The organism is Nitrospirillum guaranorum, from assembly GCF_034653275.1.
GTDB lineage: Bacteria > Pseudomonadota > Alphaproteobacteria > Azospirillales > Azospirillaceae > Nitrospirillum.
Window position 1 is genome coordinate 677942 of record NZ_JAYEES010000003.1, and the last position, 55942, is coordinate 733883.

Here is a 55942-nt window from a genome sequence, read left to right on the forward strand (position 1 = left end):
GTCCATGGCGCCCAACAACCTGCCCCTGGTGAAGCGCCGCCTGCGCGGCCTGGACCTGATCGAGGCCACCCGCCGCGCCCGCACCATCATGGATCAGACCGACCGGGGCCGCATCGCCGCCTTGCTGGACGATTTCAACGACGCGGCGGCTTGACGGCGGTACGCCGTCAAGCCGCCTAGGCCACGACTGTGGCCGCCGCAGCATTCCAGGGAACGCAGTGGACTGGAATGCGAGGAAGCCAAGCCGGCGGACGCCGGCGCCCGGCGCCTGAGGGCGAAGCGAACCGCCACGACTGTGGCCGCCGCAGCATTCCGGGGAACGCAGTGGACTGGAATGCGAGGAAGCCAAGCCGGCGGACGCCGGCGCCCGGCGCCTGAGGGCGAAGCGAACCGCCACGACTGTGGCCGCCGCAGCATTCCGGGAAACGTAGTGGACTGGAATGCGAGGAAGCCAAGCCGGCGGACGCCGGCGCCCGGCGCCTGAGGGCGAAGCGAACCGCCACGACTGTGGCCGCCGCAGCATTCCGGGGAACGCAGTGGACTGGAATGCGAGGAAGCCAAGCCGGCGGACGCCGGCGCCCGGCGCCTGAGGGCGAAGCGAACAGCTTGACGGGATTCCGGTGTTTCAGCACCCTCGGGCGCGCCAGCACTGCTGGCATTGCCTGGGAGGAACCCGATGCCCACCGCCCTGACCGTCCGTGGCCTGGATGAGGATTTGGTGCGCCGCCTGAAGCTGCGCGCCGCCCGCCACGGCCGTTCCATGGAAGCCGAGTGCCGCGACATCCTGCGCCAGGCGCTGGCCAGTGAGCCGCAGGACTTCCGCGCCCTGGCGTCCTCACTGCGCCAGTCCCTGGCCGACCGTGCCCACCGACCCGCCGGCGACGTCATGGCCGCCACGCGGGCCGAGACCTGGGCCGCCTTGCCGGAGTCCATGCCGTCGGGCTCGCCGGGCGAGGGAGAGGGCGCATGACCCTGCAATTCGTCATCGACGCCTCCGTCGCCCTGCAATGGGTGGTGCCGGAGCCGACCAGCCCCGTGGCCGACCGCCTGCTGGGCCACCGCCTGCTGGCGCCCGACGTACTCATGGGTGACCTGGCCCAGGTGCTGGGCGCCAAGGTGGCCCTGGGCGACCTGACGGCGGTGGAGGCCGCCACCGCCGCCATGGCCCTGCAAGGGGCGGAGGTGGAACTGATGCCGTCGCGCCCGCTGCTGGCCGACGCCGTGCGCCTGGCGGCCCAGCTGTCCCATCCGGCGCAGGATTGCCTGTACCTGGCGCTGGCCCAGGGCCTGCAGCTGGTCTACGTCACCGCCAACCCGGCCCTGGTGCGCGCCGTGCGCGGCCCCCTGGGCGGCCGCCTGGCGGGGCGCGTGGTGCTGGTGCACGAGGTCGAGCGGTTCTTGAGGTGACGACGGCGCCCGGCTTCCGAGGGCGGCCTAAACCCTGGCGGACGTATGTCCGCTAGGCCGCGACCGCGGCCGCCGGAAGTTTCCGGGGAGTGGCAGCGGACTGGAAACTGAGGAAACACAAGCGGCCGTATGGCCGCGCCCGGCACCTGAGGAAGAACCAAACAAATGCACACATAAAGATATCTTTATGCTTGCTGGTGAGGCGGTGCGCTGGTACACCCTGGCGCAGTCATCCCGCCCGGCCGTCCAGGCTCGCCTTGTGCGCCGGCGGGGCACCAGAGGAGCATCGCCCCCATGACCGCCTTCACCGATTACAAAGTCCAGGACATCGGCCTCGCCGGCTGGGGTCGCAAGGAAATCACCATCGCCGAGACCGAGATGCCGGGCCTGATGGCCCTGCGCACGGAATACGCGGGCAAGAAGCCGCTGGAAGGTGCGCGCATCGTCGGCTGCCTGCACATGACCATCCAGACCGCCGTGCTGATCGAGACGCTGGTGGACCTGGGCGCCACCGTGCGCTGGTCCTCCTGCAACATCTTCTCGACCCAGGATCACGCCGCCGCCGCCATCGCCGCCGCCAACATCCCGGTCTTCGCCTGGAAGGGCGAGACGGAGGAGGAGTTCTGGTGGTGCATCGAGCAGACGCTGCGCGGCCCCGATGGCTGGACCCCCAACATGATCCTGGACGATGGCGGCGACGTCACCCAGATCCTGCACGACAAGTATCCCGAGATGCTGGCCGACATCCGCGGCCTGTCGGAAGAGACCACCACGGGCGTGCATCGCCTGTATGAGATGATGAAGAAGGGCACGCTGAAGGTTCCGGCCATCAACGTGAACGACAGCGTCACCAAGTCCAAGTTCGACAACCTGTACGGTTGCCGCGAGAGCCTGGTGGACGGCATCAAGCGCGCCACCGACGTCATGATGGCCGGCAAGGTGGCCGTGGTCTGCGGCTACGGCGACGTGGGCAAGGGCTCCGCCGCCTCGCTGCGCAGCCAGGGCGCCCGCGTCATGGTGACCGAGATCGACCCCATCAACGCCCTGCAGGCCGCCATGGAAGGCTACCAGGTCGTGACGATGGAACAGGCCGCCCCCCTGGGCGACATCTTCGTCACCGCCACCGGCAACGTCGACGTCATCACGCTGGACCACATGCGTGAGATGAAGGACCGGGCCATCGTCTGCAACATCGGCCACTTCGACAGCGAAATCCAGATCGACGCCCTGCGCAACTACGTGTGGGAAGAGGTGAAGCCGCAGGTGGACGAGGTGGTGTTCCCCGACGGCAAGCGCCTGATCGTCCTGGCCAAGGGCCGCCTGGTGAACCTGGGCTGCGCCACCGGCCACCCCAGCTTCGTCATGTCCGCCAGCTTCACCAACCAGGTGCTGGCCCAGATCGAGCTGTGGAACAACGCCGACAAGTACGAGAACAAGGTCTACGTGCTGCCCAAGCACCTGGACGAGAAGGTGGCCCGCCTGCACCTGGCCAAGATCGGCGCCATCCTGACCACCCTGACCGACAAGCAGGCGGAGTACATCGCCGTCAGCCCCCAGGGCCCGTTCAAGCCGGACCACTATCGTTACTAAGGGTCGCCCCGGCACCTTCGGATGCCGTGGTTCCAGGAAGGCCGGGCCCAGCGCCCGGCCTTTTTCTTGGGTGCGCCAGGCATGGGAACGCCCCGGAAGGGTGCTTTGTTTGGTGACGCAATGGTTTGCCGCGAAAACGTAGCCTTCCGTTGGCTTGGCACCCACCCCGTCATTAACTAAGATTCGCGCGTCATGCCGAAGAACGCCGCCGCCCTGCCTCTAGCGCTGACTGCCGCCGCCCTGGCCGCGCCCGGGATCCCTTGCCTGCGCCTGGGTTTCCCCGACCTGCCGCTGCCCTTGGTGCTGGCGGGGTCGGCCGCCAGCCTGGTGGCGGTGGGCGTCTGCCTGACGCGCCTGACCCGCCAGCGCACCCGGGTCGAGGCCCAGGCGGTGCGGGCCGACGCCTTGCTGGCCGGCTGCCCCGATGAATGGGTGGCCTGGCAGGACGGCCGCGTCATCGGCGCCAGCGCCAGCGCCGGCGCCTGGCTGGGCATCCCGGACCCACGGCCGGGCAGCCGCCCGGACGAGATCGCGCAGGCCTTCGCCACCCCGGATGACGAGGCCTTGCGCCTGGCGGTGCGCGCGTTGGACACCGGTGGCACCGCCTTCACCCGCCAATTGGCCTGCCACCAGGGCCGCCGCAGCCTGCTGGTGATTGGCCGCCGGATCGTGCCGCCCGTGACCGCCGGCGACGGGGGCGACCCGCCGACGGCGATCAGCGTGCTGTGGCTGCGCGATGTCACCGCGGCCACGGCGGACGCCAAGGCCCTGGACCGGCGCCGCCAGGTGGCGGAGGACAGTCTGGGCCAGTTCCGCGCCGCCTTGGACCTGCTGCCCTTCCCCTTGTGGATGCGGCGGGCCGACGGGGCGCTGGCCTGGTGCAACCAGGCCTATGGCACGGCGGTGGGTTTGCCGCCGGAGGAGGTGGTGGCCCAGGGCATGGAATTGGTCACCGGCCCCGGCGCCGGCCAATCGCTGGCCGCCCGCGCCTTGTCCGGCCGGGAGCCGGCGTCGGAAAGCCGCCACGTCATCGTCGCCGGGCAACGCCAGCTGCTGCGCCTGACGGAAACGCCACTGGAAACGCCGCTGGAAGGGGGCGCCGCCCTGCTGGGCCATGCGCTCGACGCCACCCGCGAGCAGGAACTGTCGTCGGAGCTGGAGCGCCACATCGCCGCCCATGCCGACGTGCTGGAGCATCTGGGCTCCGCCATCGCCATTTATGGCGCCGACGCCAAGCTGAAGTTCCACAACCGCTCCTACGCCCGGCTGTGGGGCCTGGATGAGGCCTGGCTGGAAACCGAGCCCAGCTATGGCGAGGTGCTGGAGGATTTGCGCAGCCGCCGGCGCCTGCAGGAAGAGGTGGACTTCCCGCGGTGGAAGCGTACCCAGTTGGCCCAGTTCACCAACCTGACGGAGCCGCGCGAGGACCTGACCCACCTGCCGGACGGCACCACCCTGCGCACCATCGCCGTGCCCCATCCCTTCGGCGGCCTGATGTTCGTGCTGGAGGACGTGACCAACGCGCTGGCCCTGGAATCCTCCTACAACACCCTGATGGCCGTGCAGCAGGAGACGCTGGACAACCTGGCGGAAGGTGTCGCGGTGTTCGGTGGCGACGGCCGGCTGAAGCTGTGGAATCCGTCCTTCGCCCGCATCTGGCGCCTGAAAGGATCGGACCTGAACGGCGAGCCGCATATCACCCAGGTGATCGACAAGCTGCAACCCCTGCTGGACCACGACGGCGACTGGCCGGCGCGCCGCCGCGCCATGATCGCCGACCTGCTGGAACGGTCCAGCTATGCCGGCCGGCTGGAACGCACCGACCGGTCCATCGTCGACGTGTCCAACGTGCCGCTGCCCGACGGCGCCGTGCTGATCAGCGTGCTGGACATCACCGACAGCGTGCGGGTGGAAGAGGCCCTGCGCGCCAGCAACGAGGCGCTGGCGACCGCCGACCGGCTGAAGTCGGAATTCATCGCCAACGTCTCCTACCAGCTGCGCACGCCGCTGAACGCCATCATGGGCTTCGCCGAAATCCTCAATAACCAGTATTTTGGCGCGCTCAACGAACGCCAGGCGGACTACACCAAGGGTGTGCTGGAGGCCAGCCGCCGCCTGCTGGCCCTGATCAACGACATCCTGGATCTCGCCACCATCGAAGCCGGCTTCATGACCCTGGACCGATCCCCCGTGGATGTCGGCCAGCTGCTGGAAGCGGTGTCGGGCCTGACCCTGGACTGGGCGCGCAAGCAGGACGTGACCCTGCTGGTGCAGGTGCCGGCCGACATCGGCACCCTCGACGCGGATGAGCGGCGGCTGAAGCAGGCGCTGTACAACCTGGTCAGCAACGCCGTGAAGTTCACCCCGCCGGGCGGCCAGGTCACCCTGTCGGCCAAGCGCCAGATGGGGGAGCATGGGGCCGAGATGGTGCTGTCGGTCAGCGACACCGGCATCGGTATCCCCGCCGCCGACCGCCAGCGCGTGTTCAACAAGTTCGAGCGCGGCGACGTGCAGAACCACCCCGCCGGCGCCGGCCTGGGCCTGTCGCTGGTGAAAAGCTTCGTCGAGCTGCACGGCGGCCATGTGGAGATCAGCGACAGCGACCAGGGCACGCTGATCCAATGCCATCTGCCCCTGCGGCAGCCGGCCGTGATGGCGGTTTAAAGTGATGTTCCTCAGGCGCCGGCAGGCCCATCCGGGCCTTTGGCTATCCTCGTTTTTCAGTCCGCCGCCGCTCCCCGAAAACCTGCGGCGGCCCCCGTCGGGGCCTTGTCGCTTCGCTCCATCGCTCCATCGCGCCATCGCGCCATCGCGCGATTTAGGAAGGGCGCGTAAAGCCCAGTTCCGCCTGGAACTGGGCTAGGACGCGACTGCGTCCGCCGGAGGTTTCCGGTGAACGTAGTGGACTGGAAACCGAGGAAGCCAAGGCGGCGGATGCCGCCGCCCGGCGCTTGAGGGGGCGTTAAAAACTACGCGCTGGTGTCGACCTTCGCCGAGCTCGGGCCGGCCTTGGCGACGCAGACCATGGCCTCGCGCAGCAGGCGGCCCTGGATGGTGTAGCCGGGCTGCAGGATGGTGACCACGGTGCCGGCGGGCTTGTCCGTGCCGTTGACCTCGGCCACCACCTGGTGGAAGTTGGGGTCGAAGGGCTGGCCCATCGGCTCCAGCTTCACGATGCCGGCGCGGTCGAAGGCGGCGATCAGCTGGCGCTCCGTCGCCTCCACGCCGGTCAGCAGGGTGTTGACCTGGTCGTTGCCGGCGCGGGTTTCGGCCGGGACGGCCTCGATGGCGCGGCGCAGGTTGTCGGCCACGGCCAGCAGTTCCTTGGCGAAGCCGGACACGGCGTACTTGGCGGTGTCCTCACGCTCCTTCTGGGCGCGGCGGCGGGTGTTCTCCGCCTCGGCCATGCTGCGCAGCAGCTGGTCCTTCAGGGACGCGACCTCGGCTTCCAGCGTGGCGACGGCGTCCGAGGATGCCGGCGCTTGCTGCTGCGGGGCGGCGTCGGTTTCGGGGGCGGTGGTCGTCTCGTTGCTATCGGTCATCTTCGCGGCAGTCTCTAAAAGGGTGCGGAACAAGGGCGGCGCGATACCGCCGGAACGGGCAGAAGATAGGCATCCCGCGCCCGCGACGCCAGAGGCGATGCGGGGATCCGGCCAGGAATAAAGCGGGGGTGGGCCGAATTGTTCGGCCGCATTGTTCGTCCGCTGGGCGACCGCATCCATCGGGGCTACCCGATCATGCGGCTGATGACCTTGGCGGTGTAGTCCACCATGGGGATGATGCGGGCGTAGTTGATGCGCGTGGGCCCGATAACGCCGATGGCGCCCACGATCTGGTCCTTGCCGTTGGTGTAGGGCGAGACGATCAGGGAACAGCCGGCATGGCGGAACAGGTTGTTCTCCGCCCCGATGAAGATCTGCACGCCCTCCGCCTGGCCGGTGGCCTCCAGCAGGCGCATCATGGCGTCGCGGGTCTCTAGCGCCTCGAACAGGCTGCGGATGCGTTCCAGGTCCGACAGGGCGCTGACATCGTCCAGCAGCTTGGCCTGGCCGCGCACGATCAGCACGCCGCTGTTGCGGCTGCCGGCCCAGGTGGCCATGCCGGTGTCCACCACCCGGCGGGTCAGTTCGTCCAGCTGGGTGCGCTGCTCCTCCGCCTCGGCCAGCAGGCGGGTGCGGGCCTCGGCCAGGGTGCGGCCCACCACGCGGGCGTTCAGGTAGTTGCTGGCCATCTGCAGGACGGAGGAGGGGATGCCCATGGGCACCTCCACCACCCGGTTCTCCACCAGGCCGTCCTCCGTCACCAGCACCACCAAGGCGCGGCCGGGCTGCAAATTCACGAACTCGATGTGTTTCAGCGGCCGGTCGGTCTTGGGCGCCATGACCAGCCCGGCGCAGGACGACAGGCCCGACAGCATGGTCGTCGCCTCCTCCAGCGCCTCGGGCAGGGACCGGCCGGAGGCGGCGCACTGGGCGTCGATGCTTTCCCGCTCGTCATCCGACAGGTCGCCCACCTCCAGCAGGCCGTTGACGAACAGGCGCAGGCCCACGTCCGTCGGCACGCGCCCGGCGGAGGTGTGCGGCGCCTTCAGCAGGCCCAGCTCCTCCAGGTCCGCCATGACGTTGCGGATGGTGGCGGGTGACAGCGCGATGCCCAGGCGGCGCGACAGGGTGCGGCTGCCCACAGGCTCCCCCGTTTCGACATAGGCTTCCACGATCTGGCGGAAGATGTCGCGGGAACGCTGGTTCAGCTCGGTGATCATGCCTGGGGGCGGGGCCTGATGTGTGATGGCGTGCCATAAATCTAATGGGCGGCGGCGGCGTTATCAATCGCCCCCGGGGCTGCTCTTGAGCGCCCGGCTGGCAACGATGGGGATGGGACTTGCGCGCCACGCCGGGGGTGGCCGCGCCGCCGCCGCCACATCCGGGGTGGACAGGCGCGTGGTTCCGTCGCTAGGTAGGGCCTCGAAAACACCCTATGACAGCTACGGGACCGCCCCGCCATGACCCGCCCCTCCGGCCGCGCCGCCGACCAGCTCCGCGCCGTCTCGCTTGAGACCGGCTTCGCCAAGTACGCCGAGGGTTCCTGCCTCGTGCGCTTCGGCGACACCCACGTGCTGTGCACGGCCAGTGTCGAGGAAAAGGTGCCGCCCTTCCTGCGCGGCCAGGGCCTGGGCTGGGTAACGGCGGAATACGGCATGCTGCCCCGCGCCACCCACAGCCGCACCGACCGTGAGGCCGCCAAGGGCAAGCAGTCCGGCCGCACCCAGGAAATCCAGCGCCTGATCGGCCGCGCGCTGCGCGCCGTCACCGACCGCAAGGCCATGGGCGAGATCCAGGTGAAGATCGACTGCGACGTGCTGCAGGCCGATGGCGGCACCCGCACCGCCGCCATCACCGGCAGCTACGTCGCCCTGCACCAGGCCTTCACCCACCTGATGCGCATCGGCGTATGCAAGCAAATCCCCCTGATCGACAGCGTGGCCGCCATCTCCTGTGGCATCTACAACGGGCGGGCCGTGCTGGACCTGGACTATGCCGAGGACAGCAACGCCCAGGCCGACGCCAACTTCGTCCTGACGGGCGCCGGCGGCATCGTGGAAATCCAGGGCACGGCCGAGGAGCGTCCCTTCGATGAGGCGCAGTTCAACGAGCTGCTGCGCCTGGCCCGCCACGGCATCGGCCAACTGACCGCCCTGCAGAAGACGGCCCTGGGTCTCTGATCACCACGGCACCATATCAGGCGGCAGGTAAGAGAGGGCTTGGAGCCCAAGCCCCTTAGGCCCCCCGACTGGGGCCGCCGCAGATTTCCGGGGAGCGTCAGCGGACTGGAAATCGAGGATAGCCAAGGGGCGGACGCCCCGCCGGCGTTTGAGGAACTCCAAAAAAAACCGCGCCAGGCGCCTGAGGCGAACGAATGACAAACCCCAGACAATTCACCGGCGACACCCTGATCATCGCCACCCACAACAAGGGCAAGGTGAAGGAGATCGCGGCCCTGCTGGGTGACCACGTCGCCCATTTCCCCACGGCGGGGGAGTTGGGCCTGCCCGAGCCGGAGGAAACCGGCCTGACCTTCCGCGAGAACGCGGAGCTGAAGGCCCTGGCGGCGGCCCTGGCGGCGGGCAAGCCGGCGCTGGCGGACGACAGCGGCATGGCGGTGAAGGCCCTGGACGGCGCGCCCGGCATCTACTCCGCCCGCTGGGCCGGGCCGGAGAAGGACTTCGCGGCCGCCATGGCCCGGGTGGAGCGTGAGCTGCCGCCCGGCGCACCGCGCGACGCCAGTTTCATCTGCGCGCTCACCATCGCCTGGCCGGACGGCCATGTGGAAACGGTGCAGGGCGAAGTGCACGGCCAGCTGGTCAACCCGCCGCGCGGCGACCGGGGCTTCGGCTACGACCCCATCTTCGTCCAGGACGGCTACACCGTGACCTATGGCGAGATGGAACCGCACGAGAAGCATGCCATCAGCCACCGGGCCCAGGCCTTCCGCCAGTTGGTGGAGCGATGCTTTCGCTGACCGCCCCCGAGGCCAACACCCGCGCCGGCGCCGTCCCCGGCGGCTTCGGCCTTTACGTGCACTGGCCGTTCTGCGCCAGCAAATGCCCCTATTGCGACTTCAACAGCCATGTCCGCGAGGGCGTGGACCAGGCCCGCTGGCGCGCGGCCATGCTGCGGGAGATGGACCATTTCGCGGCACGGGTGCCGGCCGGACGCCGGCTGGACAGCGTCTTCTTCGGCGGCGGCACCCCCTCGCTCATGCCGCCGGAGACAGTGGCCGCCATCCTGGAACGCGCCGACCACCACTGGGGCGTATCCCCCGGCGTCGAGGTGACGCTGGAGGCCAACCCGACCTCGTCGGAGGCGGCGCGCTTCGCCGGCTTCCGCGCCGCCGGCGTCAACCGCCTGTCCATGGGCATCCAGGCCCTGAACGACGCCGACCTCAAGGTGCTGGGCCGCAAACATTCCGCTGGCGAGGCGCAAGAGGCCATCGCCCTGGCCAAGCGCAGCTTCGATCGTTTCAGTTTCGATCTGATCTATGCCCGCCCTGGCCAGACGGTGGCGGCGTGGCAGGCGGAGCTCAGCCGCGCCTTGGACCTGGCCGTGGGGCACCTGTCCCTTTACCAGCTGACCATCGAGGAAGGCACCCAGTTCCACACTCTCCACCAGCGCGGCGACCTGGTGGTGCCGGATGAGGATCTGGCGGGCGACCTCTATGAGGCGACGCAGGTCCTGCTGAACCAGGCCGGTATGCCGGCCTATGAGGTGTCCAACCACGCCCGCCCCGGCCAGGAAAGCCGGCACAACCTGGTCTACTGGCGCTATGGCGACTATGTCGGCATCGGCCCCGGCGCCCACGGCCGCCTGACCCTAAACGGCGACAAGATCGCCACCCGCACCCACCGCGCGCCGGAAATTTGGCTGCAGCGGGTGGAGGAGGGCGGCACCGGCGCCCATGCCGACGAGGTGGTGACGCCGGAGCAGCGCGGGCGTGAGGCCCTGATGATGGGCCTGCGCCTGGCCGAGGGTGTCAGCCTGTCCCGCCTGACGGCTGAAGCCGGGGGGACCAACCCGGTGGATTTGGCGGCGGCGGACCGCCTGTCCCGCCACGGCCTGCTGAGCCTGGACGGCGACCGCCTGGTCGCCACCCCGGACGGGCGCCAGCGCCTGAACGGCGTGCTGGCGGCGTTGCTGGGGTAGGGGGCCCCTGCGTCATCGCGCGCCATCGGCTGCGCTTGAGCGGTTGACCGGCCAGTGCGATGCTCGGAACCGTCCGGTTCCTTGCACCAGGCCATCCCCCCATGCGCGCTTCGTTCCGCCTGCCTGCCGCCACCGTGCGCCAGGTCCTTTGCTGTGCCCTGGTCGTTGGGGCGGCATTCGCCCTGGGGCCGGCCGCGGCCGCCGATAATCCCGCCGCCCGTATCCCCTTCGTCGGTTGCCCCGCCGATGGCCAGATGGGGCCGCAGGCCGCCCCGAAGAAGGGCGCCGTCCCGTCCCTGCCCCCCGCGCTTGCCGCCAAGGCGGCGGGGCGTTTGGCCTATTACGCGGCAGCGGAGGAGGCCGGGGGCATCGGCAGCTTCGCGCCCAAGGGCTGGCACTGCTTCGTCCTCTATGGCTCCAACGGCTCCCAACTGCTGGTGACGGCCAATGCCGTGGCCAGTCCCGACCTGATCAAGGCGGCCCAGCATATCGAGGGCCCGGCCCTGCAGCTGGCCTGGCTGGACGGTGACACATCGGGCCGATTCGAAGTGGCCAAGGTCGCCGCCCGCCTGTTCCCCGTCGCCAAGGATTACGTCCAGGGCGTGATCGACGAAGGGTTGTCGGACAAGTCGAACTTCATCTGGGGGCCCTATCCCACCGACACCGTCGTGCGCCACAGCCCCACCTCGGTGGATTTCGTGACGCCGGCCGGACGGAAGGGCATCGGCACCGACACCCATCTCAGCCCAGGGCCCTTGCCCATCGTCGGCAGCGCCCTGCTGTTTCCGGATGACGACATGGCGTTGCGCGAGCTGGTCATGCGCCTGCCGCCCGATAGGGCGGACCTGGGCCCCGTCATCCAGGCGACCTTCCGGCCAGAGTAACGAAGCGGTCTTACATTATGACCATCATGGTCATTCTTCTTGAGGGGCCCTGCCTCTCGTCCCATAATGGGACGTTGACTTGGCGGGAGGCGCCCCATGAGTACCCAGGTGTCCGTGGCCCAGGCCAAGGCGGAATTCGCGGCGCTGGTGTCCCGTGCCGAGGCGGGGGAGGAGATCATCGTCACCCGCAATGGCAAGCCGGTGGTCCGGCTGTCGGCATTGACGACGGCGCCGGTCGTGTATGGCGATCTGGCCGGCCTGCGGATCGCCGACGACCTTTCCTTGCCCAATGACATCGTCGACGACTTCCTGGCGCGCTGATGGCCAAGGCACTGCTGCTCGACACTCATATCCTCCTGTGGATGCGCGCCGACCCCGCCCGGCTCACGGAGCGTGAGCGGGGTCTGATTGACCGGGCGCCGCGCCGATTGGTCAGCGCCGTCAGCTTCTGGGAAATCGCCCTGCTGGTCAGCTTGGGCCGGATTGCCGACGATTCTCGGCTGTTCACTTTGCCGGACGGCATTGCCCTGTTGCCGGTATCGCCGGTCCATTGCCGGGAATTGGTGGATTTGCCGACCCTGCACCGGGACCCCTTCGACCGCATGCTCATTGCCCAGGCCCGGGTGGAGGGGCTGTCGCTGCTGACGCGGGATGCGAAGATCATCGGCTATGGCCCGGCCGGCGCCAGCCTGGCTTAGCCAGTAGGAAGGGTGGCCAGCACCGCCTCCGTCGTCGCCACCGTGGCATACTCGCCGTCCATGTTGGCCAGCGACAGGGCGTGCACGTCCTCGGCACGCCACACCTGCCCCCGACCGTCGCGCTTGGCGAAGGTGTAGGTGGCGTCGCTGACCAGGGTGGTGGCGTAGCCCAGGTTGCCGGCCATGCGCACCGTGGCCTCCACCGAGTTGTTGGTGATCACGCCGGCCACCACCAGGGCGGCGATGCCCCGCCCGCGCAGCAGGTCGTCCAGCCCGGTGCCGATGAAGGCGCTGTTGGTACGCTTGGCCACCACGATCTCCCCGGCCGCCGGCATCGCCTCGTCCTTGAAGGCGTGGCCGGGCGCGCCGGGGCGGTAGGTGGAATCAGGCTCCACCGAATCGTGCCGCACGTGGATGACCGGGTGCCCGGCGCCACGCCAGGCGGCCAGCAGCCGGGCCACGTTGGCCTCCGCCTCCGGATTGTTGCGCGGCCCCACGGCCGCCCAGCGCGGGTCGTCGATAGCGCGTTGCAGGTCGATGAGCAGCAGGGCGGGGGCGGTCACCGCACCACCACCCGGCGATAGCTCAGCGCCTCCGCGATGTGCACCCTTCGCACCGTCTCACTGGCCTCCATGTCGGCCAAGGTGCGGGCCACGCGCAGGACGCGGTGATATCCGCGGGCGGACAGGCGCAGGCGGTCGGCGGCCTCGGTCAGCAGGGCGCGGCCGGGGGCTTCGGGGGCGGCGACCTTTTCCAGCAGCTCGCCATCCGCCTCGGCATTGGTGCGGATGACGGGGTGGCCGGGCTTCGTGAGGGCGGTGTAGCGCGCCGCCTGGATGCCGCGCGCCCGGGCAACGCGGGCGGCGACGATGGCGCTGGTCTCGCGCGGCGGCGGCAGGGACAGGTCCGACGCCTTCACCGCCGGCACGTCGACATGCAGGTCGATGCGGTCGAACAGCGGGCCGGAAATCTTGGACTGGTAATCGGCGGCGCATTTGGGCGCGCGGCCGCAGGCCTGGGCCGGGTCGTCCAGATGGCCGCAGCGACAGGGGTTCATGGCCGCCACCAGCTGCACCCGCGCGGGGTAGGTGACATGGCCGTTGGCCCGCGCCACCGTGGCCCGCCCCGTCTCCAGCGGCTGGCGCAAGGCCTCCAGCGTGGGCCGCGCGAATTCCGGCAGTTCATCCAGGAACAGGACACCCTGGTGGGCCAGGCTGATCTCCCCCGGCTTGGCCCGGACACCGCCGCCCACCAGGGCCGGCAGGCTGGCGCTGTGGTGCGGGTCGCGGAAGGGGCGCCGGCGCATCAGCCGCCCACCCTCCAGCTTGCCGGCCACGGAATGGATCATGGACAGGTCCAGCGCCTCCGCCGGTTCCAGGGGCGGCAGCAACCCCGGCAGCCGGGCTGCCAGCATGGACTTGCCCGACCCCGGCGGCCCGACCATCAACAGGTTGTGCGCGCCGCTGGCCGCGACCTCCAGCGCGCGCTTCGCCGTCTCCTGCCCCTTGATGTCGGCCAGGTCCGGCAGCGCGCTGGGCTCATCCTCCTCCATCTTGGGCTGGGGGCGGGACAGCACCTGGGTGCCCTTGAAGTGGTTGATCAGCTCCAGCAGGGTGCGGGGCGCCAGCACCTCCAGCTCCCCGGCCCAGGCGGCCTCCCCGCCGCAGGCCGCCGGGCAGATCAGGCCCCGGTCGGTGGCCACCGCGTGGATGGCGGCGGGCAGGGTGCCGGCCACGGCCGTCAGGGCGCCGTCCAGCGCCAGTTCGCCCAGCGCGCAGAAGCCCTTGATGTCCTCATCCGGCAGGATGCCCATGACGGTCAGCAGGGCGATGGCGATGGGCAGGTCGTAGTGCGACCCCTCCTTCTGCACGTCGGCCGGCGCCAGGTTCACGGTGATGCGCTTGGGCGGCAGGGCCAGGCCCAGGGCATGCAGGGCGGCCCGCACCCGCTCCCGGCTCTCCGCAACCGCCTTGTCCGGCAGGCCCACCACGGTGAAGGCTACCTGCCCGCCCGACATCTGCACCTGGACGTCGATATCCAGGACGTCCACCCCCTGGAAGGCCACCGTCGAAACCCGCGCTACCACCGGCCCCACCCCATCCGCTTCCGCACGTCCTGCATGCACGTGGGGGTAGTGTAGGGCCGGGGCGGTGCTTGTGCCAGGGGATGTCGCGGCGTTACGCGATCAGCGCCGCCTCGCGCCGGGCGATCGGGGGCCGCGACGGGTGCAGCACGATGCCGTCGTCCGCGATCTCCACCTTGGCCTCCGGATAGACGGCGGTGGCCAGGGCCAGGGCGTCCAGGAACACCGGCTTGAAGTGGCTGAGCTTGGCGTAGTGCTCGCCGAACTGGCGGCGCAGGGCGGCCCAGCGCACGGGCGTCGCCTGGTTCAGCACATGCAGGCGGTAGGCCAGCCAGATGTAGACGTCGATGGCGGTGCTGCTGGCGCTGATGTGGCGCAAGGCGGCTTCCGAGACGGGCACGGCGTGCTGCTTCAGGCTGTCGTAGAAGCTTTCGTTCAGCTCGATCACGTCCTGGAACAGGGCCACCTGGCGCTGGTCGGGGTTGGACTTGAACAGGATGGAATTGTTGACGAAGCCGGCGTTCTGCCGGGTGACCGAGGCGTCCGTCTCCCACAGGAATTGCAGGCTGCAGGCGGTGATGCGCTGCGCCTGTTCCATCACCAGGCGATAGGTCTTGCCGCCCGGGCTCTCCCCCATGGCCTTCAGCCAGGAATGCCAGCTCTTGCCCAGCTCCACCTGGCGGGAGTTGGTCTTAAGGGCCTCCGTCTGCAGGTACAGCAGGATCATGCGCGCCTTGGCGCCATAGGGCACGCCCACCAGGCTGCCGTCGGCGTGCCGGCCGCTCTGCACGATCAGGGTGCAGCGCCCGGTTTCCTTGCGGTGGTATTCCGGCTCCGGCCCCTTGTCGATGGAGCGGTGGGGCAGGCTGGTCAGGGCGAAGCCGGCATGGGTGATGCCCATGCTGTCCTCTTCCTGGGCCAGCATGGCGGCGGCCACGTCCACCAGGGCGCGGCCGCTCTTGCTGGTCGCCATCTCGCGCGCCCGGTCCACGCCATGTTCCAGGATCAGACGGTGAATGTCGGCCATGGCGCCCTTCGCTCCCTGCCAGTCGGTTCGGTCGATGTCGGTTGATGGCCGGAGTGTTCCAAAGCCAAATCACTAAATCTAGGTCGGACTTTACCGGCCTCCGCTATTTGTGGGGTATTTGGAGTCTGTTATTTGAGGTGCCGGTTAAGTCCGGGAAATAATCCCGAGTCGGGCCGGTAGAGTCCGGCTGCGGGCCGGCAAGGTCCGGGGAAAACTGTTCTTCGCATGCGTCCCGCCCGCCCCGGCGCATCTTTTGGCCGGTAAAGTCCGGGGGAGACACGCCCGAGTCTGTGGATAACCGGGCTGCGGCCGGTAAAGTCCGAGCCGAATCGTGACGAATCATCATTTCCGGGATCCCGGAAACGACTCCAACGGACTCGGAACGGGCTTCGACTCGGACCCGGACTCGGACTTTACCGGCCTTGCCGACGGCGGTCCGGGCCTTTCCGGCCGGTGCGGGGGGTGGCGAAAGGGGGCGTGGGGCTTGTGCGGGCGGGCGCAAATCCGGGGGTGTCGGATCCACTCGGACTTTACCGGCCCCGCTTGCCAGGCGGGGCTGTCCCCCTCCCGGGCGTTTTCCCCTGGACTCGGACTTTACCGGCCTTGGTGCCAAAAGGCCGGGTCGGGCACGGACTTTACCGGCGGCCTTTGCGTTCCCACCCCGGGTGTCATCCTCGGTGTGGTCACAAATCCTACATATTAAAAAGGGCAATAGCCCGCCAACGACGGCCTATCAATATGCCGTTAACTATAATATCGCCTTAAGGTTTACTGACTCAGATACTCTACTATTTAAAATGTAATGGTGACATTGTGGCGTGGCCGGATGGGACCGGGGCGGTCGCCCCTGTCGGCTATCGCGAAAGTCCCCCGGCCGTATGCCCTAAGGTCCTGACTATAAGGGGCGCAGGCGCCGCCGGCGTCCGCCCCCGGGCGGGAGTCCCATGCCCCTAGGATTGACGCACCCGCCAGGCGGGCGAGGCGCCGAATGGCCATGGGTCCGCCCCAGACAACGGGAGAAAACGACATGAGCGTCACCTCGAACCTTGTCATCCAAGTCGGCACCCTGCCTGATCTGGTCGTCTCCAACGACCCCGCGAACCCCGGCCGCGTCATCATGCGATGGTTGGATGGCACCGACGCCAACCAGCAATGGGTGGAAGAACCGGCGCTGAACGGCTTTTACCTCAGGAACGTGGCCACCGGCACCTATCTGGCTTTCGGCGGCGATGACCAGCCGGTCGGCCTGTCCAGCCATGGCGACGTCTGGCAGAAGACCGGGCCCAACCAGGATTTCACCGCCATCCGGCTGGCCCTGCGGACATCACAAAACCTGAATGCCCTGGGCGGTCACCCGGTGGTGGGCACCGTCGTCGGCACGTGGAGTTGGGGCGGGGGCGCCGGCAACGAGATCTGGCAGGTCCAGACCGTCAGCGCCGTGTGGCCGCGCCCCACGCAGACCTTCTCCTTCATTTCGGGCATGGCGCCCTATCTGCAATTGTCCGTGGATCCCAAGAACACGGCCGGCGCCCTGGTGGTGGACGACAATTACGCCACGCAGGCGCCCGCCGCCTTCGTCTTCACCGCCACCCAGTGGATCGGCGGCTTTTCCATCGTCAACAAGGCGTCGGGCCTGCTGGCCTATGTCAGCGGGGACGGCAACGGCTCGTCCCTGCTGCAGCGGGCGGCCAACCAGTTGAACGTCGATTCCCTGTGGACCTATGGCGGCGGGGGCGCCTTCCAGGCCATCCGTCCCTGGATCGACTCGGGCCAGAACTGGAACGTCTTCGGCAATCCGCATCCCATCCCCAAGGGCCCGCTGGCCATGGGAACCTGGAGCTGGGGCCACGGCCAGGCCAACGAGATCTGGCAGACCGTGGTGCCCGCCACGCAGGCCCGCGCGGCCAGCATCCTGTGGACGGGCGAGGCCATCCAGGCCGATGGGGAGGTGGAGCGTGACCGGCCGGCGGCCGCCGCCGTCGCCGAGGTCTGGGCCCAGGCCCAGGAAAAGGCCGGCGTCGCCGCGCGGGCCAACGGCCATCATTGACCGCCGACCACTGATCGCCGACTGGCGGGCGGGATGGCCAGGCCGTCCCGCCCGCCATTTCGGCGGCGTGTTCCCCCTGAATTCGGACTTTACCGGCCCCAAAGACGGAAGGCGGGGCGGTTCCGCAGACCGCCCCGCCTCTCCCTCACGGGCGGCGGATGATGGGAAGGCCGCCCGTCGGTTTCACCCCTCAGCGCCAGCAGGCTGCCGGCACCGCCTTGCGCACCAGGGCGGCAAAGTCCTCCACCGTGCAGCGGTCGCCGCCGCAGGCGGGCAGGGGCAAATCAACCTTACCCGCCGGGTGGGCCGGCGTCAGGGCGGCGGCTTGCCGCAGATCCTCCAGGGTCTGGTAGTACAGCGCCACCCGGACATAGCGCTTGCCCGTGGCGGTGTCGCGGCTGACCTCGAACGCCAGGGTGGTGTCGGGGGCGGTCTTGTCCGGCTGGCCGGGCAGGGTCCAGTCCAGGCCCAGAAGGCCGGCCACGTTGGACAGGTTGGTGTCATGCCCCAGGATGGAGACCAGCCTGGCCCCCGCCGGCACCGGCGCCAGGGGTGCTGCCGCCGGCCCGCCCGTCACCCCGGCCACGATCTGGCGGGCCAGCAGCGCGCCGTTGTGGCTGGCGATGTAGGGGGTGCGGCGGGTCAGGTCGGCCTGGTAGTCGTGCACCGGCAGGATGGCGGCCAGGGCCTGCGGCGTGCCGGCGCGGCCCCAGCCCACCTGGTCGGCGGGCATGCCCTGGACGTATTCCAGGAAGACGCTTTCGGCCAGCATGGCGCCGCGCGCCAGGGGCCCGTCCACCTTCACCTCCCCGCCCTTGTCCACCACCTTGGCCGGGCCGGTGGCGAAGCAGGCGCCGGGGGTGCCATTGGGCGCGCAGGCCTTGGGCGCCACCACCTTCACCAGGGCGGCCAGGGCCGGGGCGATGTTGGCCGGCACGGTGGCGATGTCGCCGCCGTTGGCCGCCACCACCGCCTTGGTGGCCTCCTCCGCGTCCATGGGGCAGGCGCCGCCGGACGCGGCGTCGAACAGCACGTCGGGGCTGTCCGGCGCCAGGCCGTGGGCCTTCAGCCCGCAGCCGGGGGCCAGCCCTTCGGCCAGGGCCTGGGCGCTGGCGCGGGTGCGCTGGTCGCCGCTGTCGCCCCAGACGAAGATGCTGTCGCCCGCTGGGCCACCCGCTGGGTCGTCCGCCGGACCGCCCCCTGGGCAGCGGTCGGGGCCCAGCAGGCCGCGCTGGCGGTACTGGGCGCCCAGGTAAAGACCCAACTGGCGGATGGCGTCGGCGCCGTGGGGGGTCAGGATGCCCCGGTCCACGGGCCAGGCCGGCCAGTCCTGGTCCGACAGGCGGCGCAGCTCCGCCAGGCCCTTGGTCGGGCTGCGCACGCCGTGGCGGGACAGCATCACCACCCGTTCCAGGACCTCATGAGAGGCCGGGGGGCGGTATCGGCCCAGGCGGGGCCGGCCACCAGGCCGGCCACCAGGACCACCGGCATGAGCCGCCGGACGGCGGCACCCGGCGCTTGAGGCAGCACGCGTAAACCCTTATCCATCACCACCCCGTGACCGACAGGTTGAAGAACACGCTGCGGCCCGGCGTGGTCCAGTACAGCGCGTCGCCGGTGGCCGACTGGGTGCCGGCGAAGCCGTTGATGCGGTGGGTGTCGAACAGGTTGCCGATCTTCAGGCTGGGGGTGACGTCCACCAGGTGATAGCCCAGGTCCTTCAGGCGCCAGCCCACGGAGACGTCGGCGGTGAACACCGGGTGGATGCGATAGGCGTTGGCGAAGTCCGGCTGGCCGGTCTTGGCGTCGGTGGTGTTGTCCTGGCCGTAGAACGGGCCCACCACCTTGCCGATGGCGGAGAAGTAGAGGCCCTCGGGGCTGTCGTACATGACGCCGGTGGTGGCCATCCATTGCGGGGTGTTCGCCACCCAGACGTAATTGTCCTTGTACTGGGCGTGGTTCAGGCTGGCGTTGGCGTACAGCGACAGGGCGTCCGTCAGGGCGTACTGCGCCTCCATCTCCAGGCCCTTGTAGATGGCGCCGGACCCGTTGACGAAGGTGCTTTCCGTCGTGCCGGGCACCTGGCTGGTGGAGATGTAGTTGCTGAAGTCGATGTAATAGGCGTCGGCGCCCACCATCCACCGGCCATGCTGCACGGCGGTGCCGACCTGGTAGTTCATGGTCTCTTCCGGCTTGATCGAGGCGATCTTGGCGACCTGGAAGACGTCGATGGGCGGCGCCAGGAAGCCCTTGGCCACCTGGGCGTAGGCGGTCCACCCTTCCTGGATGGTATAGTGGGCGGCGATGGAGGGCTGGGCCTCGGTATAGGTCTCGCTGTAGTTCAGCGGTGCCGGCGGCTTGGTCTTGTTGTACAGCGCGTCGACATCGCGGGTGAAGCTGGTGACCTTCACGCCCGGGATCAGGGTCAGGTCCGGCGTGACCTTCCAGTCGAACTCGGCATAGGGCTGCCAAGTGGTGTTCAGATCCCGGTACTTGTAGGTGTAGGGCGTGCCGTACTTGCCCGTGACCAGGATGTTCTGGGTCCAGTCATAGGATTCGGAATGGCGGTGATCCAGCTGGCGGTCGTACCAGACGCCGGCCCTGATGTCGCCGAAGGACAGGCTGTCGGTCAGGCGGAAGGTGTCGCCGAAGGTGCGATAGTTGGCGTTGGCCTCCTTGCCCGGGATGTCGCTGGCGTAGGTCGCCACCTTCTTGCCCGCGGCGTTGTACACGGTGACGCCCACATCCTTGGGGTTGCTGTCGCTGGCGTCCGACGATTCCTTGTAATGATGGCCGAAGCCGTTGGTGTAGGCCGTGTTGTCCAGCTTGATGCTGTCCGTCAGTTCCGACTGCACCTGGATGTAATCGAAGTCCGAGGTGTAGCGGCTGGGCTGGTACTTGTAATAGGACTGGGCCTTGGGGTTGTCGCCCAGGCCCCAATTGTCGCCGTACTTGGCCAGGTCGGCCAGGGTGACGCCCTGGGTGGTGTACTCGAACGAATGGTTCTTGCTGGCCACCAGCGTCACCGTCGTGCGCTCGCCAATGTCCAGCACGTCCTTGAAGAAATAGTTTGTGCGCTGTTCCTCCGCCCCGGTCAGGTAGCCATCGGAGGTGGTGCGCTGCACGTCGAAGAACATGCGGCCCAGCACGGTGCGGCCGGTGTCGACCTCCCCGCCGATGCCCTTGGTGTTCCAGCTGCCATAGGTGCCGTAGGCGGTGACGCCCGGGTTTTCCGACGGCGTCTTGGACAGGAAGCCCAGGGTGCCGCCGAAGGTGGCCTTGCCGATGGTGGAGGCCGTGCCGGGCCCGCGATCCACCTCCGCCTGGCCCATGTCGTGCGCCACGAACAGGGCGGAGCTGGTGTGGTGCAGGTCGGTGGCGTCGCCGAAGGGGATGCCGTCGAAGGTGATGTTGAACTGGCTGTCCTGGAAGCCGCGCAGGCTCAGCGTCTCCGCCTTGCCCAGGCCGGGGCCGTTGGGGCTCTGGGCATAGACGCTGGGCTGGAACTTCACCATGTCGTCGAAGCTGGACAGCGGGACGATGTTGTCGCGCAGGAAACCTTCCGGAACGATGGATGTGGGCTCCGTCGCCTCCAGCGGCACGTTGGAGGGCGAGACGCGCATGACCTTGGCCACCACGTCGATCTCGGTCATGGGTGCGTCGGCATCCGCGCCAACGGGGGCGCCAACGGGCATATCGGACGCGCGGGCCGGCAGCGCGTGGGCGCCCAGGGCCATGGCGATGGCGGCGGCACCCGTCATCAGTTTGGGTCGTATCAGGCTGGCCTGCGGTTTCGTCGTCATCATCGTCCCCCTTCGTTCGTCGCGGCACCTTGGACGGCGCTTTGCAAAATCGCGTGCCGCGCTGGTACAGTCGGGACGGGATGCGGATCTTGACGGCAGCCTGACGGAAATTTCAGGTATCGCCGATCACGGCGGCGGCATAAGGCCTTAGACGGCGCCCGTTTTCTTGTGAATTTCATTTGACCAATACATGACGGGATGATGACGGGCCGCCTCGCCTTGACCGCGCTGGACTGCGACGCCGGGGATTTGCCCCGGGAACTGGCGGCGCTGGGCTGGGACGTCACGAGCCCTATGGGGAACGGCGCGCCCGACGTCCGCTTGCTGATTGCCATCGATGCCGGGGCGCTGCCGCGCCAAATCAAGGAAGACGGCCCCACCTTGTGCCTGGCCGACGCGGGGGCGGAGGCCGAGTCCGCCCTGCTGCGCGCGGGCGCGCACATGGTGCTGCCCTTGGATACGGCGGCGACGGCGGTGGCGGCGGCCCTGTCGGCGCTGGCCCGGCTGGCGGCACCCGGCGACCGCGCCCTGCGGGTGGGCGATCTCGCCCTGCATGTCGACCGCCGGGTGGCCTGGTGCCGGGGGCGGCCGTTGGCCCTGGCGCCCCTGGATTTCGACCTGTTGCTGCTGCTGGCCGAACGGGCGGGGCAGGTGGTGCCGGCGGCGGAACTGCGCGCCCGGCTGTGGCCGGATGCGCCCGACGGCGCCGGCCGCCTGACGGCGCACATCCACAGCCTGCGCCGTGCCCTGGGGCCGGCCGTGCCGCTGCATACGCGCGGCCACCGGGGCTATGTGCTGGGAATGCCGGCGGGAAACGGTCGGCCGACCCGTTAGGTAGTATACCGGATATCGGCGCTGGCGGTCGCCGCCTAGGGTACTCAGCATGGTTCCACCACGCGGGTGATCCCCATGCGCGCCCTACTCATTGGCAAGGCCACGCCCGGTGCCGCGCGGCTGTCGCGGCTGCTGCGGGAACGCGGCTGGCAGGTCGACGCCCTGGCCGCCCTGCCGCCGGTGTCCCGTCCCGACGTCCGCAGGGCGGATGTGGTGGTATTGCCCGACGATGCCCTCACGCTGCGCGACCGCCTGGGCCGCGCGCGGCGGATCTTCGCCGGTGCCCTGGTGGTGACGCTGGCGGCGGAGCATGCGGACCGCGCCGCCGCCCTGGCGCTGGGCGCCGACGACCAGGTGGACGCCGCCCTGCCCGGTGATCTGGTGGTGGACCGCCTGCTGGCCCTGCTGCGCCTGAAGCGGCAGGGGCCGCGCCTGGCCTACGCCCTGGATGACCTGACCGTGGATGTGCGCCAGCGCCGGGTGCGCCGTGCCGGCCGCGACATCCTGCTGTCCTCGCGTGAGTTCCAGCTGCTGGTCCTGCTGCTGCAGGCGGAGGGGGCGGTGGTGCCACGCAGCGCCATCCTGGACCGGCTGTGGGCCGGCGACCTGGACGTGGCCGACAACGCCGTGGATGCGCTGGCGTCCCGCCTGCGCCGCCGGTTGGACGGGCCGGGCCAGCCCCGCCTGCTACACACCCTGCGCGGCGCGGGCTACTGCCTGCTGTCCGCCGTGGTGGAAGCCCAGGCCGCCGCCTGACACCCCTCAGGTCGCGGCCATGCTCAGGTGGATCAGCGCCGGGACGTTGTCGCAGCCCGTCTTTTCCATGACCCGCGCGCGGTGGTTTTCCACCGTGCGGGCGCTGATGCCCAGCTTCCAGGCGATGACCTTGTTGGGATGGCCGGCCACCAGCAGGTCCATCACCTCGCGTTCACGGATGCTCAAGGTCTCCAGCCGGCTTTGCGCCGCCTGGGATTCCGCCTGGTGCCGCAGGGTGTGGCCGGAGCGCGCCATGGCCGTCTCCACCGCCCGCACCAGGGCGTCGACGGCGAAGGGCTTTTCGATGAAGTCCACCGCCCCGGCCTTCAATGCCGTGACCGCCTTGGGCACGTCGCCCTGGCCCGTCAGGATGATCATGGGCAGGGGGCAGGCGCGCCGGGCCAGCTCCGCCTGCAACTCCAGGCCCGTCATGCGGGGCATGTTGATATCGGCGATGACGCAGCCGGGCACGCCGTCGGCGCCCGCTTCCAGGAAATCGGTGGCCGAAGGGTATGTGGCCACAGGGTAGCCTTCGGCCTGGAACAGGGCGCTCAACGCGTCGCGCACCGCCTCGTCGTCATCGACGATGGCCAGGGTCAGCTCAGGCTGCGGCATCGGGCACCTCCTGGGCGGGCAATGCTAAAGGTAGGGGGGCCAAGGGAAGCGTGAACGAGAAAGCGGCACCGCCCAGGGTGCCGGCGCCGGCCTGCAGGCGGCCGCCATGGGCCTCGACGATGCCGCGGCTGATGCTCAGGCCCAGGCCCATGCCCGTGGGCCGAGTGGTGGTGAAGGGCGCGAACAGGCGGCCCGCCACTTCCTCCGCGATGCCGGGGCCGGTGTCGGCCACACGGATGTCGGCGTGCGTCCCGTCTTCCGCCGCGCGCACCTCGATCAGGATGCGGCGGTCGGTGGTGGCGCCGTCGGCCAGGGCGTCCAGGGCGTTGCGCACCAGGTTGATCAGCACCTGTTCCACCTGCACCCGGTCGATGGACAGCGCCAGGCCGTCCTCGACCGCCAAATCCAGGCGGGCGCCGGCGTTGGCCACCTCATCCGCCAGCAGGCGGGCGACGCCGGCCACCAGGTCGCCAGCCGGTACCGGGGCGCTGTCCACCTGGCCGGTGCGGTAGAATTCGCGCAGGTGGCGGATGATGGCGCCGGCCCGCTCCGCCTGGGCGGCGGCCTTGCCCATCAGCTCCAGCGCCTTGGACTGGCTTTCGGATTCCAGGATGCGGCGACAGGCGCCGGTATAGCTGACGATGGCCGACAGGGGCTGGTTCAACTCGTGCGCCAGGGCGGCCGCCAGTTCCTCCGTCAGATGGCTGCGGCTGGCCTGCTCGGCGGCGGCGCGGTGCTGGCCCAGGGCGGCGGCGGCACGCTTGCGGGCGGAGATGTCGCGGATGGTCAGCACGCCCATGCGCCCACCCGTCTCCTCCACCATGGCCAGGGACGATTCCACCGGCAGGGCGCGCCCGTCCGCCGCCACCAGCCATTCCTCGCCCTCTTCGCGGCCCCCCTCGCGGCGCAGCAGGTCGGCCAGGGGGCGGCCGCGCAGGGTGTCGGCGGCCCGGCCCGTCAGGTCGGCCACCAGGCGGTTGACCTGCTCCACCCGGCCGTCGGCGTCCAGGATGACGATGCCGTCGGGCGCCAGCTCGATCAGGGTCTTCAGCCGTGCCTCGCCCTTGGCCGCGGCGGCGCGCACCCGCTCGCGCTCGGAAATCACCGCCCCCAGCAGCAGGCCGGTCATGGCCAGCGACAGCATCAGGATTTGCAGTTTCAGCGCCTGATAGGGCTGGATGTCGCAGATGGCGATGCCCAGGCTGAGGGCGGCCTCCAGCCCCGCCAGGGCCAGCACCGCGCCGGGCAGGCCGCTGCCGGCCGCCACCCAGACCAGCGGGATGAACACGGGGTAGAAGCGCGATCCCACCACCCGGGGGAAGATCACCGCCACCGACAGGCAGATGCCGGCGACCTGGCCCAGGGCCTGGGCGCGCAGCAGGCGGACCGGGCGCAGGTGGCGCGCCAGGCGCGGCGCCATCAGGGCCAGGGCCGCCACCACGGTCACGCCGGCCACGTCGCCCACCCAATGCTGCAGGGCCACGGTCAACGGGTCGGCGGTCATGGCGCGCCCATCCCAGCCGGTCAGCGTCCATCCCGCCAGGGGCCAGGCCGGCAGGACCCAGGCCAGGGCCAGCAGCAGCAGGCTCTGCCCCAGCGCCCCGGCCATGGTCAGCACCAACAGGCGCATGACGCCGTCCATATCCTCCAGCACGAAGCCCTCGCCATCGCGGCGCAGGCGGCGGGCCAGCAGCAGGGCGGGCGGGGTGAAGACCAGCGGCTCGGCCAGGGTGGGGATGGCCATGCTGGCGGCCAGGGGGTGGGTGGGTGGCCCCAGGACGGCGCGCAGGGCCAGGCCGGCGACGGCCGCCGCCATCACCAGCGGCAGGCGCCGGGTGCCCCAGGTCATGACCAGGGCCAGGCCGATGCCGGCGCGCACGTTCCACGGCGCCCAGCCGGGGACGGCCGAGACCAGTAGCGCGTCCAGCAGGCCGGCCAGCGGGTACAACGCCAGCAGGGCCCAAGACCATCGGGTTTCAGAAGGGGATGTGGACAGCAAAAGGCCCCATCACGGGTAGGACGAAGGCGTTTCCTTCGTTCCCCTGTGATAGGGCCCTTGCGTTACGGTCTTGTGACGATTCTGGCGTTCAGCGAGATGCCGTCTTCGACGACACTTTTAGCGGGACGCCGTCTTCGACGCCATTTTTACCGAGCTGCCGTCTTCGACGGCGGGGCCCACTTGGCCAGCCAGTCGACCACGGCCTGCGGATCCATGTGGCGGGCGTCGGTCAGGTCGAAGCTGGCGTCGCCGTTCACCAGGGTGCCGTCGGCCTCCACCACCAGCACGGTGGGCACGCCCTTGAACTTCGGCACGCCGAAGCGGGCGGGCACGTCCATGTTCTTGGTGTAGCGGCCCACGTCCACCGTCACCATGACGTAGTTCTTGTCCAGGAAGCTGTGGACCTGCGGCAGTTCCACCAGGCCGGCCAGCACGCGGCAGTCGCCGCACCAGTTGCCGCCGAAGTCCAGCAGCACGCGCTTGTGCTCCTTCTTCGCCTTGGCCAGGGCCGCGTCCACCTGGGCGTTCACGGCGGCGTTGTCGATGGCCTCGTCATAGGGATAGGGCAGGGGCTGCTTCAGTTCCACATTGCCCACCTGCGGGGCGGCGACCTGGGCGGACGCGAAAGTGGGGATGGCCAGCAGGGCGGCGACGCCCAGGGCGGAGAGGGTGGTGCGGACGGTCATCGCAGGCTCCTGGGTGAAATCGGTCGCGTTTGTCCAAGCGGGCGGATGTGATTTGGGATCAATTTGCCCAATTGGGATCATTATGCCTGATATGGATATTTGGGAAAGCCCCGCCAGGGACCTATTCCCACTGTCGGCCGCATGACCGGCCAGCATTTGACGAATAAGGGATGGCGGCCCGGGAGAATTACCACAATGACCAATGTAGATAATAAGGTCATGAGCCGCGCGGCCCTGAATCGCGCCCTGCTGGCCCGCCAGATGCTGCTGGCGCGCCACGCGGCCGGCGTGGTCGCGGCGGTGGAGGCGACGGCGGGCCTGCAGGCGCAGGAACCGCGCCCGCCCTTCATCGGCCTGTGGTCCCGCCTGCTGGGCTTCCAGCGCGACGACCTGCTGGCGGCCTTGCGCGAACGCCACGTGGTGCGGGCCACGCTGCTGCGCGGCACCCAGCATCTGGTCAGCGCCGGCGACTATGCCGCCTGGCGCGGCCTGATGCAGCCGATGCTGACGGCCGCCTTCTTCGGCCTGGGCGACCGTACCCGCCATATCGATCCGCTGCCCATCGCCGCCGTGGCCCGGCCCTTCATGTCCCTGCCGCGCACGTTCACTGACCTGCGCGCCCACCTGGCCCAGGCCTTCCCGGATGAGGCGGACGATCGGGCCATGGGCCACGCCGTTCGATGCCACCTGCCGTTGCTGACGGCGCCGGACGACAGCCCCTGGGGCGTCGCCAACGACCCGCTGTACGTGGCGGCGGAGGAATGGCTGGAGCGGCCGGTGGATTTGCAGGGCGACCTGCAGGGGCTGGTGCGCCGCTATCTCGCCGCCTTCGGTCCCGCCACCGCCGCCGACATGCAGGCCTGGTGCGGGCTGAAGGGGCTGAAGCCGGTGCTGGACTCCATGGCGGCGGAGCTGGTGGTGCTGCGCGATGAGAAGGGCAGGGCGCTGTGGGACTTGCCCGACGCCCCCCGCCCGCCGCCGGAAACGCCGGCGCCCGTGCGCTACGTGCCCGCCTTCGACAACCTCATCCTGGCCCATGCGGACCGCACCCGCATCGTGGATGAGACCTGGCGCCCGCGCATCGTGTCCAAGAACCTGCAGGTCGCCGCCACCTTCCTGGTGGACGGTTTCGTCGCCGGCATCTGGAGAACGGCGCGCAAGGCCAAGCTGGCCACCCTGACCCTGCAGCCTTTCACCCCCCTGGCGCCGGCCGACGAGGCGGCGTTGCGCGAGGAGGGCGAGGCGCTGCTGCGCTTCCTGGAACCCGACGCGCCGGGCCTGGAGATCACGGTGGCGGGGTGAAGGGGGTCCCCCCATCTTCCTAGTCCCATGGTCCGTGTTGCGCCGCGATCCTGGGGGGCGGACCCTGGCACCCATGGATTTCACCTTCGCCATCGCCGAGCTGGCGGGCGCCGTCGCCCTGTTGTTATGGGGCGTGCACATGGTGCAGACGGGCGTGCAGCGCGCCTTCGGCGCCCGGCTGCGCGCGGTCTTGGGGCGGGCGCTCTCCAACCGTGCCCGCGCCTTCCTGGTGGGCATGGGGGTGACGGCCCTGCTGCAGAGCAGTACCGCCACCGGCCTGATGGTTTCCGGCTTCGTGGCTGGCGGGCTGGTGGATCTGGTGCCGGCCCTGGCCGTCATGCTGGGCGCCAATGTCGGCACCACCCTGATCGTCCAGGCGCTGTCCTTCAACGTCGCGTCCATCGCCCCGGTGCTGATCCTGGTGGGCTTCCTGCTGTTCCGCCGGGGCGCCAGTCCGTCGCGGGACATGGGCCGCGCCTTCATCGGTCTGGGCCTGATGCTCATGGCCCTGCACCAGTTGCTGGCCATCATCGCGCCTTATGAGGACGCGCCCAGCCTGCGCATGATCCTGGGGGCCATCGCCACCGAGCCGGTGGTGGACGTCATCCTGGCGGCGGCGCTGACCTGGGCCGCCCATTCCAGCGTGGCGGTGGTGCTCCTGACCATGTCGCTGGCGGCGCAGGGGGCCGTGCCGCCGCATGCGGCCTTCGCCCTGGTACTGGGCGCCAACCTGGGCACGGCCATCAATCCGGTGCTGGAGGGGGCCGCCGGCGACGACCCCGCCGCCCGGCGCCTGCCCCTGGGCAACCTGTTGAACCGGGCGGCGGCGGTGCTGCTGGGCTTGGCGGCGCTCAACCGCATCGGGCCGTTGATGGTGGGGCTGGAACCGGACGTGACCCGGGCGGTAGCGGATTTCCATACCCTGTTCAATCTGGCGGTGGCGCTGCTGTGCTTCCCCCTGCTGCCGCTTTACGCCCGGCTGCTGGCCCGCCTGCTGCCGGCACGGGTGGACGCGGCCGACCCGGGGCGCCCGCTCTACCTCGATCCATCCGCCCAGGGCACGCCGGTGGTGGCCCTGGGCAACGCCGCGCGTGAGGCGCTGCGCCTGGTGGACGTGCTGGAGGCCATGCTGCAAGGCCTGCGTGACGCCTTGGAGGAGGGCGACCGCCGCCGCATCGCCGAGACCAAGCGCTTGGACGACGTGCTGGATCGGCTGAACACCGCCATCAAGGCCCACCTTTCCGCCCTGGACACCGATGCCCTGTCGGATGCGGACCAGCGGCGCGTGTTGGAAATACTGACCTTCGCCCTGAACATGGAACACGCGGGCGACGTGGTGGACCGCAACCTGATGGGCCTGGCGCGCAAGCGGCTGAAACGCGGCCTGGTCTTCTCGGCGGAGGGGCAGCGCGATCTGCTGGATATGGTCGACAGGCTGATCGTCAACCTGCGCACCGCCGGTTCCCTGTTCATGACCGGCGATGCCCGTGCCGCCCGCCTGCTGGCGGGGGAGAAGGAGGCGTTCCGCCGGCGGGAGAACGCGGCCACAACCGCCCACTTCGCCCGCCTCAGCGCGGGCCGGGTGGACAGCACGGAAACCAGCGCCCTGCACCTGGACCTGCTGCGCGATCTGAAGCGGGTGAACACCCACCTGGTGGAGGCGGCGGCCTACCCCGTCCTGGAACGCTCCGGCGACCTGCTGCCCAGCCGGCTCAAGGGCCGCCAGCCAGCGGACGGCCGGGACGGGTGACGCAAGGGCATGGGGCTCACCCCATGCCGCCATGGTCCCCGGCTACTCCTTATCCCACTCGCGGATCACCGCCAGCCACAGGGCCAGGGTTTCCGAATGCGGGCTGGTCAGGGGCTGGTTGTCGGTCTTGACCGAGGTCTGGACCATGACCAGCTTGGTCTTGGGATCGACGAAGATGTATTGCCCCTCGGCCCCCTGAAGGGCGAACAGGCGGCGGCCGTCGGGGCTGACCTTGGGTGGCAGCACCCAGACCTGGTAGCCATAGCCGTAAAGGTGCGACGCCGTGCCCGACGCCACCTGCGCGTCGGCCGGGTCCAGGGTGGTGGCGGCCAGCAACCAGTCCTTGGGGATCAGCTGCTTGCCTTCCCACGCGCCGTCGTGAGCCAGCAGGCGGCCCAGGCGGCCATAGTCGCGCAGGGTGGCGTTGAAGCCGGAACAGCCGATCTCCTGCCCGCTGGCGTCCACCTCCCACCGCGCCTCCGCCTCCGCCCCCATGGGTTGCCAGACCTTGGCCGCCAGATAGTCGGACAGGGATTGGCCGGTAGCCTGGCGCACCACCGTGGCCAGCGTCTCGCTGTCGCCGCAGGAATATTGGAAATGGCTGCCGGCGGGGGTGGCCCGGCTGTACTTGGCCAGCGCCGTCCCCTCGTCCACCCCGCTGTGGATGTCGTGGAACAGGCTGCGCGGCTCCGCATCCTCGAAGGCCACGCCGGACGACATCTGCAGCAGCGCCTTCAGCGGGGTCTGGCCATAGGCGCTGCCCTTCAGGGTGGGAACGTAGGCTTCGGCGGGGTCGCCGATGCCCTTGACGCGGCCGTCGGCGATGGCAGCCCCCAGCAGCAGGCCGACCAGGGTCTTGGCCATGGATTGCGAGGTGAAGCGGTCCTTGTCCGTGCGGCCGTACTGGTAGCGTTCCACCAGGATGGTGTCGTCCTTCAGGATCAGCAGGCCGGTGGCCGGCACCCGCGCCATATAGTCGGCCAGGCCCAGCACCGGGCCGTCCTTCAAGTGCAGGATGTCGGGCACGTAGTGGATGGCCGGTTCCGCGGCCGCCCGCCTGAAGGCCCAGGGCTTGGTCGCCGCCGGCAGGGTGTGGGTCTTCACCAGGCTGTCGTAATGGCTGAATCCCCAGACCATGTGGGGCTTCTCATACCAATCATCCCAGGTGCCGGCGGGATAGCCCTGCGCCTGGCCGTAGGCGGCGGCGTCGGGGCCGCCAGGCTCGAAGATTTGGGCGCCGGCGGTTCCGGTCAGCAGGGTGGCGGCCACGGCGGCCGCGATCAATCCGGTACGGCGCATCAGGCATCCCCCTCCTCTGGTGATGGCGTGGTGTCCCCGGGCCCCAAGTCGGCGCCGGCCAGCCTGTCCATCAGGTCGGCCGCCAGGCGCAGCACCTCGCGCTCCGTCGGGGTCAGGGTGGTGATCATGGCGCGGGCCAGGGCGGTGCGCCGGCCGTGCACGTCGCCGAACAGGCTGCCGCGGCCGGTATCGGTGATCTCGATGCTGATCTGGCGGCGGTCCGCCGCGTCCGGACGGCGAACGATGTGGCCCTGCGCCTCCAGGTCGGCCAGCAGGCGGGTCAGCGATTGCGGCTGGATGCGCAGGTAGGCGGCCAAGGCCGTGGCGGTGGCCGGCCCCTCGCGATGCAGCTGGCCCAGCACCCCCAGCTTGGTCGTGCTCATGCCGTCCGCCGGCCGGGAGGTCAGCAGGCGGCGGGACAGGGCGGCGGTGCTGCGGTGCAGTCGCCGCGCCGTTTCCAGCGCCGCCTCGAAGATCGCGTTTTGCTCATTCATATACCAAGCTATGGCTTATTATTTTGTCGACGTCAACGATGGTTTTCAGCCGGCCAAGCGTTGTTTGTGATAAGGCGCGCTTCTCAACTATCGAAACCGCCAACATCAACCGTGGAAACACCCGTCGGCAAAGTTTCAAATAAAACAAAAGACTGGGAGTTTGCCGCGCCGCAGCGAGTTTTCAGCCTGGTTGACGGAGGTGGGGAAAATCGCCGTGGCAATTAGTCGCGTACGTACGGATGCTATTGATTGGCTGGATGAAATATGCCTTTTGTCATACGACATAGGCGTAAAAGAAGCATCATGGGCGATGCATGGGTGTCGCGCGCCCTTGCCCGGATAATAAGCCTTCGCTTGGGTTTTTGACGGCCGTTCACGGGCCACCCTGGTGGGCTCCTTCCAATTCGAGACGGCGCCCGGCTTTCCTTCTGGCCGCCTTGGAGAAAACGACCATGGTGGCCTTCCCCGATGGCACGAACGGCGCGGTTGCCGGCAGTGCGGATTTTCAGCCGGCCGAGGGTGGGTTGCTCGCCCGGTGGCGTCGCGCCCGCTTCATGGCGCCGGCCGACATCGGCCTGTTCCTGCGCAGCGCCAAGACGGATGGCGCCATCGGCCGCTGGCGGGGTGAGGTTGGCCAGCGCGCGGCGTTCGAGAACGCCTACGGCACCTTCGACGACCCGTGGGCATCGGGAAGCGAGCGCTATCGGTACCAGGGCTGGAAGTATGACCGCATCGTCGATTGCCTGCCCCGGGGCCGCCAGTTCAAGCGCGCGCTGGACCTGGGATGCGGGCTCGGGCTGCTCAGCACCCGGCTGGCGGCCCGGGCCGACGCCGTGGTCGGGATGGATATCGCCCAGGCGGCGGTCGACCGTGCGGCCGCGCGTGCCGCTGCCCACGCCAATGTCAGTTTCCGCCAAGGCGACGTCCTGGACCTGCCGCGGGACCTGGATGGCCAGTTCGACCTGGTGGTGATCGCGGACACGCTCTATTACCTGCCGCTGCCCATCACGCCCGCCCTGTTGAAGGGGGTGGCGGCGCGGGTGGCCGGCTTGCTGGCGCCCGGGGGTGTTTGCCTGCTGGCCAACCACTACTTCTTCGCCGCCGATCCGGAATCGCGGCTGTCGCGGCGTATCCATGAGGCCTTCGCCTGGTCGCCGCGTTTCCACCTGGTGCGGGAAAGCCGCCGCCCGTTCTATCTCGTCAGCCTGTTGGATCACCTGTCCCAGGGCTGAACGGGGCCGAGTCTTCGGCGCGCCGCCGCTGGATGTGGGCCTGCATTCCGCGCAGCCAATGGTCGCGCAGGACGGCGGGCCGGCTGGGGTAGCGGTCGTCCAGGAAATCGGCCGCCGTCACCCGGTCGGCACGGAAGTGGCGGAAATCCTGGCGCAACTCGCACCAGGCCACCAGTAGGCGTACGGTCTGGAAATAGGCGACGGTGACAGGCCAGACGACGCGGTCGCTGGGCCGGCCAAGTTCATCGGCATAGCTCAGGCGGATCTTGCGCCCGGCATGGATCCAGGCGCGGGTGCGCGCCATGTCCAGACCGTCCGGCGTGGGGGCCGGCGGCCGGGGCGGCATGCGCGTCGCCGGCTCCAGCACATAGGGGCGCAGGCGGTCGGGCAGGGCGGCGGCGATCTTGGCGATCAGGTCCTGGGCGGCGCGCGCCAGGGCGGGGTCCGCCTGGGTGCTGACCCATTGCGCGCCCAGCACGGCGGCCTCGATCTCATCGGGGGTCAGCATCAGGGGCGGCAGGTCGTACCCCTCGTCCAGCACATAGCCGATGCCGGCCTCACCCCGGATGGGTACCCGCTGGGCCATCAGGTCGGCGATGTCGCGATAGACGGTGCGCTTGGACGTCTCCAGCTCCGCCGCGATGGCGTCGGCCGTCAGGGGGCGACGCGTGCGGCGCAGGATCTGGATGATCTGGAACAGGCGGTCGGCGCGTCTCATGGGGGCATCCTGGCTTCATGCTGCTGACAGCATGTTGGCAGCAGGATGGCAGTAGAACGGGGCCATCGACAAGCCATCGCCCTCAGGCCATCACCAAGGAAAACCAACCGCCATGACCGCCGCCCGCAACACCCACGCCCGCAACACCCACGCCCGCAGCATGCCCGCCCAGCCCATCACCCTCTACACCGGCGGCGCCCTGTTCGGCCTGCCCGACGCCAGCCCCTTCTGCATCAAGGCGGAGGTGCAGCTGAAGATGGCCGGCCTGCCCTACATGAAGGTCCAGGGCATGCCCGACCAGGGCCCCAAGGGGCAAATCCCCTATATCGAGGACGACGGCACCCGCCTGGGCGACAGCACCTTCATCCGCGGCCATGTCGAGAAGACCTACGGCGTGGATCTGGACGCCGGCCTCACGCCCCAGCAGCGGGCCCTGTCCTGGACCATCGAGCGCCTGCTGGAAAACCAGCTGTATTGGACCGTGGTCCACAGCCGCTGGCTGATCCCCGAGAACTTCGCCAAGGGCCCCGCCCAGTTCTTCACGCGGGTGCCGGAGGCGATGCGGGACCAGATGCGGCAATCGGTGCTGGAGCGGGTGACCAACAACGTGCGCGCCGCCGGCCCCGGGCGCCATTCGGATGCGGAGATCGCGGATCTCTGCGACCGCTCCCTGTCCGCCCTGTCCCTGTTGCTGGGCGACCAGCCCTACCTCCTGGGCGACCGGGCCACGGCGGTGGACGCCACGGCGCTGGGCGTGCTGGCCAGCCTGCTGACCCCCTACTTCGATACCGAGGTGCGCCGCCGGGTGCTGAACTATCCCAACCTGCTGGCCTACACCGACCGCCTGATGGCGCAGTTCTTCCCGGACTTCGCCTGGGTGCCGGCCGCCGCTTGACGGAACCTCCGCCACCATGGCGGGTTAGGCCCCCTGCTCCCCAACGTCAGCGGAAGCAGGGCGCCCATGCTAGTCCAGCCAATAGATTACTTTCTGGTCGCCTGGTTCGTTCTGGCGCTGGCGTCGGCCGTCTATGTCGGTATCGACCAGTATCGCCACAATCCGGAACCGCCGGTGATGAAGTGGGGCTTCATCCTCATCACCCTTTACCTTGGTCCCCTTGGTCTTCTGCTCTATGTGCTGGTCGACAAGGAACCCCGGCCGGGCGGGCATGAGGACTTCATCCGGCCCCTGTGGAAGCAGGGGGCTGGCTCCACCATCCACTGCGTGGCGGGTGACGCCACCGGCATCGTGCTGGCGGCGGTGATAACGGCGGGGTTCGGCCTGCCCATGTGGCTGGACCTGATTGTGGAGTACCTGTCCGGCTTCGCCATGGGGCTGTTCATCTTCCAGTCGCTGTTCATGCGATCGGCCATGGGCGGCGGTTATTGGCAGAACGTGCGGGGCAGCTTCCTGCCGGAGTTCATCAGCATGAACTTCATGATGGCCGGCATGGCGCCGGTCATGTGCTTCCTGATGATGGGGCGTGACATGCGTGCCATGGAGCCGGCGGAGCTGTTGTTCTGGGGTACCATGGCGCTGGGCATCGGCGCGGGGTTCGCGACGGCCTATCCCGCCAACGTCTGGATGGTGGCCCGGGGAATGAAGCATGGGCTGATGACCCAGCGGAAAGGACAGCACCATCACCACGACATGAAATCCGATGCCACCAGCGCCCAGGTGGCCGCGTTGGGTGGCGTCTCCCTGCTGGCGTTGGTCACGGGCATGCTAGCGCCGGCCAACTGGTTGAACCTGGATGTGTCGGCGCGCGACGTGGGCGGGGCCATCATGCCGCCGGGCATGGTCATGGACCGCGACACGCCGGCGGACGCGATGCGCGACATGGCCGCCGTGGATCCACGGCGTGTGACGGCGGCCTTCAATGGGGACGTCTTGGGGGACCGCGAGTTGCCCTACCGGCTGGAGGGCGGCGTCAAGGTCTTCGACCTGCGCGCGTCCGTCATCCGCTGGACGATTCTTCCCGGCGTCACGGTCGATGCTTATGCCTACAACGGCCAGATCCCGGGACAGCGTATCCATATCCGCCAGGGCGACCGTGTGCGCATCAACGTCGCCAACGCCTTGCCGGAACCCACCACCGTCCATTGGCATGGCTTGGTGGTTCCCAACGGCATGGACGGGCCGGCGTGGGTGACGCAGCCGCCCATACCGCCTGGCGGACGGTTCAGCTACGAATTCACGGCCGTTCAGCACGGCACCTACTTTTATCACCCGCACGCCAACCCCGACCGCACGCAGGCGCTGGGGCTGTACGGGGCGTTGATCATCGATCCCGCCGACCCGAAGGATGAGGTGCCGGCCGACCACGACTACGTGATCCAGTTGCAGGAATGGTTGCGCCGCGACGGATTGACCTTCCCAGCCATGCCCATGGACGGCGGCCACCCCAACTATTTCACCATCAACGGCCGCGCCTATCCCGCGACGGAAACGGTGCGCATGAAGGTGGGTGAGACGCTGAAGGTGCGCTTCATCGGCACCAACACCGGCTTCGTCCACCCTATGCATATCCATGGCGGGCCTTTCCTGGTGGTGGCCCGCGATGGCCAAACCCTCCCCCCATCCGCCCGGTACGAAGCCGACACCGTGAACGTGGGGCCGGGGCAGCGCTATGATGTCATATGGGCGGCACGCCTGCCGGGGAAGTGGCTGATCCATTGCCACATTCCCCACCACACCACCAACAACAACACCGAATCCCGGGGCGGCGGCGGGTTGATGGTGGTGATCGACGTTCAGCCCTGAGGGCCGTCCTCGCGGAACACCAGTTCCAGAAGGATGGCGCCGCCGCCAGCACTGGGGGGCGTGCGGATGAACAACCGCCGTTCCCCCAGGTCGGGAAGGTCCATGGTGGAATAGGGGGTGGCCAGGCCTTCCAGCTTGGCGCGCATGGCCCGGTAGTTTTCCGACCGGCCATCCATGCGGAAGGCCACATGGTCCAGCATCTCCCCCGACCGGCCCACCGGGTCGCCCGATCCGGGGATCAGGTGCACGATGGGCTGGCCCTCGGCGTACAGCCAATAACCGGGAAAATCGAAGGGCGGGCGGTACCCGGGCTTCAGGTCCAGCACCGCCTCCAGGAAGCCGCGCGTGGCCTCCAGGTCGGCGGTGCGCAGCGTGGCGTGGTCCAGTTGCATGACCGCCCCCGCCTTCAGATCGTCTCGGTTTCGCGCACGGTCAGCGGGCTGCCGGCGGCGAAGCGGGCGATCTCATCCTTGCGCAGGAAGGCCACGCCGGGATGGCTCTTGGCGTAGGTCAGGAACTTGTCCCACACCCGCACCATCTGCGGCGTGCCGCTGATGCGGTCGTGCGCGCTGATGGACATCATGCGCCGGCGGTGGCCCGCCTCCTCATACAGCTGGTCGAAGTCCAGGGTGACCTGTTCCAGGAACTGGTTGGGCGTGTAGTTACGGCCCTCGATCAGCACGATGTCGTTGTTGCGCAGGGTGTAGGGCACGACCACGAAGTCGCGGCCGTCCACCTGCTCGATGAAGGGCTCATCCCGGCTGACGTCGTCGATGTGGTAGAGGTAGCCCAGCTCCTGCAACAGCGGCAGGGTGTAGGGGCCGCGGCGCAGCCAATTGGCGTTGTAGCCCACGGGCGTCTGGCCGGTGACCTCCGCCACCATGGTGCGGGCCTCGGTCAGGAAGCGGCGTTCCTCCTCCCGGCTCATGGCGTATTCGCTGCTCCAGCGCGGGCCGTGGCCCGCGGCCTCATGGCCGCGCTTCACGATCTCGCGCGCCAGGTCCGGGTTCTTGCGCACCGCCTCGCCGATCATGTGCGAGGTGACCTTGACGCCGTGCTTGTCCCACAGGTCCAGCATGCGGGGCACACCCTCGCGATAGCCATAGGCGAACCAGGTGTTGGCGACCGGATCGCTGGGCACGCTGTCGGGGAAGTCCACCTTGGGGAAGGGGTTGTCGGTGCCCTTCAGCGGCTGGCCGCCCGCCTCGAACTGCATGGACACGCTGATGACCAGGCGGGTGTCTCCGGGCCAGAAGCCGGCTCCCTGGGGTTTAGGGGGCGCCGGCTTCACGGCGGGGGCCTTGGGGCTGGACTCGGCGGCCCCGGCGGTGGCGCTGCCCAAGGCCATGCCGGCGGCCAGCACGCCGGCACCAGCGCCGGCATGGGTCAGGAAGCCGCGGCGGCTGGCGATGATATCGGTGCTCATGGCTGGTCGCTCCTTCTACTGGGCCACCACGCCCAACTGGCGCAGCAGGGTCAGGTTGTCTTCGATGTGCCAGTTCTCGGCGATGCGGCCGTCCTGGACGCGGTAGAGGTCGGTGGCGATGAAATCGACGGTCTGGCCCTTGCCCTGAACGTCGCCGAAATGCCCGGTGAAATGGCCCTGGAAGCGGAAGTGCACGGTCACCCGGTCACCGGCCACCACCAGCTGTTCGACGCTGGCCGTCAGGTCGGGGATGGCCGCCCGCACGAAGGCCGAGGCGGCCAGCGGCCCCGGCACGCCCTGGGCGCGGCCCGGGGGCAGGGTGCGGTCGGTGAAGTGCGGCGCCAGCGCCGCGTGGGCCAGGGCCTCATCGCCGGTGGACCAGAATGTGGCGTAGCGAAGGGCGGCCAGGATTTCGGCATCGGCCTGCGCCTTGGGCAGGCTGGCGTCCACGGTCACATGTTTGGGCTGAACCAGGGTGTCGGCGCCGGCCGCGAGGGCCAGGGGCGAGGCGGTCAACGCGAAGGCCAGGACGGTGCCGCGCATCACGGAAAGAGGCATCTTACGCTCCATCGACTGGGGAAAAGGCGATTGGGGGATGAATTCGATGGGCAAACGGTAGCCTAAGGTTTAGTTCGCAAGAATATGCCGTGATCGGCAGTGTCTGTTGTGTTATTCGCAAGAATATGGCCGACACCTTTTCCGATATGGCGACCTTCGTCCGCGTGGTTGAGGCGGGCAGCCTGTCCGCAGCGGCCCGCGAACTGGGACAATCGCTGGCCGTCATCAGCCGCCGCGTCAGCGGGCTGGAGGAACGGCTGGGCGTGCGCCTGCTGAACCGCACCACCCGTACCCTGGCCCTGACGGAGGAAGGCGCCGCCTACCACGCCCGCTGCGTCCGCATACTGGCGGAGGTGGAGGAGGCGGAGATGGAGGCGACCAAGGGCCGCCACACCGCCACCGGCCTGCTGCGCCTGACCTCCACCGTGGCCTTCAGCCGCCACTTGGCGCCCCTGCTGCAGGAATTCCAGGCGCTGCACCCCGGCCTGCAGGTCCACCTGCATGCCGCCGATACCCTGTTCAACATCATCGACAACGGCTTCGACCTCGCCATCCGCTTCGGCGCGCTGGCGGACAGCAGCCTGATCGCCCGCCAACTGGCGCCCAACCGGCGGGTCATTTGCGGCGCGCCCGGCTATCTCGACCGCCGGGGCCGGCCACGGGTGCTGGAGGATCTGCTGGGGCACGACTGTCTGCTGTTCGGCGACCCGCCGCCCGACCAATGGACCTTCGCCGATGGGCGCGGCGTCCGCGTGCGGGGCCCCCTCAGCAGCAATGACGGCGAACGGGCGCACGCGTGGGCGCGCGCCGGCGCCGGCCTGGTGCTGAAATCCATCTGGGACGTGCATGAGGATATCGCCGCCGGCCGGCTGGAGGTGGTGCTGCCCCACCTGCCGCTGCCGGCCGCCCCCCTGCACGCCGTCTATCCCCACAGCCGCCACGCCGCCGCCAAGGTGCGCCTATGCGTTGACTTCCTGGCCGACCGCCTCCGGCGCATGACGCCGGCCTTGGTTGATCATTCATGAAAACGGAATGATAAAACCAGCTCATGGCCATTTTCGCAGGAAACACTGAAGCGTAATCCTTTGGGTGTCGGGCCGGCGATGACGCCCAGGCCCTCTCCTCCTGAAGATAAGGATGCGCATCATGACCCGTTTAACGAACAAGACCGCCCTGATCACCGGCGGCACCAGCGGCATCGGCCTGGAAACGGCCCGCCAGTTCATCAATGAGGGCGCCCGCGTCGCCGTCACCGGCAGCAGCGCCGCCAGCGTGGCCCAGGCGCGCGAGGCGTTGGGCGATAAGGCCCTGGTCATCCAGGCCGACGCCGGCGACGTGGCCGGCCAGCAGGCGATCGCGGCCAAGGTGCGCCAGGCCTTCGGCACGCTGGACGCCGTGTTCATCAACGCCGGCGTGGCCGATTTCCGCCCGGTGGAGGCCTGGGACGAGGCGGGCTTCGACCGCTCATTCGCGGTGAACGTGAAGGGGCCCTACTTCCTGATCCAGGCCCTGGTGCCCTTGCTGGCCAACCCGGCCTCCATCATCCTCAACACCTCGATCAACGCCCATATCGGCATGCCCAATTCCAGCGTCTACGCCGCCACCAAGGCCGCGTTGATCTCCATGGCACGCACCCTGTCGGGGGAACTGATCGGCCGGGGCGTGCGGGTGAACGCCGTCAGCCCGGGCCCCATCTCCACCCCGCTTTACGGCAAGCTGGGCCTGGCGGAGGCCGACCTTAAGGCCATGGCCGCCGGCATCCTGGCGCAAATCCCCGCCGGCCGCTTCGGCGACCCTGTGGAGGTGGCCAAGTACGTGGTCTTCCTGGCGTCCGACGAGTCCCGCTTCACCGTGGGCAGTGAACTGGTCATCGATGGCGGCATGAGTACGCTGTAAGGCCGAAGGACGGCGGCGGGCGGCCTTGATAAGGTCGCCCGGCCCGCCGTTCCTGGTGCTTGAGAGACCCTCCGTATGACCCTGTCCGCGCGCAGCCGCCCCCCTCGCCTCATCGGCTCGTTCGGTTTGCAGGGCAGCGGTTCCACTTGGGTCTACAATGTCATTCATGGGGTGCTGGAGATATCGGGGGCCCGCATCGCCCGCTTCTTCGCCAACGACCTGACGCACGACACCGTCCTGGCGCTGCGCGGGGCGGATGTAGCCCTGGTGAAGGCGCATGAGCCGTCGGCGGCCCTGCTGGCGGCCTGCCTGTTCGCGGGCGCGCCGGTCATCATCACCGTCCGCGACCCGCGCGATGCCGTCGTCTCCCTCATGGAGCGGTTCGGCCATTCGTTCCAGGAGGCGGCGGACGAGGTGCGCAACAGCGCCCGCTATCTGATGCGCCTGGTGGCCGACTGCCCGGCCTGGGTGCTGCGCTATGAGGACGGCTTCATGGAGACGCCGGCCACCGTGTCCCGGATCGCCGCCCATGTCGGCGTTGAAATCAGCGACCACGATGCCGAGGCGATCTTCCAGGCGCACGCGAAGGGCGAGGTGGTGCGGCGGATCGGCCGCCTCATCCAGGAAGGCCGCATGGGCGACGACAATCCGCGCCTGCGGTTCGACGCGGCGTCCCATTGGCATCCCAACCATGTCGGCGACGGCCTGGTGGGCAAATACGCCAGGAAACTGACCGCCGACCAGGTCATGGCCGTCGAGATCGCCGGCCGAGACTTCATGGAACGGTTCGGCTACGCCCCCCTGACCAGTGGCCTGCCCTCCGGCTACGCCATCGACTTCGGCCCGTCGGGGTGCGTGAACCGCAGTGTGGCGCATGGCTTCTTCCGGCCGGAAATCTCGGGCGGCGCCGGGGTCATGTGGGCGCGGACGGCGACGGCCACCGTCGATTATCCCCTGGCCAGCCCCGCCACCTGGGCGCGGGGCACGGTTGACCTGACCCTGGCGCCCGGCTTTCGTCACGCGGCGGCCCGGGCCCCAATGGGGAACCAAGTGGATCCGCAGGTAGAGATCCAGGTTCAAGGCCGCACGATCGCCGTGCTGCGGCCGGATCCGGCGGGTGAGGACGGGGTGCAGTTGACCGTCGCCCTGGATGGGGGGAGATACCGGCCGACGGCTGTCTCGAGTTCGTGTTCCGCACCACGAACGCGGTGAGCGCCGCCGCGCTGGGCCTGTCGCATGACGATCGCAAGCTGGCCGTGGGTGTCCGCCGCATGGCCATTGAGTACGGCGCCTAGCCCTACTCAACCAGGCTGCCGGATCGGGTGGCGGACAGGGTGGCGGACGCCAGCAGGGTCTCGGCGGCGGCGACCACCTCGGTGGGGCTGACCCCCGTTATGCAATGCGCCGTGTGCCGCGACACGCAGCCCAGGGCGCAGGCCGGGTCGGCGGGGGCGGTGGGCCGCACGATGCGGTGGGGCACCCCCACGGGGCCGAAGCGATGGGGCGCGTTCTCATGGTTGTCCGGCGCCGTCAGCGGATGGCAGGAGATTTCGACCACCGGCACGGCCACGGCCGCCGCCATGTGCATCAGGCCCGAATCGTTGCCGATGTACAGGGCCGCGCGCTCCAGCACGGCGGCGGATTTGCGCAGGTCCAGCCGGCCCGCCAGGTTGTGCGCGCGGCTGCCCAGGGCTTGGGCCACGGCGGCGGCGTCGCCGGCCACGTCCGTGCCCCCCAGCAGCGCGAACGTCAGGTCGTGGCGCCCCGCCAGGGTCCGCGCCGCCGTGACCACCTGGTCCACCGGCCAACGCCGGCGCCCGGTCGAGGCGCCCAGGCCCAGGGCCACCAGGGTACGGCCGGCCACGGGCGGCACCGTCGTCCAGGCCGTGGCGCGGTCGACCTCGTCCAGGTGGATGTCGCAGCGCGGCTCCGATGATGTCGGGGCCGCCCCGCCGCCGCTGACCGCCCGCATCAGCGCGCCCATCACCTCGACCTCGTGGCAGGGGGCCGGAATGGTCACCACGTCCGTCATCATGGCGGTGAAGGCGGCGTTGAAGCGGGTGAGGTCGGGCATGCGGGGGCTGGTCAGGCCATAGCGGCGCGGCACCCCGGCCAGCACCGCGATGTGGTTGGCCAGGTAATAGTCGGGCATCAGGCGGGGGATGATGGTGGCGTCCACCCCTTCCAGGAACGCGACGGCCTGGTCGATCGTGGCCTCCAGCCAGGCCGTGGCTTCATCGGGCGCGAGCCAGGGCAGACGCACCGGGACCAGCAGCGTGCGATCGATGCGCGGGTCGCGGGTCACCAGGTCCCGCACACGGGCGCTCGCCATCAACCCGATCTCGCCCCCGAACCAGGGGCGCAGGGGACGCAGGAAGGATGTCAGCAGGACGCTGTCGCCGATGGAATCCAACTTCAAGATACCCAGCCGGCCCTGCGGCGGCAGGGGACGGGCCCGCTGGTCGGGCGGGATGAAGGGGGCCAGGGTGGCGGCCAGGCGGTTGGTCAGGCGCGACAGGGCGGCGTCGATGGCGCGCTTGGCCGCGCGCGTCCGCTCTTCGCCATGGTCGGGGCCATCGCCGGACGTCCTGTCCAGGACGGCGAAGGCGTCCGCCTGGGCGTCGCCGGCCAGGGCCAGCAGATCGCGCGCCCGCATGCGGCCCCGATGCTGATCGGCGCCGCTGGCCTGGGCCAGGGAGGGCAGGACCAGGCCGCCCGCGGGCAGGTTGGCGACGGGCAGGCCGGCCGCGACGGCGCGCAGCACGACATGATGGCCGGTCCACCGATCCAGCGGGACGGGGGCGTCGCCGACGCAGGCGGGCAGGGCGTCCACGGGCAGCAGCACGGGGCCGAAATAATGCTCCGGGCGGTCCAGCCGGTCGGCACGGTCCAGGCGGTACAACGGGCCGATCACCGGCAGCAGGCGGACGACCCCGACGCCGGTGGGCGCCGACGGCCGGCGGTCGGGCAGGGCGATCAGGCCGTCATCCCCGCACAACAGCAGGGCCGGTACCGCCATGTCCCGGGCCAGGGTCGCCAGTCCGGCCGCGTCGACGGCATCACCCTCCAGGACGCGGCACCGCTCGTCCGGAATATCCAGAGGGTGACCCGGCGCCCGCAGGACGGTGACCGGCACGCCGGCCGGAAGGCGGCGCAGCAGATGATGCATGACGCGCGGGCCCAAGCGGCCCACGCGCAACACGACGCCGTAAGTATGCGTCAACCCCCATTCCCCCATGGACCAACGGCCACTTCAGCCCGGGGGCGGCCCACCCCGGCCGGATCCGTTAACGGATCGATGAATTGATACGTGGGGGAGCGTATTTGCCTGGTGGTAGAGCCGCAATAATTAGTGCGACAAATTGCACCATTTACGTTTACTGAATTGGTAATAGACGCACAATAATGCAATAAATATGGCGGACACTGCTAAGTCTTATCGTCTATTAAATTAGTAATAATAAGAACAATTTTACAACTGTTGTTGGACATACCAAGTTTCCAGCCGCTGGGTATAGGACGGCTTCCCAGAGGCGTTGGGATGGTGAAACGAAAACGGCGGCATCCCCCGGGGTGCCGCCGTTTTCGTGGGGAGTGGGAAGGTCGACCTTCGCTGATGCCGCGCAGAGCCAGATGCTTTATCGCTTACGGCGTGGTCCGGTGGGCGCTGAGATTGCCTTCGGTGGCGGCCGGGACGGCCTTGAGCCGGCAGAGGTCCAAGGGCTCCTCCGCCGGCAGGCCGCATCGGGTGGCGACGATACGCGGCCGGGTGGAGTGGGGCGGGGGGATTGGTGGATGACCTTGTCCGGGCCGACCTGGGGCGCGGGCTCGACAAGGATTTCCGGAAATGGCAAAGACCGGGTGATGGCCGTCGCGTCATATGCGAAGGCTTCAGGCCGGGCAGCACTCAATTCATCTGGGAAAAGGGCCGGAAAAACTCAACGGCTTGGTCTGGCTATTCGTCCATTACTTGAGACGAATGGCGCGCCCGGAAGGACTCGAACCTCCAACCCCCAGATTCGTAGTCTGGTGCTCTATCCAATTGAGCTACGGGCGCTTTTTCGTCTCACCGGTGTCGGCCGGTGAGGTGGGTGCTTGTAGAGGATGATCGGGGGGACGCAACAGCTTTTTTTGGTCCCGTTGCATTTTCTTGTCGGCGGCAACCCCCACCCCGCGAGCCGAGCGGGACGCCGGTGCGTCGCGATGCATTGTCCAGACGGCGGGGATGGGCTATCTACCCAATTCTCCACCTTTGTGAACATTTTTGACCGTTTCGCGGAGCGCCGCCCCCATGTCGTCCCATCACGCCGATACCGCCAAGAACTTCCCCGTCACCTGGGAAGAACTGCACCGTCATGCCAAGGCGCTGGCCTGGCGCATCAGCGACAAGGGGCCGTGGAAGGGCATCGTCGCCATCACCCGCGGCGGCCTGGTCCCGGCCGCCATCCTGGCGCGCGAGCTGAACATCCGCCTGATCGACACCATCTGCATCAGCAGCTACGACCACCAGAACCAGCGCACCGCCCAGAACCTGAAGGCGCCGGTGGCGGTGGAGGGTGAGGGCGAGGGATGGCTGATCGTCGACGACCTGGTCGACACCGGCAAGACCGCCGCCATTGTGCGCAACATGATGCCCAAGGCGCACTTCGCCACCATCTACGCCAAGCCCGCCGGCCGTCCGCTGGTCGACACCTTCATCACCGAGGTGTCGCAGGATACCTGGATCCACTTCCCCTGGGACCTGAACCCCATCGCCTACATGCAGATCCGCAACGACTGATCCGCCCAGGCTACGCCCGAAACGAGCGGCCCCGCCGGAACGCCCGGCGGGGCCGTTTGCGTTGTGCGCTATGTTCTTCCTGGGTCGCGACCGCGTCCGCCGGAGCGGGTGCCGAAGGGCGCAGCGAGGATGGCAAGCGGGCGGATGCCCGCGCCCGCAGGGAACTACTTGGATTCCGGCGCCACCACGTCGCTCAGGTGCGGGGTGTCCGGGTCGGCGATGATGGCGCGCAGGGCCGAGCGGTCCTGCGGCAGCTTGCCCTGCGGCACGTCCATCAGGGTGTCGGCGCGGGTGCTGATGGGCACGGGCTTGCCGTAGATGGCGTTCAGCCGCTCATACTCCGCGCGGTGGAAGGCGTCGTCCTCCTCATAGCTGGGGTAGGCGCGCGGGGTGATGATGATGTCTTCCTGCCGCGTCGCCGTCTCGGCCGCGCGGCGCGGGCCCGGTGCCGGCACGGTCACCGTCTGGGTGGTGGCGGTCGGCTGGGCGGTGGTGGTCTGCTGCGCCCCGGCGGGGGCGGCCAGCAGCGCGCCCGTCATCAACGCGCCCGACAGCAGCGTGGCGCTCATGGTTAGGGTTTTGGTGTGGACAAGGCGGGTCGGCATGGCATCGGTCTCCTCTGATGCCGGCCTTGCCTAAGGCCGGACGGTGAAGGAATCCGCGACCGCGAAGGGGAGGCCGCCCGGGACCCTGGGCGGGTCGCGGGAGGGCGGCGGCGGGTAAGCCACTTGAGACCAATGATATAGGGAAGACCGGGACTTATTCCCAGACGGCCAGGGCGCTTATTCCCAACCGCCTAGCAGGGGGCGCATGCGCTTGCTGTCCACGTTGCGGATCTTCTGCCGGCCGTGGACATGGGTGGGCGCGGGTTCGACCGGGCCGCCGGCGCGCACCGGCCGCTCGGCGAAACGGCCCAGCGAGATCATGCGGTCGTACATGACGATGGCGGCGGCCACGGCCACGTTGACGCAGAACTTGATGGGGATCTTGATGACGTGGTCGCAGCGCGCCTGCATGGCCGGCGACAAACTGCCGCGCTCCGGCCCCAGGACATAGGCGGCCCGCAGGGGATGGCGGAAGCTGGGCAGGTCCACCGCGTCGTCCGTCAGCTCCACACCGACCAGGGTGCAGCCTTCCGGCAGGGTCATGGCCGAGACGCTGGGGTAGGTGTAGAGCGGGACATGGTCCTGGCCGCCCGAGGTGTCGACCCGGTTCATCTCGTCCAGGTCCAGGGCGGCGTTCACGGTGAACACAAAGCTCGCCCCGAACGCATGGCCGGAGCGCATGATGGTCCCGATGTTGCCCGACTTGCTGATCCCCTCGGCGCCCAGGGCGAAATATCCGCGCATGTCGCGCACCTTGCACAAGGCAAGCCGCTTGGGCAAGGTTCCAGCCCCCCGGGAAACAGGATTGCAGTCATGCCCCGGCCGGGGGAGAACGCGGACATCAACGAACCCCAAGGGCGGAGCGCCTGGTCATGCACGACCACGACGACCATGATCACCACCACGGCGACGGCTGCTGCGGCCATGACCACCAGCCCGCCCCCCAAGGCCAGGCGACCGTGCGCCAGGTGGACATCCCCGACCGTTCCGACGCCCCCATCCTGGTGGAGGTGACGCGCGGATCGATGGTGGAATCCCGGCATCGCGGTCGCGTGGTCGTCGTCGACGCCGGTGCCCGCGTGGTGGCCCACTGGGGCGACGTGGACGGCCTGGTCTATCCCCGCTCCTCCAACAAGGCGCTGCAGGCCATTCCCCTGATCGAAAGCGGGGCGGCCGACGCCTACGCCGTGACGGATGAGGAACTGGCCCTCGCCTGCGCCTCCCACCAGGGGGAGGCCATGCACACCGAGCGCGTGGCCGCCTGGCTGGACCGGCTGGGCCTGTCGGTGGATGACCTGGAGTGCGGCGCCCACCTGCCGACGCATGAGCCGACGGCGTCCGCCTTGCTGGCGGCGGGGCGAAAGCCGACCGCCCTGCACAACAACTGCTCCGGCAAGCACACGGGCTTCCTGGCCGTGGCCAAGCACAAGGGGGAGAAGCTGGCGGGCTATGTCCGCTATCAGCACCCGGTGCAGCAGCGCATCCTGGGTGTCATCGAGCAGGTGACGGGCCATGACCTCAGCCGCGCGCCCTGGGGTGTCGACGGCTGCTCCATCCCCACCATCGGCCTGCCCCTGGGCGCCCTGGCACTGGGCATGGCGCGGCTGGCCGACCCCGACAGCCTGCCCGACCGGCGGGCGGAGGCGGTGATGCGCCTGCGCCGCGCCTGGGGCAAGCATCCCGAGCTGGTGGGCGGCACCGGCAACTTCGACACCGAGGTGATGCGCGCCGCCAAGTCGGCCGTGCTGCTGAAGTCGGGGGCGGAGGGCGTGTGCTGCGCCGTGCTGCCGGAACACGGGCTGGGCATCGCGCTGAAGATCGAGGACGGGGCGCCCCGCGCCGCTGGCCCCGCCATGGCGGCGGTGCTGAAGCGCCTGGGCGTGCTGCCCGACACGGTGTGGGACGGCGTGGCCACCCTGGCCGTCGCCCCCGTCATCAGCCGCAAGGGCGAGACCGTCGGCGAGATCCGTCCCACCGCGGCGGCGGCGGGGTGACCGCCCCCTGATTGATGCGCAAATGAAAACCGCCGCCGAGGTCGCCCCCGGCGGCGGTTTCCGTTTTGGGCTGCCCCGCCCATTTTTAGTGGATCGACTCGCCGTGCAGGGCGATGTCCAGGCCGTCGCGCTCAATGTCCTCATCGACGCGCAGGCCAATCACCAGGTCGATGATCTTCAGCAGGATGAAGGTGATGACGGCGCACCACACGACGGTGAAGCCCACACCCTCCAGCTGGGTCAGCACCTGGCCCACGTTGCCTTCGATCAGGCCCAGCTTGGCGGCGGGATCGTCCTTCAGCGTGGCGGCGAAGGCGCCCTCGCTGTTGGCGATGGACATCTTGGCGAACACGCCGGTCAGGATGGCGCCCACGATGCCGCCGATGCCGTGCACGCCGAAGGCGTCCAGGCTGTCGTCATAGCCCAGGGCCTTCTTCAGCGAGGTGGCGGTGAAGAAGCAGATGACGCCGGCGGCGATGCCGATGGCGAAGGCGCCGACGGTGTCGACGAAGCCGGCGGCCGGGGTGATGGCCACCAGGCCAGCCACGGCGCCCGAGATGATGCCCAGGACCGAGGGCTTGCCCTTCAGGGCCCATTCCACGAACACCCAGGCCAGGGCCGCAGCACCCGTGGCCACCTGGGTCACGGTCATGGCCATGCCCGCGCGCGGACCGGCCGTCAGGGCCGAGCCGGCGTTGAAGCCGAACCAGCCCACCCACAGCAGCGAGGCGCCGATGAGGCTAAGCACCAGGTTATGCGGGCTGAAGTCGGCGTTGGGGTAACCCTTGCGCTTGCCGATGACCAGGCAGGCCACCAGGCCGGCGATGCCGGCGTTGATGTGCACGACCGTGCCGCCGGCGAAGTCCAGCACGCCCAGCTTGGCCATGAAGCCGTTGGGATGCCACACCGTGTGGGCGACGGGGGCGTAGACCAGCAGCGACCACAGCGTGATGAAGATCAGCATGGCGGAGAACTTCATGCGATCGGCGAAGGCGCCGGTGATGAGCGCCGGCGTGATGATCGCGAAGGTCATCTGGTACATCATGAACACCGGCTCCGGGATCGTCGGGGCCAGGGCGTGGGTGCCGGTCGGGTCCATGCCCGCCAGCAGCACACGGCTGAAGCCGCCGATGAATTCCTTGGCGTCGGCGGCGTCGCTGGCGGCGGTGAAGGACAGGCTGTAGCCCACCAGCGCCCAGATGACCGTGACCAGGCAGGTGATGGTGAAGCTCTGCATCACCATGGCCAGCACGTTGAACTTGCGCACCATGCCGCCGTAGAACAGCGCCAGGCCGGGGATGGTCATCATCAGCACCAGGGCGGTGGACATCAGCATCCACGCCGTGTCGCCACCGTTGATGGTGGGGGCCGTCGCGGCCGCGGCGGGGGCCGCCGCATCCTGCGCCATGGCCAGCGCGGGCAGGCCCGCCGCCAGCGCCACCGCGCCCAGTCCCAGGAAACGCCTACCCATACCGCTCATCCCACACCCCATTCCCAGCATCCATTCCCAGGCGCCGCCGGCGGCAGGGACCGTCACCGGCCCTGGTCCGCCGGCCATCCGCGAACCCGCGTCCCGAAAAGCGCGCCGCCCCCTCTTTCAAACTTCGTGCCGCGATACATCCGGTCGCGGTCCGGGGCCTTGGCCCCTGAGGGGATGCCAATGGGTGATTATTTTGTGGGCGGAATTCGGGAAATCGGAAGGGTGCAATGCCGTGCACGCCCAAAGAACAGGCGGATTTTCATCAAAAATGGGGACGGTATGGCAGAATGGTCAGGGACTTAGCGCCACACGTCATCAAATATCAGTGCCATTGGCGGCAAACTGTGCGGGAGTTGCCTAATTTTTGGGCTGTGCGGTCTCTCCCTTCGATTGGGGGGCCTCAAAAGCAGTAACGCCGGCGCCACCCCCTCGCCACCCCGGAACAGGGCGGAAGGGGCGGGCGCCGGCGCCACCAAAAAACTCTCAATCGGCCGTGAGGAAGGCGCCGATTATTCCTCTTCCTCGTCGGCGTCCTGCTCGATCTGGTTGGCCAGGTCGTGCAGCATGTCCACCACGTCCTGGTGGGTGGTCTCTTCCACCGCCTGGTTGACGGCCACTTCGATCATGGCGACCGCGACATAGGCGGCCAGGGGGCCGGCCTCCTTGAGCGCCGCCTCAAGATGCTTTTCCGCGACGCTCAGCGCCTTCTCGAACAGGGCTTCCGCGGTGGAGTTGTTGGTGTCGCTCATGGCAGACCTTCACTGTGATAATAGGGGTGTATGGGTCAGATGATGGGCAGCTATAGCACCCTTGCCGGGTGTCGTCACGCCGCCCCGCTTGCCAAAACCCGTTCCATACCCCTAATCCCTGGGGCAAACGCCGCCCCGTCACAGGAACTTAACGCCCGTGTCCGTCCCCACCCCGTTTCCGCCAGCCTCCAGCGACGCGGCCGAACCACCCTTCGACCTGGCCGACGCCGGCAGCTATCGCTTCTGGACGGATGAGCACGTGCGCTTCAACGACCTGGACCCGGTGGGCCATGTCAACAACAACGCCTTCGGGGTCTATTTCGAATCGGGCCGCGTGGCGCTGCACCAGGCCCTGCGCGGCCGGGCGCGCTTCGACCGCCACGCCATCGTGATGCGCAAGATCACCCTCGATTACCTGGTGGAGATCACCTACCCCAACGCCGTGCGCATCGGCACCCGTCTGGTGCGCCTGGGCCGTACGTCGTGGACGACGGGCAGCGGCCTGTTCGTCGGCGGCCGTTGCCACGCCACCGCCCTGTCCGTCTCCGTCCTGGTGGATGTCGACGGGCACCGCCCCACGCCCATTCCCGACGACCTGCGCCCTGTCATGGAGAGCTTCCTGTGAGCCGCCGTTCCGCCCCCGGGCCTACCCCCACGCGCGGCAAGCCATCCGCCGGCGGCCGCCATCAGCCCCGCCGTCCCGGCCGGACCCCCGCCGCCCATCCGCCGGTGGAACCCCCGACCAGCGGCCCCATCGAGATCACGGTGGAAAGCGTGGGCGCCCTGGGCGACGGCGTGGCCCACTGGCAGGAACCCTACGGCCCGAACCATCGCCTGTTCGTGCCCCAGACCCTGGTGGGCGACCGGCTGATGGTGCGCTTCGCCCAGCAGCGGGGCGAGGGCTGGCTGGTTGAACCGGTATCGCTGCTGGCCGAGGGGCCGGGCCGGGCCGATCCCGCCTGCCGCCACTTCGGCATCTGCGGCGGCTGCACCCTGCAGCATATGGACGCCGACACCTACGGCGCCTGGAAGGTGGAGCAGCTGCGCCACGCCTTGTCCCGCGCCGGCATCAACAATCTACCGCTGGCGGCGTCTGGGGCCCCATTGGTGCGCACGCCGCCCCATGCCCGTCGCCGCGCCGTGCTGGCCGCCGCCCGCCGGGGCCGCCGCCTGTGGCTGGGCTTCAATGAGCGCGCCAGCCACCGCCTGGTGGATATCGAGGAATGCGCCGTGCTGGCGCCGCGCCTGATGGCGCTGGTGGCCCCCTTGCGCACCCTGCTGCTGGAGCTGCTGCCGGACGAGCACACGCTGGACGTGGCGCTGACCCTGCTGGACGATGGGCCGGACGTCCTGCTGGTGGGTCTGCCGCAGCCCGACCTGAACGCCCTGGAAAGGCTGGGCGCCTTCGCCGAGGCGCATGACCTGGCCCGCCTCTCCTGGTCCAAGCGGCCGGGCGCGCCGGCGGAGCCCATCGCCCTGCGCCGCACCGGCGTGGTGCGCTTCGGCCCGGTGGCGGTGTCGCCGGCCGCCGGTTCCTTCCTGCAGGCCAGCGCCGAGGGTGAGGCCGCGCTGGTGGCGGAGGCCTTGGCCGGCGCCAAGGGGGCCCTGTCACAGGAAAGAGGGGGCCGGGTGGCCGATCTGTTCGCCGGCAGCGGCACCCTGACCTTCCCCCTGTCAACGCTGGGCCCCGTGCACGCGGTGGAGGGGGATGGCGTGGCCATCACGGCGCTGGAGGCGGCGGCCCGTGTCGCCACCGGCGCCCATCCCGTGACGGTGGAACGCCGCGACCTGTTCAAGGAACCGCTGTCGCCGGCGGAATTGTCGGCCTACCAGGCGGTGGTTTTCGACCCACCGCGCGCCGGGGCCGCGTCCCAGGCGGCCGCGCTGGCGGCGTCCAGTGTGCCGGTGGTGGTCGCCATCTCCTGCAACCCGGTCAGCTTCGCCCGCGACGCCGCCCTTCTGCTGGGTGGCGGCTATGTCCTGGAACGGCTGGTGCCGGTGGACCAGTTCCTCTGGTCCCCCCATCTGGAGGTCGCGGCCCGCTTCCGCCGGCCGTGATGGAGGGGGCGGCGTGACCCGTCTGCCGCAGTGGCGCCAAAGGTGACGTGGCCGGCCGGTGCGGCCGTGCGGGGGCGGCGATGACGTGCTATAACCGCTCCCCCGTTGGCGCAATCCAGAAGCGAGTCCGTCAGTCCCATGAGCAAGGCGCTTGAGATCCTGAAGTCCTACGCCCCGGCCACGGTGGCGGAGGAAAACGTGCTGAACGATATCCTGGACCGGCTGGGCCGCCGGACGCTGGACGCCGACACCGCCGTCGAACAGATCATCGACCGCCTGGACTGGCCGCTGGACCGTGCCGCCGCCGAGGTGGATGCGTATTTAGAGTAGCCCCTCAGACGGCGGGCGGGCCCATCCGGGCCCTTGGCCTCATCCTCAGTTCCCAGTCCGCGTCGCTCCCCGGAAACTTCCGGCGGACGCGGTCGCGTCCTTGTCGCTTCGTCGCACCTCGGCTGAGTAGGGCGTAAGAGCAGTTCCGCCTGGAACTGGGCTGGGACGCGACCGCGTCCGCCGGCGCCTGAGGCGACCGAATACGCATTACTCGGTAATGCGTATGGTGGGCAGTCCGACCCCGGCGGCGGCGCGTTCGCGCAGGATTTCGCGGCGGAAGCGGTAGAGTTCCGCCGGACGGCCGCCGGTGCGGACCTCCAGGGCGCCCGTGGCTTCCACCAGGCCGCCGGCGATCAGCAGGCGGCGGAAGTTCTGCTTGTGCAGGCGCACGCCGGACAGCGCCTCCACCAGGCGCTGTAGCTGGAACAGGGTGAACTGCGGCGGCAGCAGGTCGAACACCACCGGCCGGTATTTCAGCTTGCCCCGCACCCGCCCCAGCGCCGCCGCCAGGATGCGGCGGTTGTCCTGGGCCATGGGGATGCCGGTGGCGGCCAGCGCCTCGGGCTGCGTCGGGCCGGACCACAGGCCGGCCACGTCGGCCGGCAGCTTGCCGTTCTGCGCCAAGCGGGCCAGCACGGCGCGGTCGCGCGGCGCCTCCGCCACCAACCCGGCCTCGTACAGCAGTTCATACCGCTCCAGCACCCGTTCATAGTCCCAGGCGTCATCGTCGCGGCTGAAGGTGGTGTGCACCCGGTCGCGGCGCGCGGCGGCCAATTCCGGATCATGGTCGGCCCAGCGCTCCAGCGCCGGCAGCAGGGTGCGGGCGATCATGGCCGGCCGGCCGTCGCGCCAATCCTCCCATGGGAAATAGCTGTACCAGTCGTGCCACTCGGCGGCACCCGAGCCCGACAACGGCGCCTCGCGCGTCAGGGCGATGTAGCCGACGGAGACGACGCGCGGCTCCCCATCCACCTCGCGCAGGTCGCGATAGCGGTCGCCGAAGGTGTAGAGCTGCTCGACATAGCCCAGGGGCAGGCCCGTCAGCTCCGTCACCCAGCGGCGCAGGCCTTGTTCCAGGGTGCGGTGGCGTTCCGGCGCGAAGGGGCCGAAGGGCAGGGCGTCCCAGTCGCCGCTGGCCTGCTGCTGCGGCGTCGCCAGGTCATGGGTCAGGCGGCGCACCACCAGCACGCGCGGCACCTCCCGCGTCACCGCCACGATCACGGCGGTGAGGCCGATGGAGGCGCGCTCGCCCATGGGCTGCGAGATGGGCTGCTGGCCGGGCTGGGGCTGAGGGGCCTGGGCGCTGGTCACGAGTCTCCCGCCAAATCTGTTTTCTGGGCACCTTTTCCGGGCCCGGGGCGGAGGCCCGTCCCGGGGCGCGACAGAATGTGTTGTCCGAGACGCTTTTGACAGCAAGAGAAAGTTCACGGGCACCTGTTAAAAGACGACAATCTGCTTATTGTCCTAGGCGGCAGGATGCCGCTTCGTTTCCCCACCACGATTTGCCTATGGTAGGCCCCGCGAATTAACGGGCCGGCCGCCGTGTGGGAACCACATGTCGTGAGAGAAGGTCCGACTTCGGGAGAGAGACCCATGGCGCTCAAAGCAGAACAGCGCAAATCCGAACTGACCGAGCAGATCGCCGCCAAGGTGCGGGATCGCCTGTCTCGGGAAAAGGCCGCCACGGCGGAACGTTTCGTCCGGCAGTTCTACGCCAACGTGCCCCCTGACGACATCCTGCGCAGCAGCAGCGACGAGCTGTACGGCGCCGCCATCGCCATGTGGCAGTTCGGCGCCGTGCGCAAGGCCGGCACCGCCCAGGTGCGCGTCTGCAACCCCAAGGTGGAGCAGGACGGCTGGCATGCCCCCCACACGGTGGTGGAGATCGTCAACGACGACATGCCCTTCCTGGTGGACAGCGTCTCGGCGGAACTGAACCGCCACGGCCTGACGGTGCACCTGGTGATCCACCCGGTGGTGAAGGTGAAGCGCGACGCCGATGGCCGCCTGGTCGAGCTGTATGAGCCGCACGCCGCCCCCGCCGACGCGCGCGCCGAAAGCTTCATGCATGTGGAGGTCGACCAGCAGACCTCCCCCGAACTGCTGGAAAAGGTCCGCGCCGGCCTGGTGCACGTCCTGGCGGACGTGCGCGCCGCCGTGGAGGATTTCGAGGCCATGCGCACCCGCGTGGCCGAAACCATTGACGAGTCGCGGAAGAGCGGCCTGGCCCTGGACGCCGCCGAGGTGGCGGAGGGCGTGGACTTCCTGCGCTGGATCGACGACGACCACTTCATCTTCCTGGGCGTGCGCGAGTACCGCTTCGGCAAGGAGGATGGGCAGGACACGCTGGACATCCTGACCGGCGCCGGCCTGGGCATCCTGCGCGATGACGAGGTTTCGGTCTTCGACGGCCTGCGCTACTTCTCCCAGTTGCCGCCGGACGTGCGCGCCTTCGTGCGCCAGCCGCGCGCCATCATGGTGACCAAGGCCAACAAGGACTCGACCGTCCACCGTCCGGCCCCGCTGGACGCCGTGATGGTGAAGCTGTTCGACGACAATGGCGTGGAGATCGGCGAGCGGCTGTTCGTCGGCCTCTTCACCTCCGTCGCCTACAACCGCGCGGCGCGCGAGATCCCCTACCTGCGCCAGAAGGTGAACCGCGCGCTGGAGCGGGCGGGCTTCGACAAGTCCAGCCACGACGGCAAGGCCCTGCTGCACATCCTGGAGACCTATCCCCGGGATGAGCTGTTCCAGACCAGCGATGACGAGCTGTTCGACATCGCCATGGGCGTGCTGCACCTGCAGGACCGCCAGCGCGTGGCCCTGTTCGTGCGCAAGGACCCGTTCGAACGCTTCGTCAGCGCCCTGATCTACGTCCCGCGCGACCGCTACGACACCGACCTGCGGCTGAAGCTGCAGGGCATCCTGGAGACGGCGTTCGAGGGCAAGACGACGCAGTACCATGTGATGCTGTCGGAAAGCGCGCTGGCCCGCGCCCACATCATCATCCAGACCACCCCGGGCAAGGTGCCGGACTACGACGTCCGCGATGTCGAAGAGACCTTGATCGAGGCGGCGCGCGGCTGGGGCGAGCGCCTGCAGCAGGCCCTGGTGGACGCCAAGGGGGAGGAGGTCGGCCTGCGGCTGGCCCGTCGCTACCGCCGCGGCACCCTGGCCGAGGGCTATCGCGAAATTTATAGCCCCGAAGCCGCCGTGATGGACATCGAGCGGCTGGAGGCGGTGGCGGCCACGGGCCGGATCGCGCTGAACCTGCACCGCCCGGTGGAGGCCGAGCCGCACGAGCTGTTCTTCAAGGTCTACCACGACGACACGCCGGTGCAGCTGTCCCAGGCCCTGCCCATGCTGGAGGATCTGGGCCTGAAGATCCTGGCGGAAGGCGGCCCGCATGAGGTGCGCCTGCCCGGTCGTGAGAAGTCCATCTGGATCCAGGACTTCGAGATGAAGATGGCCAACGGCCAGGCCGTCGAGCTGGACGCGGTGAAGGAGGCGTTCGAGGACGCCTTCATGCGCGTCTGGACCGGCGAGGCCCAGACCGATGGCTTCAACAAGCTGGTGCTGGGGGCCGGTTTGGCCTGGCGCGACGTCACCATGGTGCGCGCCTACGCCAAGTACCTGCGCCAGGCCCGCTTCGACTTCTCCCAGTCCTATATCGAGGACACGCTGGCGGCCCACGTGGGCATCACCAAGCTGCTGGTGCGCCTGTTCCACCTGGCCCATGACCCGGCCATCCTGGCCAAGCTGGGCCGGGAAGAGGTGGACAGCCGGCGCATGGGCCTGGTGGTGGAGATCGACCACGCGCTGGACCAGGTCACCAACCTGGATGAGGACCGCATCCTGCGCCGGATGCTGAACCTCATCCGCGCCACCCTGCGCACCAATTTCTTCCAGAAGGGTGCGGACGGCCAGCCCAAGGCCTATCTGTCGTTCAAGCTGGACAGCCGGTCCATCGACGACCTGCCGCTGCCCCGGCCCATGGTGGAAATCTGGGTCTACAGCCCCCGGGTCGAGGCCGTGCATCTGCGCGGCGGCAAGGTGGCGCGCGGCGGCATCCGCTGGTCCGACCGCAAGGAGGATTTCCGCACCGAAATCCTGGGCCTGATCAAGGCCCAGATGGTGAAGAACGCCGTCATCGTGCCCATGGGCTCCAAGGGCGGCTTCGTGGTGAAGAACCCGCCGCCGGCCTCGGCCGGCCGCGAGGCGGCGCTGGCCGAAGGCATCGAGTGCTACAAGACCATGATGCGCGGCCTGCTGGACATCACCGACAACCTGGTGAAGGGCCAGGTGGTGCCGCCCCAGGACGTGGTGCGCCTGGACGGCGACGACCCCTACCTGGTGGTCGCGGCCGACAAGGGCACGGCCA

Annotated in this window: 50 protein-coding genes and 1 tRNA gene (2 of these 51 cut by a window edge); 28 read left to right on the plus strand and 23 right to left on the minus strand. The window is 69.2% G+C overall.

The features are described from left to right. From ptsP to UAJ10_RS12060, 5 genes are all read left to right on the plus strand, one after another. Positions 1-154 carry the end of a phosphoenolpyruvate--protein phosphotransferase gene (gene ptsP, locus UAJ10_RS12040; protein ID WP_322915575.1) on the plus strand. 1640 nt of this gene lie to the left of the window's left edge, so only the last 154 of its 1794 coding nucleotides appear in the window; the start codon falls outside the window, past its left edge; its stop codon occupies positions 152-154. 522 nt (positions 155-676) lie between these two features. Continuing rightward, positions 677-970, plus strand: a complete 294-nt coding sequence (locus UAJ10_RS12045) for a FitA-like ribbon-helix-helix domain-containing protein (RefSeq protein WP_322915576.1) — start codon at positions 677-679, stop codon at positions 968-970. After that, on the plus strand, positions 967-1407 hold the full coding sequence (locus tag UAJ10_RS12050; RefSeq protein WP_322915577.1) for a type II toxin-antitoxin system VapC family toxin: 441 nt from the start codon (positions 967-969) through the stop codon (positions 1405-1407). Before UAJ10_RS12045 ends, UAJ10_RS12050 begins: the two co-directional genes overlap by 4 nt. A gap of 294 nt (positions 1408-1701) precedes the next feature. Continuing rightward, positions 1702-2997, plus strand: coding sequence for an adenosylhomocysteinase (gene ahcY, locus UAJ10_RS12055; RefSeq protein ID WP_322915578.1), 1296 nt, complete (start codon positions 1702-1704; stop codon positions 2995-2997). Between the two features lie 192 nt (positions 2998-3189). After that, a complete protein-coding gene (locus tag UAJ10_RS12060) occupies positions 3190-5661 on the plus strand; it encodes a sensor histidine kinase (RefSeq protein ID WP_322915579.1) in 2472 nt (823 codons plus the stop codon). Between the two features lie 305 nt (positions 5662-5966). On the opposite strand, the gene grpE is transcribed toward UAJ10_RS12060, so the two are convergent. Continuing rightward, positions 5967-6539: a nucleotide exchange factor GrpE gene (grpE, locus tag UAJ10_RS12065; RefSeq protein WP_322915580.1), complete on the minus strand. Its 573-nt coding sequence runs from the start codon at positions 6537-6539 to the stop codon at positions 5967-5969. Positions 6540-6724: 185 nt separating this feature from the next. Continuing rightward, positions 6725-7759 carry a heat-inducible transcriptional repressor HrcA gene (gene hrcA / locus UAJ10_RS12070; protein WP_322915581.1) on the minus strand — a complete coding sequence of 345 codons (1035 nt, stop codon included), beginning with the start codon at positions 7757-7759 and terminating at the stop codon, positions 6725-6727. A gap of 240 nt (positions 7760-7999) precedes the next feature. Between hrcA and rph the strand changes: the two genes are divergently transcribed. The 6 genes from rph (at position 8000) to UAJ10_RS12100 (ending at position 12279) form a co-directional block, all read left to right on the plus strand. Next, complete coding sequence (gene rph, locus UAJ10_RS12075) at positions 8000-8719, plus strand: ribonuclease PH (protein ID WP_322915582.1); 720 nt, start codon at positions 8000-8002, stop codon at positions 8717-8719. Between the two features lie 194 nt (positions 8720-8913). Next, positions 8914-9516 carry an RdgB/HAM1 family non-canonical purine NTP pyrophosphatase gene (gene rdgB, locus UAJ10_RS12080; protein ID WP_322915583.1) on the plus strand — a complete coding sequence of 201 codons (603 nt, stop codon included), beginning with the start codon at positions 8914-8916 and terminating at the stop codon, positions 9514-9516. Then, a complete protein-coding gene (gene hemW / locus UAJ10_RS12085) occupies positions 9504-10697 on the plus strand; it encodes a radical SAM family heme chaperone HemW (protein WP_322915584.1) in 1194 nt (397 codons plus the stop codon). The genes rdgB and hemW overlap by 13 nt, the downstream gene beginning before the upstream one ends. Positions 10698-10798: 101 nt before the next feature. Continuing rightward, positions 10799-11581 (plus strand): hypothetical protein, encoded by a 783-nt coding sequence (locus UAJ10_RS12090; protein ID WP_322915585.1) that lies wholly within the window; start codon positions 10799-10801, stop codon positions 11579-11581. Between the two features lie 96 nt (positions 11582-11677). Then, positions 11678-11902 (plus strand): type II toxin-antitoxin system Phd/YefM family antitoxin, encoded by a 225-nt coding sequence (locus tag UAJ10_RS12095; protein ID WP_322915586.1) that lies wholly within the window; start codon positions 11678-11680, stop codon positions 11900-11902. Further along, positions 11902-12279, plus strand: a complete 378-nt coding sequence (locus tag UAJ10_RS12100) for a type II toxin-antitoxin system VapC family toxin (protein WP_322915587.1) — start codon at positions 11902-11904, stop codon at positions 12277-12279. The genes UAJ10_RS12095 and UAJ10_RS12100 overlap by 1 nt, the downstream gene beginning before the upstream one ends. On the opposite strand, the gene UAJ10_RS12105 is transcribed toward UAJ10_RS12100, so the two are convergent. The 3 genes from UAJ10_RS12105 to UAJ10_RS12115 all read right to left on the minus strand — a co-directional run bounded on the left by UAJ10_RS12105 (position 12276) and on the right by UAJ10_RS12115 (position 15389). Next, complete coding sequence (locus UAJ10_RS12105; RefSeq protein WP_322915588.1) at positions 12276-12842, minus strand: cysteine hydrolase family protein; 567 nt, start codon at positions 12840-12842, stop codon at positions 12276-12278. The genes UAJ10_RS12100 and UAJ10_RS12105 overlap by 4 nt on opposite strands. Beyond that, on the minus strand, positions 12839-14365 hold the full coding sequence (locus UAJ10_RS12110) for a YifB family Mg chelatase-like AAA ATPase (RefSeq protein ID WP_322915589.1): 1527 nt from the start codon (positions 14363-14365) through the stop codon (positions 12839-12841). Before UAJ10_RS12110 ends, UAJ10_RS12105 begins: the two co-directional genes overlap by 4 nt. Before the next feature lie 91 nt (positions 14366-14456). Then, the gene (locus UAJ10_RS12115; RefSeq protein WP_004274244.1) at positions 14457-15389 is read right to left on the minus strand and encodes a replication protein RepA; all 933 of its coding nucleotides are present in this window, start codon (positions 15387-15389) and stop codon (positions 14457-14459) included. Positions 15390-16416: 1027 nt separating this feature from the next. Here UAJ10_RS12115 and UAJ10_RS12120 point away from each other — a divergent pair. Further along, positions 16417-17436, plus strand: a complete 1020-nt coding sequence (locus tag UAJ10_RS12120) for a hypothetical protein (RefSeq protein WP_322915590.1) — start codon at positions 16417-16419, stop codon at positions 17434-17436. A 190-nt stretch (positions 17437-17626) separates the two neighbouring features. On the opposite strand, the gene UAJ10_RS12125 is transcribed toward UAJ10_RS12120, so the two are convergent. Both UAJ10_RS12125 and UAJ10_RS12130 read right to left on the minus strand, forming a co-directional pair. Beyond that, a complete protein-coding gene (locus tag UAJ10_RS12125) occupies positions 17627-18841 on the minus strand; it encodes a histidine-type phosphatase (protein ID WP_416235361.1) in 1215 nt (404 codons plus the stop codon). Positions 18842-18983: 142 nt separating this feature from the next. Further along, positions 18984-21242: a TonB-dependent receptor gene (locus tag UAJ10_RS12130; protein WP_322915592.1), complete on the minus strand. Its 2259-nt coding sequence runs from the start codon at positions 21240-21242 to the stop codon at positions 18984-18986. Between the two features lie 198 nt (positions 21243-21440). On the opposite strand from UAJ10_RS12130, the gene UAJ10_RS12135 reads away from it, so the two are divergent. Both UAJ10_RS12135 and UAJ10_RS12140 read left to right on the plus strand, forming a co-directional pair. Beyond that, positions 21441-22073: a helix-turn-helix domain-containing protein gene (locus tag UAJ10_RS12135; protein WP_322915593.1), complete on the plus strand. Its 633-nt coding sequence runs from the start codon at positions 21441-21443 to the stop codon at positions 22071-22073. 75 nt (positions 22074-22148) lie between these two features. After that, a complete protein-coding gene (locus UAJ10_RS12140) occupies positions 22149-22829 on the plus strand; it encodes a winged helix-turn-helix domain-containing protein (RefSeq protein WP_322915594.1) in 681 nt (226 codons plus the stop codon). A gap of 6 nt (positions 22830-22835) precedes the next feature. Here the strand turns inward: UAJ10_RS12140 and UAJ10_RS12145 are convergent, their stop codons facing one another. The 3 genes from UAJ10_RS12145 to UAJ10_RS12155 form a co-directional block, all read right to left on the minus strand. After that, positions 22836-23444 carry a response regulator transcription factor gene (locus tag UAJ10_RS12145; protein ID WP_322915595.1) on the minus strand — a complete coding sequence of 203 codons (609 nt, stop codon included), beginning with the start codon at positions 23442-23444 and terminating at the stop codon, positions 22836-22838. After that, a complete protein-coding gene (locus UAJ10_RS12150) occupies positions 23431-25443 on the minus strand; it encodes a two-component system sensor histidine kinase NtrB (RefSeq protein ID WP_322915596.1) in 2013 nt (670 codons plus the stop codon). Before UAJ10_RS12150 ends, UAJ10_RS12145 begins: the two co-directional genes overlap by 14 nt. 146 nt (positions 25444-25589) lie before the next feature. Next, on the minus strand, positions 25590-26129 hold the full coding sequence (locus UAJ10_RS12155; RefSeq protein ID WP_322915597.1) for a thioredoxin family protein: 540 nt from the start codon (positions 26127-26129) through the stop codon (positions 25590-25592). Positions 26130-26348: 219 nt separating this feature from the next. Between UAJ10_RS12155 and UAJ10_RS12160 the strand changes: the two genes are divergently transcribed. Then, positions 26349-27431, plus strand: coding sequence for a winged helix DNA-binding domain-containing protein (locus tag UAJ10_RS12160; protein WP_322915598.1), 1083 nt, complete (start codon positions 26349-26351; stop codon positions 27429-27431). Between the two features lie 73 nt (positions 27432-27504). Next, positions 27505-29181, plus strand: coding sequence for a Na/Pi cotransporter family protein (locus UAJ10_RS12165; protein WP_322915599.1), 1677 nt, complete (start codon positions 27505-27507; stop codon positions 29179-29181). A gap of 42 nt (positions 29182-29223) precedes the next feature. Here UAJ10_RS12165 and UAJ10_RS12170 read toward each other — a convergent pair whose 3' ends face one another. Together UAJ10_RS12170 and UAJ10_RS12175 are read right to left on the minus strand one after the other, a co-directional pair. Beyond that, a complete protein-coding gene (locus UAJ10_RS12170; protein WP_322915600.1) occupies positions 29224-30480 on the minus strand; it encodes a serine hydrolase domain-containing protein in 1257 nt (418 codons plus the stop codon). Beyond that, positions 30480-30974 carry a MarR family winged helix-turn-helix transcriptional regulator gene (locus UAJ10_RS12175; protein WP_322915601.1) on the minus strand — a complete coding sequence of 165 codons (495 nt, stop codon included), beginning with the start codon at positions 30972-30974 and terminating at the stop codon, positions 30480-30482. Before UAJ10_RS12175 ends, UAJ10_RS12170 begins: the two co-directional genes overlap by 1 nt. Positions 30975-31426: 452 nt before the next feature. On the opposite strand from UAJ10_RS12175, the gene UAJ10_RS12180 reads away from it, so the two are divergent. After that, positions 31427-32206 (plus strand): class I SAM-dependent methyltransferase, encoded by a 780-nt coding sequence (locus tag UAJ10_RS12180; RefSeq protein WP_322915602.1) that lies wholly within the window; start codon positions 31427-31429, stop codon positions 32204-32206. Here UAJ10_RS12180 and UAJ10_RS12185 read toward each other — a convergent pair. After that, positions 32175-32924 (minus strand): helix-turn-helix transcriptional regulator, encoded by a 750-nt coding sequence (locus UAJ10_RS12185; protein ID WP_322915603.1) that lies wholly within the window; start codon positions 32922-32924, stop codon positions 32175-32177. The two genes, UAJ10_RS12180 and UAJ10_RS12185, sit on opposite strands and share 32 nt — an antisense overlap. A 112-nt stretch (positions 32925-33036) precedes the next feature. On the opposite strand from UAJ10_RS12185, the gene UAJ10_RS12190 reads away from it, so the two are divergent. Both UAJ10_RS12190 and UAJ10_RS12195 read left to right on the plus strand, forming a co-directional pair. Then, positions 33037-33819 carry a glutathione S-transferase family protein gene (locus UAJ10_RS12190; RefSeq protein WP_322915604.1) on the plus strand — a complete coding sequence of 261 codons (783 nt, stop codon included), beginning with the start codon at positions 33037-33039 and terminating at the stop codon, positions 33817-33819. 66 nt (positions 33820-33885) lie between these two features. Beyond that, entirely contained in the window at positions 33886-35685 is a 1800-nt protein-coding gene (locus tag UAJ10_RS12195; RefSeq protein ID WP_322915605.1) for a DUF4396 domain-containing protein, read from the plus strand. Here the strand turns inward: UAJ10_RS12195 and UAJ10_RS12200 are convergent. From UAJ10_RS12200 to UAJ10_RS12210, 3 genes are read right to left on the minus strand one after another with little or no spacing between them, the layout of a single operon-like run. Continuing rightward, positions 35676-36077, minus strand: coding sequence for a VOC family protein (locus UAJ10_RS12200; RefSeq protein WP_322915606.1), 402 nt, complete (start codon positions 36075-36077; stop codon positions 35676-35678). The two genes, UAJ10_RS12195 and UAJ10_RS12200, sit on opposite strands and share 10 nt — an antisense overlap. A 14-nt stretch (positions 36078-36091) precedes the next feature. After that, positions 36092-37111, minus strand: a complete 1020-nt coding sequence (locus tag UAJ10_RS12205) for a polysaccharide deacetylase family protein (protein WP_322915607.1) — start codon at positions 37109-37111, stop codon at positions 36092-36094. Positions 37112-37126: 15 nt separating this feature from the next. After that, positions 37127-37669 (minus strand): ester cyclase, encoded by a 543-nt coding sequence (locus UAJ10_RS12210; RefSeq protein WP_322915608.1) that lies wholly within the window; start codon positions 37667-37669, stop codon positions 37127-37129. 125 nt (positions 37670-37794) lie between these two features. On the opposite strand from UAJ10_RS12210, the gene UAJ10_RS12215 reads away from it, so the two are divergent. The 3 genes from UAJ10_RS12215 to UAJ10_RS12225 all read left to right on the plus strand — a co-directional run bounded on the left by UAJ10_RS12215 (position 37795) and on the right by UAJ10_RS12225 (position 40777). Next, positions 37795-38694: a LysR family transcriptional regulator gene (locus UAJ10_RS12215; RefSeq protein ID WP_322915609.1), complete on the plus strand. Its 900-nt coding sequence runs from the start codon at positions 37795-37797 to the stop codon at positions 38692-38694. 121 nt (positions 38695-38815) lie between these two features. Next, entirely contained in the window at positions 38816-39565 is a 750-nt protein-coding gene (locus tag UAJ10_RS12220; protein WP_322915610.1) for an SDR family oxidoreductase, read from the plus strand. 75 nt (positions 39566-39640) lie between these two features. Next, on the plus strand, positions 39641-40777 hold the full coding sequence (locus UAJ10_RS12225; RefSeq protein WP_322915611.1) for a hypothetical protein: 1137 nt from the start codon (positions 39641-39643) through the stop codon (positions 40775-40777). Between the two features lie 85 nt (positions 40778-40862). On the opposite strand, the gene UAJ10_RS12230 is transcribed toward UAJ10_RS12225, so the two are convergent. Both UAJ10_RS12230 and UAJ10_RS12235 read right to left on the minus strand, forming a co-directional pair. Next, positions 40863-42788: a glycosyltransferase family 9 protein gene (locus tag UAJ10_RS12230; RefSeq protein ID WP_322915612.1), complete on the minus strand. Its 1926-nt coding sequence runs from the start codon at positions 42786-42788 to the stop codon at positions 40863-40865. Between the two features lie 757 nt (positions 42789-43545). Next, positions 43546-43622: transfer RNA gene (locus tag UAJ10_RS12235), tRNA-Arg, on the minus strand. Between the two features lie 234 nt (positions 43623-43856). Here UAJ10_RS12235 and gpt point away from each other — a divergent pair. Next, positions 43857-44345: a xanthine phosphoribosyltransferase gene (gene gpt, locus UAJ10_RS12240; RefSeq protein WP_040845989.1), complete on the plus strand. Its 489-nt coding sequence runs from the start codon at positions 43857-43859 to the stop codon at positions 44343-44345. 164 nt (positions 44346-44509) lie between these two features. On the opposite strand, the gene UAJ10_RS12245 is transcribed toward gpt, so the two are convergent. Both UAJ10_RS12245 and UAJ10_RS12250 read right to left on the minus strand, forming a co-directional pair. Then, complete coding sequence (locus UAJ10_RS12245) at positions 44510-44950, minus strand: hypothetical protein (protein WP_322915613.1); 441 nt, start codon at positions 44948-44950, stop codon at positions 44510-44512. Between the two features lie 177 nt (positions 44951-45127). Continuing rightward, complete coding sequence (locus UAJ10_RS12250) at positions 45128-45730, minus strand: TrmH family RNA methyltransferase (protein ID WP_322915614.1); 603 nt, start codon at positions 45728-45730, stop codon at positions 45128-45130. A 92-nt stretch (positions 45731-45822) separates the two neighbouring features. Between UAJ10_RS12250 and UAJ10_RS12255 the strand changes: the two genes are divergently transcribed. Further along, complete coding sequence (locus UAJ10_RS12255; protein ID WP_322915615.1) at positions 45823-46944, plus strand: asparaginase; 1122 nt, start codon at positions 45823-45825, stop codon at positions 46942-46944. An 85-nt stretch (positions 46945-47029) separates the two neighbouring features. Here the strand turns inward: UAJ10_RS12255 and UAJ10_RS12260 are convergent, their stop codons facing one another. Both UAJ10_RS12260 and UAJ10_RS12265 read right to left on the minus strand, forming a co-directional pair. After that, the gene (locus UAJ10_RS12260; protein ID WP_322915616.1) at positions 47030-48415 is read right to left on the minus strand and encodes an ammonium transporter; all 1386 of its coding nucleotides are present in this window, start codon (positions 48413-48415) and stop codon (positions 47030-47032) included. A gap of 518 nt (positions 48416-48933) precedes the next feature. After that, the gene (locus UAJ10_RS12265) at positions 48934-49173 is read right to left on the minus strand and encodes a hypothetical protein (protein ID WP_040843696.1); all 240 of its coding nucleotides are present in this window, start codon (positions 49171-49173) and stop codon (positions 48934-48936) included. Between the two features lie 157 nt (positions 49174-49330). On the opposite strand from UAJ10_RS12265, the gene UAJ10_RS12270 reads away from it, so the two are divergent. The 3 genes from UAJ10_RS12270 (at position 49331) to UAJ10_RS12280 (ending at position 51561) form a co-directional block, all read left to right on the plus strand. Continuing rightward, the gene (locus tag UAJ10_RS12270) at positions 49331-49798 is read left to right on the plus strand and encodes an acyl-CoA thioesterase (protein WP_322915617.1); all 468 of its coding nucleotides are present in this window, start codon (positions 49331-49333) and stop codon (positions 49796-49798) included. After that, positions 49795-51231, plus strand: coding sequence for a class I SAM-dependent RNA methyltransferase (locus UAJ10_RS12275; RefSeq protein ID WP_322915618.1), 1437 nt, complete (start codon positions 49795-49797; stop codon positions 51229-51231). Before UAJ10_RS12270 ends, UAJ10_RS12275 begins: the two co-directional genes overlap by 4 nt. Positions 51232-51369: 138 nt before the next feature. Continuing rightward, a complete protein-coding gene (locus tag UAJ10_RS12280) occupies positions 51370-51561 on the plus strand; it encodes a hypothetical protein (protein ID WP_040848183.1) in 192 nt (63 codons plus the stop codon). Positions 51562-51768: 207 nt separating this feature from the next. Here the strand turns inward: UAJ10_RS12280 and UAJ10_RS12285 are convergent, their stop codons facing one another. Further along, positions 51769-52872 carry an NUDIX hydrolase gene (locus tag UAJ10_RS12285; RefSeq protein WP_322915619.1) on the minus strand — a complete coding sequence of 368 codons (1104 nt, stop codon included), beginning with the start codon at positions 52870-52872 and terminating at the stop codon, positions 51769-51771. Between the two features lie 282 nt (positions 52873-53154). Between UAJ10_RS12285 and UAJ10_RS12290 the strand changes: the two genes are divergently transcribed. Continuing rightward, on the plus strand, positions 53155-55942 hold the 5' portion of the coding sequence (locus UAJ10_RS12290) for an NAD-glutamate dehydrogenase (protein WP_322915620.1). The gene runs 2072 nt beyond the window's last position; the window shows 2788 of its 4860 coding nt (coding positions 1-2788); its start codon is at positions 53155-53157; its stop codon lies beyond the right edge, outside the window.

Excerpts from the sequence above, each read along its gene's own strand:
- rdgB (WP_322915583.1), top strand. The coding sequence starts at position 8,914 with ATGACAAACCCCAGACAATTCACCGGCGACACCCTGATCATCGCCACC.
- UAJ10_RS12210 (WP_322915608.1), bottom strand. The coding sequence starts at position 37,669 with ATGCCTCTTTCCGTGATGCGCGGCACCGTCCTGGCCTTCGCGTTGACC.
- UAJ10_RS12120 (WP_322915590.1), top strand. The coding sequence starts at position 16,417 with ATGAGCGTCACCTCGAACCTTGTCATCCAAGTCGGCACCCTGCCTGAT.
- ahcY (WP_322915578.1), top strand. The coding sequence starts at position 1,702 with ATGACCGCCTTCACCGATTACAAAGTCCAGGACATCGGCCTCGCCGGC.
- UAJ10_RS12205 (WP_322915607.1), bottom strand. The coding sequence starts at position 37,111 with ATGAGCACCGATATCATCGCCAGCCGCCGCGGCTTCCTGACCCATGCC.
- UAJ10_RS12095 (WP_322915586.1), top strand. The coding sequence starts at position 11,678 with ATGAGTACCCAGGTGTCCGTGGCCCAGGCCAAGGCGGAATTCGCGGCG.
- UAJ10_RS12050 (WP_322915577.1), top strand. The coding sequence starts at position 967 with ATGACCCTGCAATTCGTCATCGACGCCTCCGTCGCCCTGCAATGGGTG.
- UAJ10_RS12220 (WP_322915610.1), top strand. The coding sequence starts at position 38,816 with ATGACCCGTTTAACGAACAAGACCGCCCTGATCACCGGCGGCACCAGC.
- UAJ10_RS12115 (WP_004274244.1), bottom strand. The coding sequence starts at position 15,389 with ATGGCCGACATTCACCGTCTGATCCTGGAACATGGCGTGGACCGGGCG.
- hrcA (WP_322915581.1), bottom strand. The coding sequence starts at position 7,759 with ATGATCACCGAGCTGAACCAGCGTTCCCGCGACATCTTCCGCCAGATC.
- grpE (WP_322915580.1), bottom strand. The coding sequence starts at position 6,539 with ATGACCGATAGCAACGAGACGACCACCGCCCCCGAAACCGACGCCGCC.
- UAJ10_RS12265 (WP_040843696.1), bottom strand. The coding sequence starts at position 49,173 with ATGAGCGACACCAACAACTCCACCGCGGAAGCCCTGTTCGAGAAGGCG.
- UAJ10_RS12180 (WP_322915602.1), top strand. The coding sequence starts at position 31,427 with ATGGTGGCCTTCCCCGATGGCACGAACGGCGCGGTTGCCGGCAGTGCG.
- UAJ10_RS12165 (WP_322915599.1), top strand. The coding sequence starts at position 27,505 with ATGGATTTCACCTTCGCCATCGCCGAGCTGGCGGGCGCCGTCGCCCTG.
- UAJ10_RS12245 (WP_322915613.1), bottom strand. The coding sequence starts at position 44,950 with ATGCCGACCCGCCTTGTCCACACCAAAACCCTAACCATGAGCGCCACG.
- UAJ10_RS12225 (WP_322915611.1), top strand. The coding sequence starts at position 39,641 with ATGACCCTGTCCGCGCGCAGCCGCCCCCCTCGCCTCATCGGCTCGTTC.
- UAJ10_RS12135 (WP_322915593.1), top strand. The coding sequence starts at position 21,441 with ATGACGGGCCGCCTCGCCTTGACCGCGCTGGACTGCGACGCCGGGGAT.
- UAJ10_RS12170 (WP_322915600.1), bottom strand. The coding sequence starts at position 30,480 with ATGCGCCGTACCGGATTGATCGCGGCCGCCGTGGCCGCCACCCTGCTG.
- UAJ10_RS12190 (WP_322915604.1), top strand. The coding sequence starts at position 33,037 with ATGACCGCCGCCCGCAACACCCACGCCCGCAACACCCACGCCCGCAGC.
- UAJ10_RS12100 (WP_322915587.1), top strand. The coding sequence starts at position 11,902 with ATGGCCAAGGCACTGCTGCTCGACACTCATATCCTCCTGTGGATGCGC.
- UAJ10_RS12140 (WP_322915594.1), top strand. The coding sequence starts at position 22,149 with ATGCGCGCCCTACTCATTGGCAAGGCCACGCCCGGTGCCGCGCGGCTG.
- UAJ10_RS12160 (WP_322915598.1), top strand. The coding sequence starts at position 26,349 with ATGAGCCGCGCGGCCCTGAATCGCGCCCTGCTGGCCCGCCAGATGCTG.
- UAJ10_RS12260 (WP_322915616.1), bottom strand. The coding sequence starts at position 48,415 with ATGGGTAGGCGTTTCCTGGGACTGGGCGCGGTGGCGCTGGCGGCGGGC.
- UAJ10_RS12255 (WP_322915615.1), top strand. The coding sequence starts at position 45,823 with ATGCACGACCACGACGACCATGATCACCACCACGGCGACGGCTGCTGC.
- UAJ10_RS12155 (WP_322915597.1), bottom strand. The coding sequence starts at position 26,129 with ATGACCGTCCGCACCACCCTCTCCGCCCTGGGCGTCGCCGCCCTGCTG.
- UAJ10_RS12195 (WP_322915605.1), top strand. The coding sequence starts at position 33,886 with ATGCTAGTCCAGCCAATAGATTACTTTCTGGTCGCCTGGTTCGTTCTG.
- hemW (WP_322915584.1), top strand. The coding sequence starts at position 9,504 with ATGCTTTCGCTGACCGCCCCCGAGGCCAACACCCGCGCCGGCGCCGTC.
- UAJ10_RS12280 (WP_040848183.1), top strand. The coding sequence starts at position 51,370 with ATGAGCAAGGCGCTTGAGATCCTGAAGTCCTACGCCCCGGCCACGGTG.
- UAJ10_RS12215 (WP_322915609.1), top strand. The coding sequence starts at position 37,795 with ATGGCCGACACCTTTTCCGATATGGCGACCTTCGTCCGCGTGGTTGAG.
- UAJ10_RS12145 (WP_322915595.1), bottom strand. The coding sequence starts at position 23,444 with ATGCCGCAGCCTGAGCTGACCCTGGCCATCGTCGATGACGACGAGGCG.
- gpt (WP_040845989.1), top strand. The coding sequence starts at position 43,857 with ATGTCGTCCCATCACGCCGATACCGCCAAGAACTTCCCCGTCACCTGG.
- UAJ10_RS12185 (WP_322915603.1), bottom strand. The coding sequence starts at position 32,924 with ATGAGACGCGCCGACCGCCTGTTCCAGATCATCCAGATCCTGCGCCGC.
- rph (WP_322915582.1), top strand. The coding sequence starts at position 8,000 with ATGACCCGCCCCTCCGGCCGCGCCGCCGACCAGCTCCGCGCCGTCTCG.
- UAJ10_RS12090 (WP_322915585.1), top strand. The coding sequence starts at position 10,799 with ATGCGCGCTTCGTTCCGCCTGCCTGCCGCCACCGTGCGCCAGGTCCTT.
- UAJ10_RS12200 (WP_322915606.1), bottom strand. The coding sequence starts at position 36,077 with ATGCAACTGGACCACGCCACGCTGCGCACCGCCGACCTGGAGGCCACG.
- UAJ10_RS12175 (WP_322915601.1), bottom strand. The coding sequence starts at position 30,974 with ATGAATGAGCAAAACGCGATCTTCGAGGCGGCGCTGGAAACGGCGCGG.
- UAJ10_RS12045 (WP_322915576.1), top strand. The coding sequence starts at position 677 with ATGCCCACCGCCCTGACCGTCCGTGGCCTGGATGAGGATTTGGTGCGC.
- UAJ10_RS12060 (WP_322915579.1), top strand. The coding sequence starts at position 3,190 with ATGCCGAAGAACGCCGCCGCCCTGCCTCTAGCGCTGACTGCCGCCGCC.
- UAJ10_RS12130 (WP_322915592.1), bottom strand. The coding sequence starts at position 21,242 with ATGATGACGACGAAACCGCAGGCCAGCCTGATACGACCCAAACTGATG.